At 66.5% G+C, this 57,526-nt stretch carries 49 protein-coding genes and 1 riboswitch (1 of these 50 only partly in view); of the genes, 17 read left to right on the forward strand and 32 right to left on the reverse strand.

What is annotated here, in order from left to right; genetic code table 11:
* A protein-coding gene (locus LWE61_RS05125) for an alpha/beta hydrolase (RefSeq protein WP_234148950.1) crosses the window boundary here: on the forward strand, positions 1-334 show its 3' portion. It extends 653 nt beyond the left edge of the window; the window shows 334 of its 987 coding nt (coding positions 654-987); its start codon lies beyond the left edge, outside the window; its stop codon occupies positions 332-334.
* 61 nt (positions 335-395) lie between these two features.
* Here the strand turns inward: LWE61_RS05125 and LWE61_RS05130 are convergent, their stop codons facing one another.
* Together LWE61_RS05130 and purD are read right to left on the reverse strand one after the other, a co-directional pair.
* Positions 396-1,121 carry a hypothetical protein gene (locus LWE61_RS05130; protein WP_234148951.1) on the reverse strand — a complete coding sequence of 242 codons (726 nt, stop codon included), beginning with the start codon at positions 1,119-1,121 and terminating at the stop codon, positions 396-398.
* A 31-nt stretch (positions 1,122-1,152) separates the two neighbouring features.
* Entirely contained in the window at positions 1,153-2,421 is a 1,269-nt protein-coding gene (gene purD, locus LWE61_RS05135) for a phosphoribosylamine--glycine ligase (RefSeq protein ID WP_234148952.1), read from the reverse strand.
* Between purD and xseA the strand changes: the two genes are divergently transcribed.
* The 3 genes from xseA (at position 2,420) to LWE61_RS05150 (ending at position 8,199) form a co-directional block, all read left to right on the forward strand.
* Positions 2,420-3,934, forward strand: a complete 1,515-nt coding sequence (xseA, locus tag LWE61_RS05140; protein ID WP_234148953.1) for an exodeoxyribonuclease VII large subunit — start codon at positions 2,420-2,422, stop codon at positions 3,932-3,934. The two genes, purD and xseA, sit on opposite strands and share 2 nt — an antisense overlap.
* 5 nt (positions 3,935-3,939) lie before the next feature.
* Positions 3,940-4,875: a M23 family metallopeptidase gene (locus LWE61_RS05145; protein ID WP_234148954.1), complete on the forward strand. Its 936-nt coding sequence runs from the start codon at positions 3,940-3,942 to the stop codon at positions 4,873-4,875.
* A gap of 399 nt (positions 4,876-5,274) precedes the next feature.
* Positions 5,275-8,199 (forward strand): TonB-dependent receptor domain-containing protein, encoded by a 2,925-nt coding sequence (locus LWE61_RS05150; protein ID WP_234148955.1) that lies wholly within the window; start codon positions 5,275-5,277, stop codon positions 8,197-8,199.
* Between the two features lie 6 nt (positions 8,200-8,205).
* On the opposite strand, the gene LWE61_RS05155 is transcribed toward LWE61_RS05150, so the two are convergent.
* Together LWE61_RS05155 and clpB are read right to left on the reverse strand one after the other, a co-directional pair.
* Positions 8,206-9,426, reverse strand: coding sequence for a putative 2OG-Fe(II) oxygenase (locus LWE61_RS05155; protein ID WP_234148956.1), 1,221 nt, complete (start codon positions 9,424-9,426; stop codon positions 8,206-8,208).
* Positions 9,427-9,576: 150 nt separating this feature from the next.
* Positions 9,577-12,156 carry an ATP-dependent chaperone ClpB gene (clpB, locus tag LWE61_RS05160; protein WP_234148957.1) on the reverse strand — a complete coding sequence of 860 codons (2,580 nt, stop codon included), beginning with the start codon at positions 12,154-12,156 and terminating at the stop codon, positions 9,577-9,579.
* Between the two features lie 298 nt (positions 12,157-12,454).
* On the opposite strand from clpB, the gene LWE61_RS05165 reads away from it, so the two are divergent.
* Positions 12,455-15,376, forward strand: a complete 2,922-nt coding sequence (locus LWE61_RS05165) for a M16 family metallopeptidase (RefSeq protein ID WP_234148958.1) — start codon at positions 12,455-12,457, stop codon at positions 15,374-15,376.
* A 29-nt stretch (positions 15,377-15,405) separates the two neighbouring features.
* On the forward strand, positions 15,406-15,753 hold the full coding sequence (locus tag LWE61_RS05170) for a hypothetical protein (RefSeq protein ID WP_234148959.1): 348 nt from the start codon (positions 15,406-15,408) through the stop codon (positions 15,751-15,753).
* Between the two features lie 235 nt (positions 15,754-15,988).
* Here LWE61_RS05170 and rpoN read toward each other — a convergent pair whose 3' ends face one another.
* The 5 genes from rpoN to LWE61_RS05195 all read right to left on the reverse strand — a co-directional run bounded on the left by rpoN (position 15,989) and on the right by LWE61_RS05195 (position 20,471).
* Positions 15,989-17,503 (reverse strand): RNA polymerase factor sigma-54, encoded by a 1,515-nt coding sequence (rpoN, locus tag LWE61_RS05175; protein WP_234148960.1) that lies wholly within the window; start codon positions 17,501-17,503, stop codon positions 15,989-15,991.
* A 190-nt stretch (positions 17,504-17,693) separates the two neighbouring features.
* Entirely contained in the window at positions 17,694-18,479 is a 786-nt protein-coding gene (gene lptB, locus LWE61_RS05180) for an LPS export ABC transporter ATP-binding protein (protein ID WP_234149077.1), read from the reverse strand.
* Between the two features lie 142 nt (positions 18,480-18,621).
* On the reverse strand, positions 18,622-19,194 hold the full coding sequence (locus LWE61_RS05185) for an LptA/OstA family protein (RefSeq protein ID WP_407696191.1): 573 nt from the start codon (positions 19,192-19,194) through the stop codon (positions 18,622-18,624).
* A complete protein-coding gene (gene lptC / locus LWE61_RS05190) occupies positions 19,191-19,838 on the reverse strand; it encodes an LPS export ABC transporter periplasmic protein LptC (protein WP_234148961.1) in 648 nt (215 codons plus the stop codon). The genes LWE61_RS05185 and lptC overlap by 4 nt, the downstream gene beginning before the upstream one ends.
* 15 nt (positions 19,839-19,853) lie before the next feature.
* A complete protein-coding gene (locus tag LWE61_RS05195) occupies positions 19,854-20,471 on the reverse strand; it encodes a ribonuclease D (RefSeq protein WP_234148962.1) in 618 nt (205 codons plus the stop codon).
* A gap of 254 nt (positions 20,472-20,725) precedes the next feature.
* Between LWE61_RS05195 and LWE61_RS20755 the strand changes: the two genes are divergently transcribed.
* Complete coding sequence (locus tag LWE61_RS20755; RefSeq protein WP_326490603.1) at positions 20,726-21,535, forward strand: cold-shock protein; 810 nt, start codon at positions 20,726-20,728, stop codon at positions 21,533-21,535.
* Positions 21,536-22,252: 717 nt separating this feature from the next.
* On the opposite strand, the gene LWE61_RS05210 is transcribed toward LWE61_RS20755, so the two are convergent.
* From LWE61_RS05210 to LWE61_RS05225, 4 genes are all read right to left on the reverse strand, one after another.
* Positions 22,253-23,368, reverse strand: a complete 1,116-nt coding sequence (locus tag LWE61_RS05210) for a calcium:proton antiporter (protein ID WP_234148963.1) — start codon at positions 23,366-23,368, stop codon at positions 22,253-22,255.
* 225 nt (positions 23,369-23,593) lie between these two features.
* Complete coding sequence (locus LWE61_RS05215; protein ID WP_234148964.1) at positions 23,594-24,085, reverse strand: Dps family protein; 492 nt, start codon at positions 24,083-24,085, stop codon at positions 23,594-23,596.
* A gap of 167 nt (positions 24,086-24,252) precedes the next feature.
* A complete protein-coding gene (locus LWE61_RS05220) occupies positions 24,253-24,822 on the reverse strand; it encodes a hypothetical protein (protein WP_234148965.1) in 570 nt (189 codons plus the stop codon).
* Positions 24,823-24,849: 27 nt separating this feature from the next.
* A complete protein-coding gene (locus tag LWE61_RS05225) occupies positions 24,850-25,167 on the reverse strand; it encodes a hypothetical protein (protein WP_234148966.1) in 318 nt (105 codons plus the stop codon).
* A gap of 201 nt (positions 25,168-25,368) precedes the next feature.
* Between LWE61_RS05225 and rpmG the strand changes: the two genes are divergently transcribed.
* Together rpmG and LWE61_RS05235 are read left to right on the forward strand one after the other, a co-directional pair.
* Positions 25,369-25,536, forward strand: a complete 168-nt coding sequence (rpmG, locus tag LWE61_RS05230) for a 50S ribosomal protein L33 (protein ID WP_066599119.1) — start codon at positions 25,369-25,371, stop codon at positions 25,534-25,536.
* Positions 25,537-25,715: 179 nt separating this feature from the next.
* Positions 25,716-26,159, forward strand: coding sequence for a cupin domain-containing protein (locus tag LWE61_RS05235; protein WP_234149080.1), 444 nt, complete (start codon positions 25,716-25,718; stop codon positions 26,157-26,159).
* 38 nt (positions 26,160-26,197) lie between these two features.
* On the opposite strand, the gene LWE61_RS05240 is transcribed toward LWE61_RS05235, so the two are convergent.
* Positions 26,198-27,283, reverse strand: a complete 1,086-nt coding sequence (locus LWE61_RS05240; RefSeq protein ID WP_234148967.1) for a DUF481 domain-containing protein — start codon at positions 27,281-27,283, stop codon at positions 26,198-26,200.
* Between the two features lie 253 nt (positions 27,284-27,536).
* Here LWE61_RS05240 and LWE61_RS05245 point away from each other — a divergent pair, with 253 nt between their 5' ends.
* The 3 genes from LWE61_RS05245 to LWE61_RS05255 all read left to right on the forward strand — a co-directional run bounded on the left by LWE61_RS05245 (position 27,537) and on the right by LWE61_RS05255 (position 29,167).
* Entirely contained in the window at positions 27,537-27,965 is a 429-nt protein-coding gene (locus LWE61_RS05245; protein ID WP_234148968.1) for an OsmC family protein, read from the forward strand.
* A 102-nt stretch (positions 27,966-28,067) separates the two neighbouring features.
* Entirely contained in the window at positions 28,068-28,535 is a 468-nt protein-coding gene (locus tag LWE61_RS05250) for a pyridoxamine 5'-phosphate oxidase family protein (protein ID WP_234148969.1), read from the forward strand.
* Positions 28,536-28,852: 317 nt separating this feature from the next.
* Positions 28,853-29,167: an alkylphosphonate utilization protein gene (locus tag LWE61_RS05255; RefSeq protein WP_234148970.1), complete on the forward strand. Its 315-nt coding sequence runs from the start codon at positions 28,853-28,855 to the stop codon at positions 29,165-29,167.
* A 157-nt stretch (positions 29,168-29,324) separates the two neighbouring features.
* Here the strand turns inward: LWE61_RS05255 and LWE61_RS05260 are convergent, their stop codons facing one another.
* Together LWE61_RS05260 and thiC are read right to left on the reverse strand one after the other, a co-directional pair.
* The gene (locus tag LWE61_RS05260) at positions 29,325-30,851 is read right to left on the reverse strand and encodes a DUF1570 domain-containing protein (protein ID WP_234148971.1); all 1,527 of its coding nucleotides are present in this window, start codon (positions 30,849-30,851) and stop codon (positions 29,325-29,327) included.
* 145 nt (positions 30,852-30,996) lie between these two features.
* The gene (gene thiC, locus LWE61_RS05265) at positions 30,997-32,871 is read right to left on the reverse strand and encodes a phosphomethylpyrimidine synthase ThiC (protein ID WP_234148972.1); all 1,875 of its coding nucleotides are present in this window, start codon (positions 32,869-32,871) and stop codon (positions 30,997-30,999) included.
* Positions 32,872-32,945: 74 nt separating this feature from the next.
* Positions 32,946-33,027: riboswitch (TPP riboswitch) on the reverse strand.
* Positions 33,028-33,243: 216 nt separating this feature from the next.
* Between thiC and LWE61_RS05270 the strand changes: the two genes are divergently transcribed.
* A complete protein-coding gene (locus LWE61_RS05270; protein ID WP_234148973.1) occupies positions 33,244-33,891 on the forward strand; it encodes an O-methyltransferase in 648 nt (215 codons plus the stop codon).
* A 103-nt stretch (positions 33,892-33,994) separates the two neighbouring features.
* On the opposite strand, the gene LWE61_RS05275 is transcribed toward LWE61_RS05270, so the two are convergent.
* Positions 33,995-34,846: a MipA/OmpV family protein gene (locus tag LWE61_RS05275; protein WP_234148974.1), complete on the reverse strand. Its 852-nt coding sequence runs from the start codon at positions 34,844-34,846 to the stop codon at positions 33,995-33,997.
* Positions 34,847-35,064: 218 nt separating this feature from the next.
* Between LWE61_RS05275 and LWE61_RS05280 the strand changes: the two genes are divergently transcribed.
* Complete coding sequence (locus LWE61_RS05280) at positions 35,065-35,592, forward strand: hypothetical protein (RefSeq protein WP_234148975.1); 528 nt, start codon at positions 35,065-35,067, stop codon at positions 35,590-35,592.
* Positions 35,593-35,803: 211 nt separating this feature from the next.
* Here the strand turns inward: LWE61_RS05280 and LWE61_RS05285 are convergent, their stop codons facing one another.
* From LWE61_RS05285 to glgX, 7 genes are all read right to left on the reverse strand, one after another.
* Positions 35,804-37,255 carry a UdgX family uracil-DNA binding protein gene (locus LWE61_RS05285; protein ID WP_234148976.1) on the reverse strand — a complete coding sequence of 484 codons (1,452 nt, stop codon included), beginning with the start codon at positions 37,253-37,255 and terminating at the stop codon, positions 35,804-35,806.
* 2 nt (positions 37,256-37,257) lie between these two features.
* On the reverse strand, positions 37,258-38,505 hold the full coding sequence (locus tag LWE61_RS05290) for a putative DNA modification/repair radical SAM protein (RefSeq protein ID WP_234148977.1): 1,248 nt from the start codon (positions 38,503-38,505) through the stop codon (positions 37,258-37,260).
* A 105-nt stretch (positions 38,506-38,610) separates the two neighbouring features.
* On the reverse strand, positions 38,611-39,042 hold the full coding sequence (locus LWE61_RS05295) for a DUF488 domain-containing protein (RefSeq protein WP_234148978.1): 432 nt from the start codon (positions 39,040-39,042) through the stop codon (positions 38,611-38,613).
* Between the two features lie 45 nt (positions 39,043-39,087).
* Positions 39,088-39,384 (reverse strand): hypothetical protein, encoded by a 297-nt coding sequence (locus LWE61_RS05300; RefSeq protein ID WP_234148979.1) that lies wholly within the window; start codon positions 39,382-39,384, stop codon positions 39,088-39,090.
* Positions 39,385-39,511: 127 nt separating this feature from the next.
* Positions 39,512-42,061, reverse strand: a complete 2,550-nt coding sequence (gene treY, locus LWE61_RS05305; RefSeq protein WP_234148980.1) for a malto-oligosyltrehalose synthase — start codon at positions 42,059-42,061, stop codon at positions 39,512-39,514.
* Entirely contained in the window at positions 42,058-43,773 is a 1,716-nt protein-coding gene (treZ, locus tag LWE61_RS05310) for a malto-oligosyltrehalose trehalohydrolase (protein WP_234148981.1), read from the reverse strand. The genes treY and treZ overlap by 4 nt, the downstream gene beginning before the upstream one ends.
* On the reverse strand, positions 43,770-45,875 hold the full coding sequence (gene glgX / locus LWE61_RS05315) for a glycogen debranching protein GlgX (protein WP_234148982.1): 2,106 nt from the start codon (positions 45,873-45,875) through the stop codon (positions 43,770-43,772). Before glgX ends, treZ begins: the two co-directional genes overlap by 4 nt.
* Before the next feature lie 518 nt (positions 45,876-46,393).
* On the opposite strand from glgX, the gene LWE61_RS05320 reads away from it, so the two are divergent.
* Positions 46,394-46,579, forward strand: coding sequence for a hypothetical protein (locus tag LWE61_RS05320; RefSeq protein WP_234148983.1), 186 nt, complete (start codon positions 46,394-46,396; stop codon positions 46,577-46,579).
* A gap of 94 nt (positions 46,580-46,673) precedes the next feature.
* On the opposite strand, the gene LWE61_RS05325 is transcribed toward LWE61_RS05320, so the two are convergent.
* The 8 genes from LWE61_RS05325 to LWE61_RS05360 form a co-directional block, all read right to left on the reverse strand.
* Positions 46,674-49,214 carry a sensor domain-containing protein gene (locus LWE61_RS05325; protein WP_234148984.1) on the reverse strand — a complete coding sequence of 847 codons (2,541 nt, stop codon included), beginning with the start codon at positions 49,212-49,214 and terminating at the stop codon, positions 46,674-46,676.
* Positions 49,215-49,296: 82 nt separating this feature from the next.
* Entirely contained in the window at positions 49,297-50,418 is a 1,122-nt protein-coding gene (locus LWE61_RS05330; protein ID WP_234148985.1) for a sulfotransferase, read from the reverse strand.
* Positions 50,405-50,776 carry a hypothetical protein gene (locus tag LWE61_RS05335; RefSeq protein ID WP_234148986.1) on the reverse strand — a complete coding sequence of 124 codons (372 nt, stop codon included), beginning with the start codon at positions 50,774-50,776 and terminating at the stop codon, positions 50,405-50,407. The genes LWE61_RS05330 and LWE61_RS05335 overlap by 14 nt, the downstream gene beginning before the upstream one ends.
* The gene (locus tag LWE61_RS05340; protein ID WP_234148987.1) at positions 50,773-51,033 is read right to left on the reverse strand and encodes a hypothetical protein; all 261 of its coding nucleotides are present in this window, start codon (positions 51,031-51,033) and stop codon (positions 50,773-50,775) included. Before LWE61_RS05340 ends, LWE61_RS05335 begins: the two co-directional genes overlap by 4 nt.
* Positions 51,021-52,358, reverse strand: a complete 1,338-nt coding sequence (locus LWE61_RS05345) for an arylsulfotransferase family protein (RefSeq protein ID WP_234148988.1) — start codon at positions 52,356-52,358, stop codon at positions 51,021-51,023. The genes LWE61_RS05340 and LWE61_RS05345 overlap by 13 nt, the downstream gene beginning before the upstream one ends.
* Positions 52,359-52,407: 49 nt before the next feature.
* Positions 52,408-52,557, reverse strand: a complete 150-nt coding sequence (locus tag LWE61_RS05350; RefSeq protein WP_234148989.1) for a hypothetical protein — start codon at positions 52,555-52,557, stop codon at positions 52,408-52,410.
* Positions 52,558-52,728: 171 nt separating this feature from the next.
* On the reverse strand, positions 52,729-53,658 hold the full coding sequence (locus tag LWE61_RS05355; RefSeq protein WP_234148990.1) for an intradiol ring-cleavage dioxygenase: 930 nt from the start codon (positions 53,656-53,658) through the stop codon (positions 52,729-52,731).
* Positions 53,659-53,816: 158 nt separating this feature from the next.
* Complete coding sequence (locus LWE61_RS05360; RefSeq protein ID WP_234148991.1) at positions 53,817-54,596, reverse strand: response regulator; 780 nt, start codon at positions 54,594-54,596, stop codon at positions 53,817-53,819.
* 357 nt (positions 54,597-54,953) lie between these two features.
* On the opposite strand from LWE61_RS05360, the gene LWE61_RS05365 reads away from it, so the two are divergent.
* The gene (locus LWE61_RS05365; protein WP_234148992.1) at positions 54,954-55,139 is read left to right on the forward strand and encodes a hypothetical protein; all 186 of its coding nucleotides are present in this window, start codon (positions 54,954-54,956) and stop codon (positions 55,137-55,139) included.
* Positions 55,136-57,481 (forward strand): ATP-binding protein, encoded by a 2,346-nt coding sequence (locus LWE61_RS05370; protein ID WP_234148993.1) that lies wholly within the window; start codon positions 55,136-55,138, stop codon positions 57,479-57,481. The genes LWE61_RS05365 and LWE61_RS05370 overlap by 4 nt, the downstream gene beginning before the upstream one ends.
* The last annotated feature ends 45 nt before the right edge of the window (positions 57,482-57,526 follow it).

Consider the following 57,526-nt stretch of genomic DNA (forward strand, 5'->3'; position numbering starts at 1 on the left):
CCGCTATCTCGATGTCACCCTCTATGGCGGGGCGAAGGAGGGGCCGGACGCCTATGCGGGCGATCATGACCCGACCGATCCCTTCCTGTCGCCGCTGTTCGGGGACATACCCGCCGACTGGCCGCCGACCCTCTTGTCCTCCGGCACGCGCGACCTGCTGCTGTCCGACACGGTGCGGATGCATCGCCTGCTGCGCCGCGCCGGTGTTCGGGCCGATCTGCATGTGACGGAGGCGGGGCCGCATGGCGGCTTCATGGGACAGGCGCCGGAAGATGCGGAACTGATCTGCGAGTGCCACCGCTTCCTCCATGCCGCATGGGGCATTGCGGACTGAACGGTGGCAAGCGGGAACAGGCGGGGGGTGGGACAGGCGGGGGGTGATCCCCGCCCAACCCTCACAGCTTCCCGTATTTCGCCTCATAACCGGCCACGTCGCCCGCCGCGAGCAGGCGCGCCTGATCCACCCAATTGTCGCGCACGGGCCGCCCGGCAAAGCTGCCCAGCTTCGTGTCGATGGCGGCAAGGTCCGCGTCGCTCCAGCCTGCGATCTGCGCGTAGCGGTTGATCCCTTCGCTCTTCAGCAGCGTCGCGATCTTGGGACCGACGCCCTTGAGGCGCAGGAGATTGTCGCCATCCCCCTCTGACGCGGCGGCGACCGCCGTGGGGATGGGCGGGGTGGAGATGGTGACGGCTTCCACAGGGTCGGGCACAGCGTCTGGCACAGCCTCTGCCGCGACGGGTTCGACCGCTTGCGGCGCCACAATCTCCGGCACGCCCGGTTCCACCGCCTCCGGCTCGGCAACCGGATTCACATCCAGCGCGCCCGACAGGGTGACGGGCGCCGGACGCTCCTCCGCCGGTGCCGGTGCTGTGGGGGATGGTGCGGGCGGTGTCGCAACCCCGTCCGCCACCGGCGGCACGATGCTGGCCAGCGGCTCCTGCGGGAAGCTGGTGCCCGGTTCCGTCACCGCGTCGGCCAGCGTCACCTGTTCGGGCAGCAATTCCTCGCCAGCCGGTTCATGGGGCAGCGCGTTCGGGCCTTTGCGCCGCAGGATGGCGAACGCCAGGATGATCGCGACGATCGCGACCAGCACCACGATGATCCAGCCCGTTTCGGTCATGCCCAGTTCCTTTCCCTATTCCGTGCGCGACTCAGTGCGCGCCGCGCGCCAGTTCGCGCCAGCCAATGTCCCTGCGGCAGAATCCGCCGGGGAAGGCGACCCTGTCCACCGTCAGATAGGCATCCGCCCGCGCCTGCGCCAGAGTGCGCCCCGTCGCGGTGACGTTCAGCACCCGGCCACCGCTGGACACCAGATCGCCGTCCTGGCTGGCGGTGCCCGCGTGAAAGATCATCACGCCCTCGCCGGTGGCGGGCAGGGTGATGACCGCGCCCTTGTCCGGCGTGGCAGGATAGCCGTTGGCGGCCATGACAACGGTGATGGCGGGCGCGTCGGACAGGCGGGCGCTGCCGCTCGCCAGACGGCCCTGCGCCACGGACAGCAGCAGTTCGACCAGATCATCCTCCAGCCGCATCATCAGCACCTGACATTCCGGGTCGCCAAACCGGGCGTTATATTCGATCAGCTTCGGCCCGTCCGGGGTCAGCATCAGGCCCGCATAGAGCACGCCGACATAGGGGGTGCCGCGCGCGGCCAGCGTGCGGACGGTGGGCAGGATCATCCGCTCCATCACCTCCGCCTCCAGGTCCGGCGTCAGGATGGTGGCGGGGCTGTACGCGCCCATGCCGCCGGTGTTGGGGCCGGTGTCGCCATCGCCGACGCGCTTATGATCCTGCGCGGAGCCGAAGGGCACGACATTGACGCCGTCGGTCAGGGCGAAGAAGCTCGCTTCCTCGCCGGTCAGGAATTCCTCGATCACCACGCGCGCGCCCGCTGCGCCGAACGCGCCGTCAAAGATCATTTCCAGCGCGCCATGGGCCTCCTCGGCCGTTTCCGCGATGATGACGCCCTTGCCGGCGGCCAGACCGTCCGCCTTGATGACCACGGGCAGGCCGAAATCGGCCAGCGCGGCCAACGCCTCGGCAAAGCTGTCGCAACGGGCATAGCCTGCGGTCGGGATGTTCGCCTCGTCGCACACGGCCTTGGTAAAGGCTTTCGACCCTTCCAGTTGCGCCGCCTCCTTGCCGGGGCCGAAGACGGGGATGCCGACGGCGCGCAGGCTATCCGCGATACCCTCCACCAGTGGCTGTTCCGGCCCGACCACGACCAGCCCGACGGCGTTCGTCTGGCAAAAGCCGATGACCGCCGCATGATCGGACAGATCGAGTTGGACCACATCGGCATGGTCCGCTATCCCCGGATTACCCGGTGCGGCATAGAGCCGGTCGCAGAGCGGTGATTGCGCGAGCTTCCATGCCAGCGCATGTTCGCGTCCGCCGCCGCCCAGCAGAAGGATGTTCATGGTCGATAGTCCCGTTCGTTTCGATGCGTCCGGCCGCCTGTTAGCGGAGGAGCGGCAAGGCGACAACGCGCCGCCGCTCAGCATTACCGAAATTTCCTCGTTGCTGAAACGCACGGTCGAGGATCGTTTCTCCCATGTCCGCCTGCGCGGCGAGATTTCGGGCTATAAGCGCGCGGCGTCGGGCCATATCTACCTTGCGCTCAAGGATGAGGGCGCGGTGATCGACGGCGTGATGTGGAAGGGCGGGGCATCGCGTCTCGCCTTCCGGCCGGAGGATGGGCTGGACGTGATCGTCACGGGCAAGCTGACCACCTACCCCGGTCGCTCCAAATATCAGATCGTCATCGAATCGATGGAGCTGGCGGGCGAGGGCGCCCTGATGCAGCTTTTCGAGAAGATGAAGCAGCGGCTGATGGCGGAGGGGCTGTTCGACCCGGCCCGGCGCAAGCCGATCCCGCGCCTGCCCCGTGTCATCGGCGTGGTGACGTCGCCGACCGGCGCGGTGATCCGCGACATCCTCCACCGCCTCAACGACCGTTTCCCCACCCATGTCCTCGTCTGGCCGGTGCTGGTGCAGGGCAATGGCGCGGCGGAGCAGGTGGCGGCGGCGGTGCGCGGGTTCGACGCGATCCGGCCCGGCGGCCCGCCACATTCTCCGGTGCCGCGGCCCGACCTCGTGATCGTCGCGCGCGGCGGCGGCTCGATCGAGGATCTGTGGACTTTCAACGAGGAAGCGGTGGTGCGCGCGGTCGCGGACTGCTCCATCCCGATCATCTCCGCCGTGGGGCATGAAACGGACACGACCCTGTGCGATTTCGCGGCGGACCTGCGCGCGCCGACGCCGACCGCCGCCGCCGAAATGGCGGTGCCGGTGCGCGTCGACCTGATGGCGATGACGCAGGAACTGGGCCTGCGCTCCGCCCGGTCCGTCCTGCGCACCGTCACGCGCGGCGCGGAACGGCTGGAGGCGATGAAGCGCCTGCTGCCCAGGCCGGATATGCTGGTGGGCACGCAGCGGCAACGGGTGGACGATCTGGGCGAGCGGTTGCGCCGCGGTCTGTCCCACCGGCTGAGCGACGCGGGCAAGGAACTGGCGGTGGCGTCGGGCGCGCTGCGCCGTCCCCTGCTCGACCGGGCGCGGGAACGGGCGCAGCAGCGGTTGGCGAGCGTGCGTTTCGTGCCCGCGCTGGTGGAGCGGCGGGTGGCGGACAGCCGCCGCGCGCTGGACGGGCTGGGCCGGGTGCTCACCACGCTGGACCCGCAGCTGCCGCTGCAGCGCGGTTTTGCGCTGGTGCGCTCCGGCGACCGGATCATCCGCTCCGCCGACGAGGCGGTGCGCGCGGGCGCGGTCACGCTGACCTTTGCCGACGGCGCGGTGGAAGCGACGGTGGGGGAGGGCGCCGCGCCGCCCGAACCGCGCGATCCGACGCCAAAGGTCCGACGCGCCCGCAAAGGGGAAGAGGCCGACGCGGTGACGCAGATCGACCTGTTCGGATCGGCGCAGCAGGGTTGAGGCGCATGGCGGCTTTCGTCCTGCGGAGCGCCCCGGCCCTGCTCCTGTCCGGGATGGCGCTGGCGAGTTGCGTGGCGGCGTCCACCACGCCTCGAACCGGCGCGCGCGCCTCTACGCCGCCGGGTCCGGCCCTGCCGATGTCTCCGTCGGCCTGCCCGCCACGCGATACGATGGTCCGGCTCGACGGCGTGGCGCGTCAGGGCGGCGTGTTGCGCGGGCAGTTGCTCCGGGGCGGCGTCGCGCTCAGCCTGGATGGGCGCGCGGTGCCGCTGACGGCAGACCGGGCTTTCGTCATAGCCTTCGACCGCGACGCGCCCGCTACGGCGACGCTGGGCGTGACTCTGGAGCGGGGATGCGGTGCCTTTGACGTCCCCCTTTCCGTCGCCCCCGCCAACTGGGACATACAATCCGTCAACGCCTCCATCACCGGCGGCGTCAGCAGCGCGGAGTTTCAGGCGCGCCGCGCGCCGGAACTGGAGAGCATCGCCGCCGCCCGCGCCCGCATGACGCCGGGGTCCAGCGAGGGCTGGCGGCAGGCGTTCGTCTGGCCGGTCGTCGCCCGCATCTCCGGCCGCTTCGGGTCGCAGCGCATCTATCGCGGCACGCCGGGCAGCTATCATAGCGGCGTCGATCTCGCCGCTCCGGCGGGCACCATCTATGTCGCGCCCGCCGACGGGGTGGTGATCCTCGCCGCCAGCACGCCCTATACGCTGGAGGGCAATCTGCTCCTCATCGACCATGGCATGGGCCTCAACAGCGCCTTCCTCCATTCGCAGCGGCTGCTGGTGAAGGCGGGCGAGGTGGTGCGGCGCGGCCAGCCCATCGGCATGGTCGGCGCGACCGGCCGGGCGACGGGACCGCACCTCCATTGGGGAATGAAGTGGCAGGACGCGCGCATCGACCCGATAACACTGGTCGATGCGGCGGACCCGCCGCGCTGAAACCGGCCTGACCGCAGCATCCCTACGACCCCGGTCTTTCTACGACGCCCGGTCTTTCTACGACCAATGTCGCGGCCCGTTGAGACTAATGTCTAACAGACAGGATCGGCGATAATCCCTAGCAAAGGACATGCCTCTTGGGTCGCAAGAGGGGTCGGGGTCGCCATCAGGCTCGATCCGACCGGATGGCCAGCCAAGACCGGGTGGGGATTGGCTGGCCATCACCGCGACCCGCGCTAAATCTCCCCTCACCGCGCGGTTTCTGGTGGCTGGCGTATCCCTGCGGCCTTCCATTCGCCGCAAAATCCGATCCTCTCGACTTTATTTGTCCATATCGGCGGGTTAGGGTCCGGCAAGGACAGCAGGACTGTCATTTCGGCCGGGGGGGCGGGGCCAGACATGCGTTTCATGACACAGTGCGCCGTGGGGGCCGCACTTGCTCTGCTCGCTCTGCGCCCGGCGACCGCATCCGCGCGACCTGCGGACGGGGCGGAGGCGGAGGCCGCCACGGAGGCAGGCGAGCAGGCGACGATTATCGTCACTGGATCGCGCATCGCCCGTACTTCGACCCGTACCCCGACATGGCCCGATACGAACGGCGTGGCGCTCGTCAACACGCTCGACCGCGATGCGCTGGACCGGGGCGGGCGGGACGATCTGGCCGACATGTTGCGCCGGGTGCCCGGCTTTGCGGGCGGCGTCGGTCCGGGCAACAGCAATATGCAGACGTCCGGCAATGGCCTGAACCTGCTCGACCTGCGCGGGCTGGGCACGGCGCGCACGCTCGTCCTCGTCAACGGTCGCCGCATGGTGGCGGGGCAGGGCGGATCGTCGGCGGTGGACCTCAACATGATTTCGCCCGACCTGATCGAGCGGGTGGACATACTGACCGGCGGGGCGTCCGCCATCTATGGGTCGGATGCGGTGGCGGGCGTGGTCAACCTGATCCTGCGCGACGCGCCCACCGGCCTCACCCTCGATGCGCGGTCCGGCATCACCGACCGGGGCGACGCCCCGCGCCGCCGCATCGCGCTGACGGCGGGCACCGGCTTTGCGGGCGGGCGGGGGCATGTCTGGGCGCATGGCGGCTATGCGCAGGACGGCGGCCTGCGCTCGACCGCGCGGGCGCAATCCGCGACCGACCCGCTCGGCCCCAGCCCCTTTACGCCGCAGGGGGCGTTCGGGCTGGACGGCACCATCTATGGCATCGGTTTCGACCCGGCAAAGGGGCTGGTCTTCACCGATTATGACGGCGCGACCCTGCAAAAGGGCATCCCGCTGACCCAAGGCTATAATCGCAACGCCGTCCGCCGCATCGCCATGCCGGTCGATCGGGTGCTGCTTAACGGCGGAATGGATTTCGCGCTCAGCCCGTCGGTCACGCTGCGGCTGGAGGGGCAATATGGCGAGACGCGCAGCCGCACCGGCACCGAACCCTATGCGGCGGCGGGTGGCGATCCGCTTCGCGACGGCGCCGGCGCGATAGAGGTTCCGGGCGGCATCGCGCTCGACAACCCCTATATTCCCGCGCCTATAGCGGCGGAGATCGCGGCGCGGAACGGCGACGCCAGCGCGGTCAACGACGTGGCCTTCATCGCCTTTCGCCGCCGTCTGGGCGATGTGTTCGACCGTTCCAACGCCAATGTCCGGCGGCTGTGGCGCGGCGTGGCGGAGCTGAAGGGCGGGGTGGCGGGCGGCTGGCAATGGGACGCCAGCTATGTCTATGGCCGCACCACCGACCATAGCGCTGCCGACACCATATTGCGCGACCGGCTGGTGGCGGCGGTGGACGCGGTGCGGGATGGCGCCGCCATCGTCTGCCGCGATCCTGCGGCGCGGGCGGCGGGGTGCCAGCCGCTCAACCTGTTCGGTGCGGACACCGCGTCGCCCGCCGCCATCGCCTATCTGCGCGGCGGCGGCTTGCAGACGGTGCTGGACAGCCGCATCGACCAGCATGTGGTGGCCGCCACCCTCTCCGGCACGCCCTTCCGCCTGCCCGCGGGGCCTGCGCGCCTCGTGCTGGGCGCGGAATATCGCGATGAATCCAGCGTGGACGACTGGGATGCGGACACCAATGCGGGCCGCACGCTGGCCGCGCGGGCGGACGATGTGCGGGGCGGCTATGGCGTCACCAGCGCCTTTGCCGAACTGGCGGTGCCGCTGCTGCCCCGCTTCGGTGTGGAGGGGGCGGTGCGGCTCGACCGCTGGTCCACGGTGGGCACGGTGTTCAACTGGCGCGGCGGCGCGGGGTGGGAGCCACTGGCGGGCCTGCATCTGCGCGCTTCCTATGGCGTGTCGTCGCGCGCGCCCAATATCGCGGAACTCTACACCACCCAGCGGGAGGCTTTTCCCGGCACGCTGACCCTCGATCCCTGCGCCGGGATCACGCCGGCGCGCGCCAACGCCTATGATGCGGATTGCCGCCGGATCGCGGGCATCGCGGCCCTGCTGTCGGGCGGCGGCACCCTGTCGTACAGCACGGCGGAGGTGCAGGCGATCAACGGCTTCAACGGCGGCAACCCGGCGCTGCGGGAGGAAGTGACGCGCACCCTGACCGCCGGGATCGCGCTCCGCCCGCGCGCTATCCCGCGCCTGTCGCTCAGCCTCGATTATTATCGCATCCACCTGTCCGACGCGATCGGGACGCAGCCGCGCAGCCAGACGGTGCAGGCGTGTCTGGCCGATCCCGCGTCCGCCGCCTGCGCCGGGCTGGTCCAGCGCCTGCCCAATGGCAAGCTGGCGCGGGTCGATGCGCTGCTCATCAACGGCGGCGCGATTCGGCATGGGGGGATCGACGCCGCGCTGGACTATAGCCTGCCGCTGGGGCGTCTGGGCCTGTTGGATCTGGGGGTGTTGGATTTCGGGGGTCGCTGGACCCATATGGTCCAACATGAAAGCCAGGCTTTCGCAGGGGCCGTTTCGGTTGGTCATGTCGGTATGTTGCAGGACGCTCTGCGCGCCCGTCTGGGGTCCGGTTTCCGCGACCGCTTCACCCTCGACGCGCGCTATCGGCGCGGCGGGTTCAGCCTCGGCTGGACGATGCGCTATCTGGGACCGATGGTCGATACGCTGGACCCGGTGACGGCGCCGCCCGCCGCGATCAACCGCGTCCCCGCCATCGCCTATCACGACCTGCAACTGCGTATGGCCCTGCCGGGTGCGGCGCGGCGGGAGGTCTATCTGGGCGTCTATAATCTCCTCGACCGCGCGCCGCCCTTCCTGCCCAGCGGGCAGGCGGCGTCGGGCCTGCTCGGCGTCGAGAGCGCGCAGGATTATGACAGTATCGGGCGCAGCCTCTATGCGGGCGTGACCCTGCGCTTCTGAACGGGCTTAGTCGTCCGGCGACAATAATGTGTCGAACGCCACCGTGATCCGCTCGCCCTGGGGAAAGGGCAGGGTGCCATGCCACATATAGGAGGGGAACAGGACGAGGCGGCCCAGCTTCGGCTCGATCATCCGAAGCGGCGGCAAACCGGTGTTGAGGTCGACCGGCGGCGCGCCGATGGTCAGCCATCCGGCGTGGGGATTGCTCTCGCACGGCGGCGGCAGCACGGCGTAAAAGGCCGCGCTCAGCGACCCGACCGGGTGGATATGGCTGACATGATAGCCACCGTCGAGCAGCCGCACCGACCAGCTGTCGCTCAGCGTCACCGTGCCGCGCCTGCGGCCCAGCAGCGGATGGCGCATATCCTCCGGCGGCAGGCCCGCGACATAGCGATAGAGGGCGGAGAAGAAGCCCAGCCGCAGGGAGGTCAGCTCCGGCTCCTGCCGCTCCAATATCTTGCCCGCCGTCTGCGTGCCGCCGCGCAGCGACATGTCAAAGGGATGGGTGCGCGCGACATGCAACGTGCGCAGGCGCGCCGCCAGCGCGGTCAGCGCTTCCGGCTCCACGTCCATGTCGATGCAGCGGACGAGGCCGGGCCGGTCGACCAGCCATTCATGGCGCGGATGGCCCATGATGCGCCAGGCGGTGCCCAGCAGGCCCCAGCCGGTCTGGTTGTTCGGATGGGCTTCGACATATTGTTCGGCCAGGTCGGCGGCCTGCCCGGCGCGGCCATATTTGATGAGGTGGCTGACATGGGGCAGCGCCAGCGTGCCGCCCTGCTCCCCCGCGCGCGCGAACAGCGCGTCCGCACGCTCGATGTCTCCACGCTCGCTGGCGGCCACCGCGGCCAGCATGGTGAAGAAGAGATGATCGCCCGCCCAGCTTCGCACGACGGGCAGCACATCCTCGACGACGCTGTGGAAACCGGCGTCGCTCAACATGCGCAGGCAGGTGACGGCGACGTCCGCCTTGCCCATGTTGCGGCGGACGGCATGGCTCAGCCAGTCGGCGAAGGCATCCGGCGTGCCGCATTGCCACAGCAGTTCTCCGGCGGTGCGATAGCCTTCCGTCCAGTCGGGGTCCGCGTCCACCATCGCGACGACGATGGCCAATGCGCCTTCTATATCGCCCGCCGCATACAGGGCGATGGCGCCATCGACCCCTTGCCCTCGCGGGAGAGCGGGCGAGGGCGTATAGTCCGAGCGATGCGGGCGTTGGGCGGTCATGCCCTTGATAACGGCCGGAACGGTCGGAAATTTAGGGAGAAACACGGTTTTTGAGAGGGGTGGCGCTGCCGTCCGCAGGCCTCTCGTCTGTCCTGCGCGGTATGGGGGCAGGGGCTGCTGCGCTGCCGCCCCTGCCTCCGTTCCATCCGATCAACGGATGCTCAGCGCCAATGCGCCATCGCCTTCGTCCACATGCACGGTCGATCCATCGGGCACGTCGCCACGCAGGATCAGGTCGGCGAGAGGATCCTGCAAATGGCGCTGCACCGCCCGTTTCAAAGGCCGCGCGCCATAGACCGGATCATAGCCGACCCGGCCCAGCCACACCCGTGCACCGTCCGTCAGGTCCAGCGTCACCTTGCGGTCCTTCAGCAGCTTTTGCACCCGTGCGACCTGAATATCCACGATCGGACCCATATGGTCGGCGGCGAGGCGGTGGAACAGGATGATCTCGTCCAGCCGGTTCAGGAATTCGGGGCGGAAATGGCCGCGCACGATCTCCATCACCTGCGGCTCCACATCCGCCACCGACTGCCCGTCCGCCATGTGCGACAGATATTGGCTGCCGAGGTTGGACGTCAGGATGATGATGGTGTTGGTGAAATCCACCGTGCGCCCCTGTCCATCGGTCAGGCGGCCATCGTCCAGCACCTGCAACAATATGTTGAACACATCGCCATGCGCCTTCTCCACCTCGTCGAACAGCACGACCTGATAGGGACGGCGGCGCACGGCTTCGGTCAGGACGCCACCCTCTTCATAGCCGACATAGCCCGGAGGGGCGCCGATCAGGCGGGCGACCGAGTGCTTCTCCATGAACTCCGACATGTCGATGCGGACCATGGCGTTGCCATCGTCGAACAGGAATTCGGCCAGCGCCTTGGTCAGCTCCGTCTTGCCCACGCCTGTGGGACCGAGGAAGAGGAAGCTGCCCAGCGGCCGGTTGGGGTCTTGCAACCCCGCCCGCGCACGGCGCACGGCGGTGGAGACGGCCTTCACCGCATCCGCCTGCCCAATGACGCGCTTGCCGATCTCCGTTTCCATGGCGAGCAACTTCTCCCGCTCGCCCGACAGCATCCGTTCGACGGGAATCCCGGTCCAGCGCGCGACGACGCCCGCAATATCCTCTGCGGTCACTTCCTCGCGCAGCATCGCGCCTTCGCCGGCATTTTCGGCTTCGGCCAGTTGCCGTTCGAGGTCGGGGATCGTGCCATATTGCAGCTCACCCGCCCGGCCCAGGTCGCCATGACGCTGCGCCTGATCCAGTTCGATTCGCGCGCCGTCGAGCTTTTCCTTGATCTTGCTCTCGCCCGCGATCTTGTCCTTCTCGGCCTGCCACCGCTGGGTCAGGCCCGAAGATTGCTCCTCCAGATTGGCCAGTTCCTCTTCCAGGTTGGCGAGACGGTCGGCGCTGGCCTTGTCGGTCTCGCGCTTCAACGCTTCCCGCTCGATTTTGAGCTGGATGATGCGCCGGTCGAGATTTTCGATCTCCTCCGGCTTGCTCTCCACCTCCATGCGCAGGCGGCTGGCGGCCTCGTCCATCAAGTCGATGGCCTTGTCCGGCAGGAAGCGGTCGGTGATATAGCGGTTGGAGAGGGTCGCCGCCGACACCAGCGCCCCGTCGGTGATCCGCACGCCATGGTGCAGCTCATATTTCTCCTTCAGGCCGCGCAGGATGGAGATGGTGTCCTCCACCGTCGGTTCGCCCACGAACACCGGCTGGAACCGCCGCTGGAGCGCGGGGTCTTTCTCCACATGCTTGCGATATTCGTCGAGCGTGGTCGCGCCGATGCAATGAAGTTCGCCGCGCGCGAGGGCGGGTTTCAGCAGGTTTGACGCATCCATCGCGCCTTCGCCCTTACCCGCGCCGATCAGCGTGTGCATCTCGTCGATGAACAGGATGATCTGGCCTTCCGCGCCCTTCACCTCGTCCAGAACGCCCTTCAGCCGCTCCTCGAACTCGCCGCGATATTTCGCGCCCGCGATCAGGCTGCCCATGTCGAGCGCCATGAGGGTGCGGTCCTTCAACGTGTCCGGCACGTCGCCATTGGCGATGCGCAGCGCCATGCCCTCCGCGATGGCGGTCTTGCCGACACCGGGTTCGCCGATCAGGACGGGGTTGTTCTTGGTCCGGCGGGCCAGGATCTGGATCGTGCGGCGGATTTCCTCGTCGCGGCCGATCACGGGGTCCAGCTTGCCCGCCCGCGCGGCCTCGGTCAGGTCGCGCGCGAATTTCTTCAGCGCATCATAACGATCCTCCGCCGACGCCGTGTCGGCGGTCTTGCCCTTGCGCAATGCGTTGATCGCGCCGTTCAGCGCCTCCGCCTTCACGCCCGCCGCGGCCAGCGCCTTGCCCGCCGTGCTGGTGGTCGCCAGGGTGAGGGCCAGCAACAGACGCTCGACGGTGACATAGCTGTCACCGGCCTTTTGCGCGACCTGTTCGGCCTGATCGAGAATACGAATGACATCATTGTCGAGGCCGGGTGTCTGTTGCGCGCCGCTGCCCGATACGGCGGGCACCTTGGCCAGCGCCGCGTCCGTCTCGCGCAGCGCCGTCGCGGCGTCGCCGCCCGCCGCGCCGATCAGGCCGGACGCCATGCCCTGCTCGTCTTCGAGAAGGGCTTTGAGCAGATGCTCCGGGCTGATCCGCTGGTGGCTGTTGCGAATGGCCACGGTCTGCGCCGATTGCAGGAAGCCCTTGGCCCGGTCGGTGAATTTTTCGAGGTTCATGACTGTCATGGTTCCTTTCGCCGCCGATATGGTGTTGCCTAAATACCACACAAGGCCGGGGCGCAAAAATTCTTGGGTCAGCAGCGAAACCGCTGGGGGGCGACTATCCGTAAATCCATCGCAACGTGCCCATCCGATGTTTTGCCAAGCCCCTTTCGCAGAAGCCGGAATTCACAAGGAGGGGGTGGGGAATTGAACAAAAGCCGGGGCCACGCTTTTCCCTGCCTGATCCATTGCGCGGCGGGGATGCCGCGCTATGCTGCCCCTTCCAATATGCCTGCCCCCGAGAGGATTGCCCATGCCCAGATCGCGCCCCTATGCCGTTATCGGCCTGTCGGCGCTTGCCTGGTCGCTGTGCCTGTCCGCTCCCGCGTCGGCCGCGTCCAAGCCCGTGTCAAAGCCTGCCGCACCTGTTGCTGAGCCTGCTTCATCGGGTCGGCCCAGTCTCGCCGCGCTGGTCGCGCAGGTCGATATTCCCTACCAGATGTTCACGCTCCAGAACGGCCTGCGCGTCATCGTCCACACGGATCGCAAGGCCCCGGTCGTGGGCGTCACCGTCTATTATCGCATCGGGTCCAAGAATGAGCCGAAGGGCAAGACCGGCTTTGCCCATCTGTTCGAGCATCTGATGTTCGGCGGGTCGGAGAATGTGCCCGATTTCGATGCACCGCTGGTGGAGGCAGGCTCCACCGCCACCAATGGTTCCACCTGGTATGACCGGACCAATTACGTGGTGACGGTGCCGACCGGCGCGCTGGACCGGGCGCTGTTCATGGAGGCCGACCGCATGGGGCATCTGCTGGGCGCGGTGACGCAGGCCAAGCTGGATGCACAGCGCGGCGTGGTGCAGAATGAGAAGCGACAGGGCGACAATCAGCCCTTCGGCCTTGTCGATTATGCCCAGGCCGCTGCCCTGTTCCCGGATGGTCATCCCTATGGGCACAGCACCATCGGCTCCATGGCCGATCTCGATGCCGCCAGCCTGGACGATGTAAAGGCGTGGTTCCGCGCCAATTATGCGCCCAACAATGCGGTGCTGGTGCTGGCCGGGGATGTCGACCTTGCGACCGCCCGGACCAAGGTGGAGAAATATTTCGGCGGCATCGCGTCCGGTCCCACCGTTCCGCCCGCCATCTCGCCCATCCCGACATTGCCCAAACGTATCGACGCGGTGATGACGGACCGTGTGTCCACCACGCGCCTGTACCGCACATGGGTCATCCCCGGTCGCGACAGTCCCGATGGTAACCAGTTGGCCATCGGCGCGGCGGTTCTGGGCGGCCTGTCCAGTTCGCGCCTCGACAACGCGCTCGTCCGCAAGGAGCAACTGGCTGTCGGCGTCACCGCCGGGGTCGAGCAGCATGAGCAGATCGGCAAGCTGGAGGTGACGGCGGACGTCAAGCCGGGGGTCGATCCGGCAAAGGTATCGGCCCGGCTGGACCAGTTGATCGCCGAACTCATCGCCAAGGGGCCGACCGCCGACGAGGTGCAGCGGGTTGCGACCCGCACGCTCAGCGGGGAGATCGGCAGTCTGGAAGTGGTCGGGGGCTTCGGTGGCAAGGCGACGACGCTGGCCGAGGGGCTTCTCTACGACAATGACCCCGCCAGCTATAAGAAGGATTTGCAGGATCTGGCGACGGCCACGCCCGCCAGCGTCACCGCCGCGATGCAGAAATGGCTGACCCGGCCCGTCTATGCGTTGACCGTCGAGCCGGGGGAACGCAGCGGATATGAGGAATCGAAGCTTGCCGGGGTGACGGCTCCGGGCGCTCCGGGCGCGGACATCGGCATCAAGCCGGGTACGGAAAAGGCCCCCGCGCCGGCCGCCGCGCCGGCGGCCAGACCGACACTGCCCATTCCTGGCGTGACCCCCACGGCGGAACTGATCTTCCCCGATGTGGTCACGCGCAAGCTGTCCAATGGCATCGCGGTGCATGTCGCGCGGCGTACCGTGATCCCGACCGTGCAGATGGTCGTCAGCTTCGACACCGGCATCGCCGCCGAACCGCGCGAGAAATCCGGCATTGGTCAGTTGCTGCTGTCGGTCATGGAATCCGGCACCAGAACCCGCGATTCCATCGCCATCGCGGAGGAAGAGGAGCGTCTGGGCGCGGATGTCTCCACGGGCCAGTCGATGGATCGCACGACCGTCTCGCTTTACGCGCTGACGGCCAATCTCGGCCCGTCGCTCGATCTGCTGGCGGACGTTATCCGCAACCCCGCTCTCGACCCGGCGGAGGTGGAGCGGGTGCGCGCCATCCAGTTGTCGGCGATCGACGCGGAACGGACGCAGCCGTCGGGGCTGGCGGTCCGCGCGATCTTCCCCATCCTCTACGGCGCGCAGAACCCCTATGGCATGTCTTCGCGCGGGCTGGGCGATCCGGCGACCCTGAAGGCGATCACGCGGGAGGATCTGGGCGCGTTTCACCGCCGCTGGTTGCGCCCCGAAAAGGCGGAGATATTCGTCGCGGGCAATGTCGATGTCGACGCACTGATCCCGATGCTGGAACAGCGTTTCGGTCTGTGGCCCTCCACCCGCGACGTGCCGCCGACCAAGGATTTGTCCGCGCCCATCCCGGCCTCGACCGGCACCATCTATATCATCAACCGCCCGCAGTCGCCGCAGTCGGTCATTCTGGGCGGCTTCATCACGGACAAGACCACGAAGGACGACCTTCTCGACTTCAACACCGCCAACACCATCTTCGCCAATGATTTCACCTCGCGCCTGAACACGGATATTCGCGAGGTGAAGGCCTGGTCCTATGGTGTGTCCGGCTATCTGTCGCAGCGCGAAGGCCGCAGTCCCTATTTCGTCTCCGCACCGGTGCAGGCCGACAAGACGGGGCCGAGCATTGCCGCCATCCGGCAGGACATGACTGAATTTCTGGGGCCAAAGGGCGTCACGGGCGAGGAGTTTACCCGCATCGTCCATGGTGCGATCGCGCGCCTGCCGGGCCGGTTCGAGACAACCGGCGCGGTGCTCGGCCAGATGCGCGACGACGCCATCTCCGGTCGTCCGTTCAACTTCGTGGAAAGCCTGCCCGCCCGCTATCGGGCGATGACGCCCGCGAAGCTGGACAAGGCGGCGCGGGCGGTGCTCGACCCGGCGAAGCTGAGCTGGATCGTCGTCGGCGACCGCGACCAGATCCTGCCGCAGGTCAAGGCGCTTGGCTTGCCGGTGCAGGAGATTGACAGTGGAGGCCAGCCCGCCAAATAGTCGGTGCTGGATGAAGAGGGGGTTGGATTATGGCGAAGGCTGGTAGTGCTGGGACAGGGAGTGCAGGCGCAGACAGCGTCCGGGTGGATGGCGCCTATGATTGCATCACCAAGACGCCGATGGGGGATCAGGCGAGTGTGTTCACCATCGTCACCAGTGGCGACGGGTTTCAGGGCACCAACGCCAGTCCGCTCGGTTCGCTGGAGGTGAAAGAGGGCAAGGTCGATGGTAATCGACTGAGCTGGCGCATGGAAACGAGCTTTCCGATGCCGATGAACTTCAAGTGCGAGGGGTTGCTCAACGGCGACCTGCTGACGGCCAGCATCGACGCGGGGACGTTTGGCATCATCACTATGTCGGGCAAGCGGCGCGGATAGGATGGGTTGGGCGGCGGCGTGAGCATCCTTGCCACGCCGCTCCTTGCTGGATCGGCCGTCGCTGGAGGGTGATGACTTTTCCGTGAATCGTCATTGCGAGCGCAGCGAGGCAATCCACTGCGGCGTTCATGGATCGGTTGGGCTTCGCCTGCCTGCGGCTCGCGGCGCTCGCAATGACGAGGCGGGTCAATCTAACATCATCATTCCGGGGTGTCGTTGGCGGCAGCGTCAGGCGTTACCGCCCCCCGGCAATCGCCTTCTGCCGTCGCCGCTGCACCGACGATCCCAACCCAATAGCTTCGCGATATTTGGCCACGGTCCGCCGCGCGATGTCGAAACCCTTGGCGCGCAGCATGTCGACCAGCGCGTCGTCCGACAGGATCGCGCTGGGCAGTTCCGCGCCGATCAGGTCGCGGATATGGCTTTTGACCGCCTCTGCCGACACGGCCTCGCCGCCGTCATTGGCGGATATACCGCTCCTGAAGAAATATTTGAGTTCGAAGACGCCCCGGCTGCACGACAGATATTTGTTGGAGGTGACGCGGCTGATCGTCGATTCATGCATCTCTATCGCCTCGCCCACCTGTTTGAGGGTGAGGGGTTTCAGGTGCGCGACGCCATGGCGGAAAAAGCCGTCCTGATGCCGGACAATCTCCTCCGCTACGCGCAATATGGTGCGCTGGCGCTGGTCGAGCGCCTTCAGCAGCCAGTTGGCGCTGGCGAGACGGTCCGCCAGCCACGCCTTCGATGTCTTGTCCTGCGGTCCGCCTGACAGCTCCCGGTAATAGCGGCGATTGACCAGCAGGCGGGGGAGGGTGGCGCTGTTGATCTCCACGATCCACCCTTTGCCCTGCGCATGGACGAAGACGTCCGGCACCACCGCCTGCACCGTGTCGGACGCGAAGCGCAGGCCGGGTTTCGGGTCATAGCCGCGCAGTTCGCGGATCATGTCGGCCATATCCTCCTCATCCACGCCGCACAGCTTGCGGAGCTGGGGGACGGCGCCCCGTGCGAGCAGTTCGAGATTGTCGAGCAACTTCGCCATCGCAGGGTCGTAACGGTCGATCTCCCGCGCTTGCAGGGCGAGACATTCGGACAGGCTGCGGGCGCCGACTCCCGTGGGGTCAAAGCTCTGGACGCCGGCCAGCACGGCCTCCACGGCGGGGATGTCGAGGCCAAGCTGGGCGGCGATGTCCCGCAGGCTGGCTTCCAGATAGCCCGCATCGTCGATCTGGCCGATGATCTGCCCGGCGATGAGCAGGTCACTGCCGGAAAAGGTCGCGCCCGCCTGCGCCATCAGATGCTCGTGCAAACCGATCGATGGCCCTGCAAAGGCGTCGAAGTCGATGGGGTCGCCGTTGCTCCCGTCGCTGCCGGGCATCCCGTCGCCCATGGAGGGGCCGGATCGTTCGGCCGTCACGGCGTCGCCGGGGCCATCGTCGATGAAGGTGTCCGCGGCATAATCGGCGTCGAGCGGCGCGTCGGTGGCTCCCGCCGCACCCGCTTCAATCAGCCGGTCTATGCCATCGGTTTCAGCACTGGTGGTATCCGTCGGTGTTTCCGGTGCGGTGGGGGTGTCGCCGCCATCTTCCGCGCCCATTTCGAGGAGCGGGTTTTTCTCCAGCTCCTCGCCGACGAAGGTTTCCAGTTCGAGGTTGGAGAGCGCCAGCAGCTTGATCGCCTGCTGGAGCTGCGGCGTCATCACCAGCGACTGGCTTTGCCTCAGGTCGAGGCGTGGACCGATCGCCATGGCCGTCAGCCTTTGTCCGTGGGCGCGGGTTCGACCCCCGCCGGCAATGCCGGGCAGGCCGAAAACACTGGACGGGCCGAAAACGCTGTACGGGCCGAAAACGCTGTACGGGGTAGTGTGTGGGCGACGGGGTGGGCGTGGCCCATGTCACGCGCCTCGGCCAGCGGGCCGGTGCCACCCCTGCCGGAAATCACAACGAAAAGCTCTCGCCCAGATAGAGGCGGCGGACATCGGCGTTGGCGACCAGTTCGGTCGGGCTGCCCGCGAACAGCACCTTGCCGTCATAGATGATGCAGGCGCGGTCCACGATCTCCAGCGTCTCCCGCACATTATGGTCGGTGATGAGCACACCGATGCCGCGCGTGCGCAAATCCTTCACCAGATCGCGAATGTCGGCGATGGAGAGGGGGTCGATGCCCGCGAAGGGTTCGTCCAGCAGGACGATGGACGGGTTGGCCGCCAGCGCGCGCGCGATCTCGCAGCGCCGCCGTTCACCGCCGGACAGGGCGAGAGCGGCGCTGGAGCGCAGGCGCGTCAGCCCGAATTCTCCCAACAACGTCTCCAGCCGGGCGGCGCGCGCGTCCTTGTCCGGTTCGGCCAGTTCGAGGACGGAGAGGATATTCTGCTCCACCGTCATGCCGCGAAAGATAGATGTTTCCTGCGGCAGATAGCCCAGGCCCAGAATCGCGCGCCGATACATGGGCAGGCCGGTAATGTCCGTGCCGTCCAGCACGATGCGCCCCGAATCGGGCTTCACCAGTCCCATGATGGAATAGAAGCAGGTCGTCTTGCCCGCGCCATTGGGGCCGAGCAGGCCGACGACTTCGCCCTTGCCCACCGCCAGGCTGACATCGGCCAGCACGACGCGGCGGTCGTAGCTTTTGGCGATGGAGATGACGCACAGGCCATTGTCGGTGCTGGCGGGTGTCGCTGCGGCACCGAATGTCGAGGCTGTGGCAAGGGTGGTGGCCGGCATGTCACTCATTCTCTGGTCCTGTGTCTCGGTCCCGCCACTGGCGACGACATGCGGCTTTCCACGGCATTAGGCAAGTCTGGCGTGAAACATGCATAGCGAAAAGGGCATGTCCCGCCGGTGTCGCGGATCGCGGCCTGCCTTCTCAGTCCTGTTGCTTGACCTTGAACGTCCCGGACACGCGCCCGCCGCCGCCCGTGGTGACGCCCGGTGCGCCCGAACTCTTGCCGTCCACCGATGACCGGCCGGTGCGCAGGTCGATCAGCAGGCGGCCGCCGGTCAGTCGGCTGGTGCCCTGGTTGAGCTGCACATTGCCGAGCATGGTGATGATCCGCTTGTCGAGGTCATAGATGGCGACATTGCCCCGCGCCGTCTCGTTCCCGCGCGTCACGACGACGTCGCCCACCGCGTCCATGCGGTTGATCTCCACCCCGCCGTCGCGGCGATAGGCGACGGTCAGGCGGTTGGAGGTCAGGCGAAGGTCGGCCTGCGTCACCTGCACATTGCCGGACACCACGACGCGGTCGGCGCGGTCCTGCACTTCGATCCGGTCTGCGGTGAAGTCCACGGGGGCGTTGCTGTTATGGCCTTTCAGGGCCTGCGCCTGCACGGCCCCGATACCGATAGACATTGTGCCGAGAGACACTGTGCCGATGCCCACTGCAGCGGCGCCCGCCGTGGTGAGGATAAGGGATGCCGACTTGATGATGGAGGTCATTTTTTGGCTCTCAGTCCATTCTGGTCGATGTGCAAACGCGCGCGGCCCTGCAACGTCACTGTGCGGGCCGACAGGTCGGCCTGCATCCGGTCGGCGCCGAACGTGCCGATGGGCATGCGGCCGTCCACGCGATTTTCGCTGGCGAGTCGGCGGGTCTTGAGATCGATTGCGACATCGCGCGTGGTGAAGCGATAGCCATCCTCCGCCTGGAACTGGAGGGGACCGTTCACGCCGACCCGCTCCTTCTCTATGTCATACAGCCCCTTTTGCGCGGAAACCACGCTGGCCTGGCCGTCGATCTGGAGGCGGGCCTCCAGATCCTTCAACTGGACGATCGGCTCGCGCGAGCTTTTCTGGAGTGCGGACCCGGCGCGCAGGGAAAAGGGCTGGCCCTTGGCGTCCTCACCCCGGTACAGGGCTTCCGTCACCTTCATCCGCTCGCTGGCGACATCGACCTTGTTCTTGTCGAGCAGGAAGCTGACTTCTGTGTCATGAGTGAAGGGCGCCGTGGCCAGCACGGCCGCGAGCAGGCCGACGGCGACCGGCAGTCCCTTTTTCAGGACGCCGATCATCCGGTCGTGCGACCCTCCCGGTGCGGCCCAGTGCTGGCGCACGGAACGCTGGCTGTCAGCCGCTGCGGACATCGCCCTTCACCTCCCTCACATATGTGCGAAGATGTCGGTTTCCGGCCAGCCGGCGATGTCGAGCAGCGCACGGTGGGGCAGGAAGTCGAAACAGGCCTGCGCCAGTTCGGTGCGGCCTTCGCGCGCCAGCCGCTTGTCCAGCTCCGCCTTCAGCCCGTGCAGGTAACGCACGTCCGACGCGGCATAGTCGCGCTGCGCATCCGACAGATAGGGCGCGCCCCAGTCGGAGGTCTGTTGCTGCTTCGAAATCTCCTGTCCCAGCAATTCGCGCACCAGTTCCTTCAGGCCGTGGCGGTCGGTGTAGGTGCGGACGAGGCGGGAGGCGATCTTGGTGCAATAGACGGGCTGGGCGAGAACGCCGAGATAATGCTGCATGGCGGCAATATCGAATCGGCCGAAGTGGAACAGCTTGAGTCGGTTGGGATCGGCGACGACGGCCTTCAGATTCGGCGCGTCGAAGCTGCTGCCCGGACCGAAGCGGATAAGATGCTCATCCCCCGACCCGTCGCTGATCTGGACGAGGCACAGCCGGTCACGTGGGGTGATGAGTCCCATGGTCTCGGTGTCGATGGCAACCGGGCCGGGGCCAAGAGCGCCGGCGGGCAAGTCTTCTTCATGAAAATGGACTGTCATGACCATCCCTTAGGGCCGGTCAGGCAACAACTCAATCGAGCTTTCAGGCCATGGTAGCGCTATTGCGAGGCAAAGTTGGCGCGATGGAAGCAACTTTCGTTGAAAAACGCAGCTTTGGCCCGGAAAATGTTCGCGCTGCGTTTGGAATCGGGTTATAGCCCGTAATTGCCCTCAGATAGTAGCGGGCGGTTCCGTGTGCCTTTCGCCCAGCGTACGGTCCAATGACGAGGGCGAACGAAGGCGATCAACAGGGCATGAGTTTCGACAGAGGACGCCGCGGACGCGGCAAGGACAAGCGCGACGGTTTCGGCGACGAAGGCTTCGGCGGCGGCGGTTTTGACGGCGGCTTTGGCGGTGGCGATCGATTCGGCGGAGGCGGTGATCGCTTCGGTGGCGGTGGTGGCGGTCGTGGCGGCTTCGGCGGCGGCGGTGGCGGCTTCGGCGGTGGTGGCAATCGCGGCGGCGGCTTCGGCGGCGGTGGTGGCGGCTTCGGCGGCGGCGGCGGCGGTGGTTTCGGCGGCGGCGGCGGTCGTGGCGGAATGCCCGCGCAGGTCGTTGGCGAAGGCTCCGGCACCGTGAAATTCTTCAACGGCCAGAAGGGCTTTGGCTTCATCGTGCGCGATGACGGCGGTGAAGATGTGTTCGTGCACATCAGCGCGGTCGAGCAGGCCGGTCTTGCTGGTCTGGGCGAAGGCCAGAAGCTGAAGTTCACGCTGGTTGACCGGGGTGGCAAGGTTTCGGCCAGCGATCTCTCCATCGACGGCGAAGTCGTTCCTGTCACTGGCGGTGGCGCAGCCCCCGCACGGGATGGCGGCGGCGACCGTGGTCCCCAGCGTCAGCTAACCGGTGAGCGCGCGAGCGGCACCGTGAAGTTCTTCAACGCGATGAAGGGCTTCGGCTTCATCCAGCGCGACGATGGCCAGCCTGATGCATTCGTGCATATCAGCGCGGTCGAGCGTGCGGGTATGAGCACCCTTAACGAGGGCGACCGTCTGGACTTCGAGCTGGAAGTGGATCGTCGTGGCAAACATGCTGCGGTGAACCTGAACCCCAAGCACGACTGATTTCCCGGCAGGGCCAATGGCCGTTCGTCGAGCGAAATGTTGACAGGATAGAAGAGGGCCGGGCGCTTTGGCGTTCCGGCCCTCTTCCTGTTTGCGTTATGCCGTGGGAGCCTGAGAGCGTGGAGCGTGGAGCGTGCGGCCGGTAAATTCGCTTGCCTCGTCTTTGCGAGCGCAGCGAAGCCATGCATCCGGCAGTGCGATGGCTTGGCCGGACTTCGCCCACCTTCGGTTCGCAGGCTGGCAAGGACGTTTCAAGGAAAAGCCATCACCCTCTCGCGATTCGGGTGAGTGTCGCGGCCAGCCCGTTGCACTGGCTTCACGGTCGATTCGCTTCAGGAGGTCGGGCGTGGAGCGTGAGCGATTTACCGAGCAGTCGCGGTCGGCGCGCGCTACGCCTCTAGCGCAGAGCATTGTTCCTGAAGCCCTCCCGCAGGCTCTGGCCTGGCAAAAAAGGCGCCAACTGTTTGATTTTACAAAAATATTGTAAAATCAAACAGTTGAATAAAACTCACCCACCGCCGCCTGCCATGGCTGACACATCCAGCCGCTACCCTCCACCGGCTCGACCCGTGATCGAACAATACAGCCTTTCGGTTGGTCATCTTGTGCGACAAGCCAGGCCCGTCTGGATCATTCTGCCGCGCACCATTCCCTCAAAAAAGACGCTGCGAGAGGGCTAGGCCAAGGGCGAATCTCTCCCGTTGGCCCACCTGATCCTCAAGGGCTGAAGACGAGGATCAGGAACACGCCGAACAGGGATAGGTGCACCGCGCCCTCCAGCATCGTGGTGCGGGAGCCGGAGAAGGTAATGCCGTTCAGCACCAGCGTGACCGACAGCAGCACCATATTGGCGGCGGAAAGACCGAGGATGACGGGCTGCCCACTCAACAGGCCGATCAGCAGGACGGCGGGGACGGTCAGGCCCAGAGTCGATGTCGCCGCGCCCAGACATAGGTTGATCGCGCGGGTGAGCTGGTTTGCCGCTACAGCCCGCAACGCCGAAATGCCCTCCGGCGTGAAGACGATCATCGCGATGATGATGCCGCCCAATGCCGTCGGCGCAGATAGCGTATCGATGCCGGCATCGAGCAGCTTGGCCAAGCTCTTGGAGAGGATGACGATGGGAAATATGTTGGCGAGCAGCAGGACGACATGGCGAGAGAGCGGGGCCGCGGGTTGCGGTCCCGGCGGTTTGGCATGGGGCAGCGGGCTGGCGTCCTCCACCTCCGCGCCCGTGCCTGCGGGCTGGAAGAATCCGCGATGCCGCCCGGTCTGAAGCCAGAGGAACAGGCTGTAGAGCAGGATGGTCAACAGAGAGAAGAGGAGCGACTGGGTGGCGGACAGGGTGCCGCCGCTGCTGGATGTCGTGAAATTGGGCAGAACCAGCGCAATCACCGCAAGGGGAATCGTCACCGCCAGATAGGCGCTCGCCCCTTGCAGGTTGAAGCTCTGCTGGTGATGGCGCAGCCCGCCGACCAGCAGGCCAAGCCCCACCACGCCGTTGAGCACGATCATCAATACGGCGAACATCGTGTCGCGGCCCAGCGTCGGCACAGCCTTCGGCCCCAGCATGACGGCGGAGATGAGCGCGACCTCGATGATGACGATCGACAGGGTCAGTACCAGTGTCCCGAACGGTTCACCCAGGATTTCGGCCAGTTCTTCCGCTTCATGGACCACGCCGAACGCCGACCAGAAGATGATGCCCAGCAGCCACAGGAACAGCATGACAGCCAGAAACGGCGAAAGGGCGGCTGGGACGATGGCAGGTGCAACCATTGTCGCGCCGACGGTCAGCCATGCCAGCGGCAGGCGAAGAGCGGAATAGGACATGCCAGCGGCGTAGCATCTGTGGTCGCCAGTGTCGCAGGTTGCTCTGTGACTTTTTATGGCGCGCTGGCAAGGATGGGCGACGAAATGGGCAAGGGCGAGGTGGTCAACGCCCTCCCTGCCATTCACTATCCGTGCCTGATGGGGACCACATACAGGAAAGGGGCGGACATCATCCCTCGTTGCCCGCCCCTTCACACTATATGCCTTGCCCGATTGCCCGGCGGATCAGATTCCGCGCGCGGCCTCAAACAGAAACCATGCGCGCTGTTCGGCCTGATCGGTCCAGTCGTCGATGATGCCATCGGTGGCATTGTCGCCTGCCTCACCTGCGACGGCCTTGGCCGCGCGCAGCGCCTCGATCAGGCGCAGATTATCCTCGCGCAGTTCGACCAGCATATCCTTGGGCGATACGAAATCCGTGTCATTGTCGGTCAGGCTCTGGTGCCGGGCAATGTCGCCGATGGAGCGCAGGGTCGTGTTGCCCGTCTTGCGCACGCGCTCCGCCACCAGATCGGTGGTGGCGAGGATTTCGGCTGCCTGCTCATCGAACAACAGGTGATAGTCGCGGAAATGTGGGCCGGAGACATGCCAGTGGAAATTCTTGGTCTTCAGATACAGCACATAATAATCCGCCAGCAGGCCGTTGAGCGCGGTCGCCACATTGCTGGCCGCGTTGGACGACAGGTCTGTCGGGGTCTTCAGGTCGGATTTGGGCATGGTGAATCCTTTCGGCATGATGGTCGGATCGCGGGTAACGGCTGTCGAGCGGTCGTTGCACAAGCGTTATCGCGACTAACCCGGATGGTCCATAATGGTTGCGGCAGGGCGCGGTGGATTTCATCGCTGCCACTGATCGACCGGGGCGATCAGTCACTCTGACAGGATCAGAAAATCCGCAGGGCGCTCGCGGCGCAGCCAATGGCGATGCACAGAAGGATCATGCCGGATAGCAACAGGAGGGCGCGCAGCAGGCCATGACGGGTATAGCGGCTGCCCAATATGAGGGGTGGCAGCAGCGCGACTCCGGCGCCCAGTGCGGCGCCGACGGCGGCCAGAACCGGGGCGTCGGTGAAGGCGACGACTCCGGCGGTCACGAAAGCGGCATTCTCTCCCGCACGGTGCAGGGCAAGCCTGAGCAGCAGGTGGAGGCGACCGCGAAAGACCGGGCTGTTGACGTTGCGCGGCTTGCGGAAGGCAGTGAGGATATGCCCCGCCGCGCCGAACAGCAGGGCGATGGCGAGGAAGAGCAGCCGAGCGTTGGGCATCAGCAGCGCGGCCATTATCCCGCCAACAGCCGCCGCCAACGCGGCGTTGAGGGCGATGACGATGGTGAGGCCGGTGAAGAAGCGTCCATCCGCGCGTCCCGAATCGGAGATCCGGGCGATGTCATGCTGTGTCCTCGCACCCTGATCGAGCATGAGGTTCAGCAACAGGGCGAGAAGCAGCGCATCCATGGACGGTCAGGCGCTGCTATGTGTGAGTCAGGCGCCGAGGCGCAGTGACAGCGCCGCCGTATAGGCCGCGCGGACATGGCCGTCCTGATCCTCGCAATCGACGGCGTCGCGCATCAGGTCGAGGTAGGACAGTACGACTGTGCCATGGCCGCTGTAGGCGGTCGCGGTTTCGATCATGCTGGCCAGCCCCTCGACCGCTTCGAGGCGATGCTGGCGGGCGATGCGACGAATCGCATCGACCTGCTCGCACAGGGCGGCGAGGCTGGTCTTGCCCGCCGTCGCCGCAATCGCGTCGATACGACGGATCAGGTCGCTGCGGATCATCATCATGGCACCGTGCGGCATATATCCTCCCTGCCTTGTTATCCCGCATGATGCGCGCGAAGGGTTAAGGGGCAGTTACGCTGTTCGTTCATCCTTTCACGGAGGTGGCCATGGCGGAAGATGCTTGACTCTGCATGGGCTATGGGGCATCGGACCGCCTCTGACACGGGCGGCGTTTGGCGCCGCTTTTTGTTTTTGCAAGATTTCTAGAAGGATGGGGCCATGGCGAAGCCAGCCACAGTGAAAATTCGACTGGTCAGCACGGCTGACACCGGCTTCTTCTATGTCACCAAGAAGAATCCGCGCACGAAGACCGAGAAGTTTAGTTTCCGCAAGTATGACCCCGTCGTGCGCAAGCATGTCGAGTTCAAGGAAGCCAAGATCAAATAAGCCGGTCCGCCGGGCGTTATGCCCGGTTGGTTCGATGCGAAGGGGCGGGCGCCATGGGGCGGCCGCCTTTTTCGCGTTGGTGTGCTTGGCTGGCATGGGCGTCATGGCGCAGGACGACCGAATCGAGGTTCGCTGGAAGCCGGGCCGCCAGCGATCCGAAAGGGAGTATCATGAGCGGGATGACGGCAATGGCGGAGGGTGAGGTCGCGGCGATCATCGCGCGACTGGAGCTTTCCCCCCATCCCGAAGGCGGCTGGTATCGCGAGACATGGCGGGCGCCTGCACCAGTAGGGGAGCGGGCGAGCGCGACGGCGATCTGGTTCCTGCTCGATGTGGGGCAGCGGTCGCACTGGCACCGGGTCGATGCGGCGGAACTATGGCTGTGGCATGCGGGGCATCCGCTGTGCCTCTCTATCGCGTGTGACGATGACGGCCCGGTCAGCATCGTGCGTCTGGGCGGGGATGTGCTGGGCGGCGAGGTGCCCCAACATGTCATCCCGCCCCATGCCTGGCAGGCCGCCGAAGCCGACCGGGGCTGGGCGCTCGTCAGTTGCGTCGTGTCGCCGGGATTCGACTTTTCCGGTTTCGTGCTGGCCGAACCGGAATGGGCGCCGGGCGGTTGATGCTGCCCGCAGCATCTCGCCGGAATGGCTGCCTGACCCTAAAATTCATACACCAATGTCGCCCGCGTTGCGGTGTCGGTGGGTTTCGCACCGTCTGCCCGGTTGCTTTCGCTCTGCACATTGAAGGATAGGCGACCGGACAAGGCCTTGGTGATCTTTGACGTGAAGGCCGAAGTGGCGGTGAGGGTCATGCGGCCCTCCGCAGAGATGACCGAGGCAAGCTCTGTGAAATTCATGCTGGACGATAGCACCCATTTATAATTGAGCGATGCGCGCGCGCCGATGTCGCTGGAGGCGCTGTTGTCGGTAAAGGCGGTCTGGCGCAGAGCCGGGCCGGCATCGAGGTCGAGGGTCATGCTTTCCCCATCGATGGCGCGAAGGCCTATGCCAAAGGATTCGGTGAACCGGCGCGAATAGCCCGCGAACCGATCCCGCTCCCAGCCGACTACGCCATAGACATAAAAGCCCTGCCGCAGCAGCCAGTCGAGCGAATAGCTGGCCCCAAACTTTTCCCGCGTGGTCAGGTCGTTGGTGCGGAGATAATCAGCCAGCGCCTCGAACTTGTGACGGCTCTGAAGCCCCTCCTTCTTGACCGACAGGCCGATGACCGCGCTCATTTCCTCCGTATTGCCACTGGTGAGGCCGAAGCCAGCCTGCCCCTGCCCCTTCCATCCCTGAAGATAGCGCAGTGACGCCAGCCGCTGTTCCCGTTCCTGCCGCGCCTTCTCCTGCTCTGCGGTCAGCAAGCCCATGGCCAACGTTTCGATGGCGTCTGCCTGTTGGGGGTTCGTCGCCTTGGCAGCGCGCACCACCGGGGCGGTCACGGCGGAATCGCCCGCCCGAGCGGCCTCCCGCACGATCGCTTCGACCGACGGGGGGATGAACGGTGGGCGAGCGGCGAGCAGGCTGCTGGCGAGAATGTCGATTGCCGCCGTATCGCCGGGGTTGGTGAGTTTGGCGATTTTTACCACCGCGTCGACGGTCGACTGGTCGCCGCTCCGCGCTGCCTCGCGGATCATCGCCTCTACGGGCGGTGGGATTTCGGCGCGGGCGGTCGTGCCCGACACCAGCGCGAGCGTGCCGGGTGCCATGAGGATCAGGCGCCTGAGAGCGGGCAGGGGCACTGGTCTTTCCCTCGTTCGGTCGTGATTTCAACAGGGTGAGCTATGTCCTTATCCGTGGCAGTCCTGCGCTGTCCAGCCGGACGGGGCACGGGGCGCGACCGGATGTGGGCTGGGCAGGATATGGGGTGGATGGATGGCAGTGTCGGTTGTCGCTGGCATTGTTGACATGGCGCCGTCATGCTTGGCTGTGAAACGAAAGCGACGCTGCCCCGTTGGACAGGCAGTTCCCCCATTTTGCGAAAGGACCATCCTCATGACCACCAACAGTGCATCCGCCCGCTATGTAGGCCTGGGTAAGGACGGCAAGGGCAGCATTACGACCAAGTCCGGCATCCTCAAGGAGCAGCCCTATGGCTTTGGCACGCGCTTCGAGGGCAAGCCCGGCACGAACCCGGAGGAACTGATCGCAGCCGCCCACGCCAGTTGCTTCACCATGGCGACCAGTTTCGCGCTGGCGGGGGCTGGCCATGCGGATGGCACGCTAGATGTCAGCGCGGTCGTGACGCTGGACAAGGATGGCGAGGGGTTCGCGGTCACCAAGTCCGCCCTGAAATTGGTCGCGAAAGTGCCGGGCATCACCGAGGAGGATTTCAACCGCATCGCGGACGAGGCTAAGGCGGGTTGTCCGATCTCCAAGCTGCTGAACTGCGAAATCACGCTGGAAAGGATTTTGGAGGACTGAGCGGCCAGTGGCGACTGGCCGCCGTAACAGGCGGCTGGTCGCGCGGAGCATTAGGCCGGTCTGATGCGTTATGCAGTCCTCAACCGTCGAAGGAGAGGCGCCATGACGGCAAAGTCGATCAAAGATCTGGCCAGCAAGATGAAGGATATTGATTTCGCCATGCTCTCCACCCGCTCGGAGGGGGGACAGATCGGCGCGCGGCCGATGAGCAACAACCGCGACGTGGAATATGACGGCGACAGTCATTACTTCACCACCGAGGATACGGTGATGGTGCGCGACATCGAGCGCGACCCGCAAGTCGGCCTGAGTTTTCAGGGGAGGACGGGACTGCTTGGCCTGCGTCCCTTATTCGTGGCAGTCGAAGGGCGGGCCGAACTGATCCGGCACAAGAGCCAGTTCGAGCGGCACTGGACCAAGGATCTGGATCGCTGGTTCAGGCAGGGCGTGGATACACCCGGTCTCGTCCTCATCAAGGTGCATGCCGAGCGCGCCCATTATTGGGATGGTGAGGATGAGGGGGAGGTGCTGCTGGACGTCGATCGGGGCGCTTTTGTTGGCGGCCCGTGACTTGCGCGATGGTATGAACTGAGCTTGCAGCACTGAATCGGTAGGTGGTGATCTTTTGGGCTGTGACCGGGTTTAATCCGGCGTTGTGGCGGACGCTCTGGTCTGTGCTGCCTATGACTGAAACCAGCAAAGTTCGGGGATGCGGTTCGTGTCGGCATTCATGAGGGCTGCTACTCCCATAATGGGTAGGTGCATTTGACCACAAAGTCCCTGCTACCAGCGATCCTGTCGATAATGTCCAATGTCAGCCAATCGCAGCGATTGGCATGATTGTCTGTCCGCGCCTATGTAAGCCCTTTCCCGAAGGAAGTGATGATATGGCGCAGGATGACGACAGCTTCGTCTATGACGAGGCGACGGGTGAATGGATCAGCGCCGCGGAGGCGGCCGATAAGGCGGCTAGTCCGGAAAATGCTGGCGTCGAGGTGCGGGATTCGGTTGGTAATCTTCTCAACGACGGCGATCAGGTGACGCTTATCAAGGATTTGGTCGTCAAGGGAGCGGGTCAGACGCTGAAGCGCGGCACCCTCATCAAGTCGATCCGCCTGACAGGCGATGCGCAGGAGATCGACTGCAAGTTCGACGGCATCAAGGGCCTCGTCCTGCGTGCGGAGTTCGTACGCAAGCGGTAAGGCGAGCGGGTTGGAGATACTGCGGGATCTGACGGTGAAAGAGGCGAGTGGGATTGGTTACACCGCGGCGTTCCCGGCTTTCACCTGATCCTGCGAGAGGGGGCAACCGCGCGTTTTATCGACCGAATCCGTTAGACCGTCTGGCCTTTTCCCGGTGTCACGGCGTGTCTTCCTTGATCGCTGTGCCGGGCCTGAAATCCGTGCCATCCCATTCGGCGTCCGTGTCCATTCGGGCCAGAATCTGCTGCGCCCTTTCGGCCATCTGTCCGCCATGGGGATTATAGGCGACGGGCAGTAGATGGAAACGCGCCTGCCCCGGGCGCTTGTTGCGCAGTAACTGCATGGCGAGGGTCATCCGCAAGCCCAGATCGAAGGGTGCGATGAATGCGGCCCGTTCCAGCCCCTCCACCGCAACCGGGGGCGGTGTGACGCCCTGCCGCGCAAAGCTCTGGTAATAATAATAGAGGGCCAGTGGATGGTCGTTCTCCAGCCGGTTCAGGGCAATGAAAGGCGCGCGTGCCTCCCTGTAGGCGGTGGCTTTATCCTGCGCGGTGCTGGCAAGGTGGAAGAGCGCATAGCCTTTCTGGACATAGGCGTTGACCTGCGCGGGGTCGATAGCGAGCGCCGCGTCGGCGGCGGCGACCGCTTCCTTGTCGTTCCCGGCGTCATGTTCTGCTTCGGCCAGCGCGGTCAGGACCGCAGGGTTTGTCGAGAACCGGGCGGCGATGTCGCGGGCATCGACCAGCAATTGCCCGGCCTGCTCCCGGTTGACGCCCCGGTGGGAGCGGATGCGGATCGGCATGATCGCGGCCTCTCCCGTGCTCAGCTTGCTGACCTCGACACCCCCGGTCCGGAGCCGCGCGGCTGGGAGTTTCAACATCGACATCCGGGTTTTGGCCTTATAGGCGAGCAGACCCTTTTCCAGTTGGCCAAGATCGCCGAACGCTTCCTGCGCCGCGTCGCGCAGGCTTTTGCCCTGGGTGAGAAGCCGGACATATCGCTCCATCTGCCCTGAGCGTGCGCTGTCGAAGACCAGATAATGATAAAGGAGCCAGCTCTTGCCATAGAAGGCGTCATAGCCCTTACCCTTGCGCTTGTCATATTCGGCGGGGTCGAGCAGGTCCGTGACCTTGACATCGGGCGCGCTGAAAAGCTCATAGGCGCGGTGACGGGCAGGGCGGCCAATCCCGATGCCGCCGTCGCCCTCGAAACTGGCGGCGGCGAAGAACTCCGCCGATCCCTCCGACATCCAGCGGGGCACCGGAAAACTGCTGGTCGAGATCAGGAAATGATGGGCATATTCGTGCAGCAGCACGATCATGCCTTGGCTGGCCGTTCCCTGCCGGGCGGTGACACGGGGAATGATGGCCAGAGAGCCACCGGCGCGTGGGACATAGAAGCCGCCGATATATTTCGCGCCATCGCCATAGAGCTTGCGCACTTCTCTTTCATTGTTGACCACATACACGGTGACGCGATTCGACGGGCTGAGCGGTGGCCGCTTCATATTGGTCAGCAGTGCCATGGCGGCGTCGTACCGCTCCAGCTGCTGCGAGAAAGCGCGAATGTTGCGCTCGTTGTCGTTGGCATAGACGAGGAAATGATCGCTCGATGATTGCAGCCATTCGGCGTGAGCGGTGCCGGAACAGACTAGCAGCATGGACCAGATAATAAAACGCCGCATCATCCTGCATCCCCCGGAATTTCCACATCAAATCGTAGGCAAGATGCGTTGCGATACCAAGCTGCAATAGAGGGGATAAGAAAAATCCCGACCCGGAATGGACCGGATCGGGATCACTATTCTGCCGGACTGGTTTTAACCGCGATCAATCATGCTCGCGCCCGCCGGATCCCATGTAGAGTTCGCTGCCCGTCTCGCGGAAGACTTCGCTCATCTGGGCCATGCCCTTCTCGACATCCTCCGCCGCGATGAACTGGTCACTGGGCTGGTTCTGTTTGGCGGCGAAGTCGCGCACTTCCTGCGTGATCTTCATCGAGCAGAATTTGGGGCCGCACATGGAACAGAAATGCGCCGTTTTCGCGCCCTCGGCGGGGAGCGTCTGGTCGTGGTACTGCTCGGCCGTTTCGGGGTCGAGCGACAGGTTGAACTGGTCGCGCCAGCGGAATTCGAAACGGGCGCGGGATAGCGCGTCGTCGCGGACCTTGGCGGCCGGGTGGCCCTTCGCCAGATCGGCGGCGTGGGCCGCCAGCTTGTAGGTTACGACGCCGACCTTCACATCGTCGCGGTCGGGCAGGCCCAGATGCTCCTTGGGCGTGACGTAGCAGAGCATGGCCGTGCCGTACCAGCCGATCATGGCCGCGCCGATGCCGGACGTGATATGATCATAGCCGGGCGCGATGTCGGTGGTTAGCGGGCCGAGGGTATAGAAGGGAGCCTCGCCGCAGGCCTCAAGCTGCTTTTCCATATTCTGCTTGATCTTGTGCATGGGCACATGGCCCGGCCCCTCGATCATAACCTGCACATCCTGCTCCCAGGCGCGTTTGGTCAGTTCACCCAGCGTGTAGAGTTCGCTGAACTGTGCCTCGTCATTGGCGTCCGCGATGGAACCGGGGCGCAGGCCGTCGCCCAGCGAATAGGCGATGTCATAGGCCTTACAGATTTCGGTGATCTCGTCGAAATGCTCGTAAAGGAACGATTCCTTGTGATGCGACAGGCACCATTTGGCCATGATGGAGCCGCCGCGCGACACGATACCGGTCACGCGCTTGGCGGTCATGGGGATGTAGGCAAGGCGGACGCCCGCATGGATGGTGAAATAGTCGACGCCCTGTTCGGCCTGTTCGATCAGCGTGTCGCGGAAGATTTCCCACGTCAGGTCTTCGGCAATGCCGCCGACCTTCTCCAGCGCCTGATAGATGGGAACGGTGCCGATCGGGACGGGCGAGTTGCGCAGGATCCATTCGCGCGTGTCGTGGATATTGCGTCCGGTCGACAGATCCATGACCGTGTCCGCGCCCCAGCGGATCGACCACACCATCTTCTCCACTTCCTCCGCGACAGAGGAGGCGACGGCGCTGTTGCCGATGTTGGCGTTGATCTTGACCAGGAAGTTGCGGCCGATCGCCATCGGCTCCGATTCCGGGTGGTTGATATTGTTGGGGATGATGGCGCGACCGCGCGCGATCTCTGACCGGACGAATTCCGGCGTCACATAGTCGGGGATTTCCGCGCCGAAGTCCTCACCGTCGCGGATATATTCCTTGAGCCGGGCGCGGCCGAGATTCTCGCGCTCCGCGACATAGATCATCTCTTCGGTGATGATGCCGCGCTTGGCGTAATACATCTGTGTGACGTTGGCGCCGGACTTGGCACGCAGCGGCTGGCGGACGACATGGGGGAACGGTTCCACACCCTTGGCACGGTCGGGACCGGAGAGGCCATTGTCCTCCGGCTTCACGGCGCGCGCGTCATAGGCATCCACGTCGCCGCGCCCGACGATCCAGTCGCGGCGGAGCTGCGGCAGGCCGCGCATGATGTCGATCTTCACCGCAGGGTCGGTGTACGGACCGGAAGTGTCATAGACGCGGACGGGTGCCTCGCCGCTGCCCGGCTCCAGATGGATTTCGCGCATGGCGACGCGCACGTCCGCATTGCCCTGCGCTGGAACATGAATCTTCTTCGATCCCCGGATGGGGCCGGTGGTGACGGTCAGTTCGGTGCGGGCGGGGATGTCGGCCATTGTCGTTCGTTCCTCCTCAGGTCGGAAGGATCGTGGCCGTGCCTGCCCAAAATGATGGGCTGACCGCGCTTCCACTCCCTCCGCCGGTGTTAGCCGGATCAGGTTCTGCGGGTCGTGGGGCGCGACGCCCACCTCTCAGCCACGCTGGCTCCCCGGGGTTTGGCGCGACCATAGGGACAGCGGGCGCTGGCGTCCAGTCCCCCGCGCGGGCGGGGTCGGTCATTACAGGATGACCAACCGAAAAGCGGTTTTGGAGAGGCTTGATTTAGATATATCGAGATGTATATCGGAGGCGTGCGACGGTACGGACCGAGCCGGGGGGCGCCACAGCGCCCGCCCCCGACATTATCATGACACATCATGGAGCCAGCGATGGACGACACTATTCAGGCCGTACTCGATCATTATCACGCTCGCATCGCGCAGGAACAGGCGCAGCGCGCCGCCCATCCCACCGGCCCCGCCAGCGCCAGTCCCACCGCCACCACGACCCTGACCGCGCCCGACCGGGACGAGCGGCTGCTGGCGGTGGGACCGGAGACGGGCCGCCTCATCAACATCATCGCCCGTGCCTTCGACAAGCCCAACATCCTCGAAATCGGCACAAGCTATGGCTATTCCGGCATCTGGCTGGCCCATGCCGCGCGCGAATCCGGCGGGCGGCTGACCACGCTGGAGCTACAGGACTATAAGGCCGCCTATGCCCGCGAGCAGTCGGAGAAGGCCGGCCTTGCCGACTATGTCGATTTTCAGGTCGGCGACGCACTGGCCCTGATCGACGCGCTGCCGCACGGCATCGACTTCGTGCTGCTGGACCTGTGGAAAGACCTGTACACGCCCTGCCTCGACGCCTTCTACCCCAAGCTGAATCCGGGGGCGATCATCGTGGCGGACAATATCAACAGGCCGGGCGGGCCGGGGATCGAGGCCTATCTCAAGGCGCTGCGTACCAAGAAGGGGATCAGCAGCCTGTTGCTGCCGGTGGGCACCGGGATCGAGGTCAGCCGATACGACCCCTGACGTCCCACGCCGATCCCGCGCGGGGAGAGGGGCGGCTATGGGTCCGCCCCTCTCCCGTCATCAACCTGTCAAGGACGGTCCGGCCATCAAGCGGAACAGGCCGTCAGAAGGTGAAGCCGAGGCCGATGGCGCCGGTGAACTGGTCCGGCGAACCGCGATCCGCCACGACCGGCGAGCGTTCGAAATTGCCCAGCATCCGCGAGTAATTGACGCCCGCGAAGATGGCGAAGCCGCCATTGGTCAGGTCGCCGTCCAGATCATAGGCGCCGATCAGGCCCGCGCCGACATTCTTGAACCCGGCGCGCGCCTGATAGGGGCGCAGGCCCGACGCCTGGCTTCCCGCCGGGGTTACGCTGTAATAATAGCGCGCATATTTGTCGTCGACATGCTCCGCCGAGATGGAGAGGGCGACGAAGCTGCCCTGGCTGAGCGGTGTCTGGAAAGTGGCGGTCGGCGCGATCACGAACCCTTCATGCGCGCCCGCCACGTCGCCGCGCACGTCGACGCTGAAGGTCAGGCTGTCATAGGGATTGGTGATGCGGTTGATGCTGAAACCGACATTGCCGCCGACCTCGACCGCCACGTCCTTCTTGCCCAGCGCGAAGACGGCGGGATCCTTGATCTGGCGATTGCGGTCGAAGCGGGTGCGCACGACCGGGCCGAATTGCAGGCTGAGCTTCGCATCCTTGGGATCGTTGATGAAGTCGAGCGCGAGGCCCGCCGGGCGCGCCGCGATGCCGACCCCCGCGACCCGGCCCATCACGGCGGCGGCGGGAAAGGCGACATAATCGTCCGATCCCTCATAGCTGGGACCGAAGGCCCCGCCCGCGCCGATGGTGAGATAATCGCCGTCGAAGATCGAGGTCTGCGGCGGCGTATCCTGCGCCAGCGCGGGAGCGGATGAGAGGGCGAGGAGGGCGATGGCGGCCAATGCGCGCGGGGTGCGTTTCGTCATGGCGGGGAAACCCGGCGTCATGGATTTGGTTGCGGGGGCGATACACGGTTGGGCGAGGGATGTGGCGATTGGGCAACAGTGGGTCGGGGGCATGTCCGGGGCAGGGCGGCGGGCGCGGTCAGGCATGGGAGGTGTGGCCCGAGGATCATTAGACTTGACCGCAGCAGGCCATGGCTGACACCCTGCGGACAAGAGCGGCGACGGCAGGGAGAGGCGGCATGGACGCTGTAAAGACTGTAATGGCCGGGTTGCTGATGGTCGGACCGTCGGCGGTCCCCGCGCAGCAGATGCTGCATATCCCCGTCAAGGGCGCCATCCAGTCCGTGCCCGTTTCGACAGGGCGGCCCAGCGCACCATCCGACACGGCCGTCCAGATTTCCAGAGAAAGGCGAAAGCATGGGAAGGTCTATGCCCTTGGCCCCACGAACGACTGTTCGGACCGGCGGGCCATCGTGCAGTTCGTCGTGAAATACCCGATTGCGACCTGTCATGCCTGGGCCTTTCGGATGACGACATCCGCCGGTGACATGACCTTCGTGGATTTTTTCATACAGGTTGAGGATGCGCCGTTCCTGAGCAATCCGTTGCCCTTCGGCCTTATTGATCCGATCGAGATCGACCTTTCCATGATCGAGGAAGGGCCGTCCTTCGTGACGGGGACGATGCATTTCACGCCTGCGCGATTGGGTAAGGACAGCATCAACATCATTACATCCTTCGAGCCGGAAGGCTTGAGAGGAGGGTGATGCCCGTTGCCTTTCCGAGAGGGATGCGTTCGTTGGCAGGCTTCTGTCCGGGGGCTGGCTTTCTTGTTCAGACGATGCGTGACGGCATGACGAGGGTGGGAGTGCACGGTGAGGGCGGCGCGCGCTGGCCGCCATGGCGGTCGTGGCGCGTGTTAGCCGCTTCGTTGCACCCCGACGCCTCATTCCGCTCGCCTCTGCCCGCGCGCGGCGGTCATGCCGCGGCCAGCGCCTTTCGCAAATCGCGCACCATGCGGTCCCGTTCGATGTCGCGGGCCTGTGCGTCGGGGAGGCGGAGCAGGTAGCTGGGGTGAACGGTGGCGAGGAGGCGGCGGTCCTGCCACGGCAACAGGTCGCCGCGCACCGGGGCCAGCGCCTGCTTTCGGCCAGACAGGGCGTGCAGCGCGGTCGCGCCCAGAGCAACGACGATGGTCGGGTTGACCAGCCGTATCTCCTCCGCCAGCCACCAGCGATAATGGGCGATGTCGCCCGCATTGGGGGTGGCGTGCAGCCGCCGCTTGCCCTGCGACGTAAACTTGAACCGTTTGACCGCATTGGTGAGGAAGGCGCTGGCGCGGTCGATCCCGGCCTCCGCCAGGCAGGCGTCCAGCACCTGGCCGGCGGGACCGACGAAGGGGCGACCGGCCTTGTCCTCCTGCTCGCCCGGCTGTTCGCCGACCAACAGGATGGTGGCGGATGGCAATCCTTCGCCCGGCACGACATGGCTGGAGAAACCCGGCGATGGGGGCGTGTCCTCGGCGGCGAGCGCGGCGTAGAGGGCGGTCAGGCTCTCGAACCGGCGACCCCCCGGCTCGGCCGGGGCGAACAGGTCGGCCTCGCTGCGAACCGTCTCCACCATGGCGTCGACCCGTGTCTCTGCGCGGCGGATCAGTTCCGGGATGAGCGCGCTTTCCGGCAGGTTGCGCCAGTAGCGCACCGGCATCTCCTTCTTCATCATCGCCACCTTGACGCGGGCGGGGTTGAAGATGCTGGCGTAATAGGCGCGCCATTCCGCCTCCACCGCGTCGCCGCCCGGCACGTCGGCGGGGGTGCCGCCCGGCCCCTCGCGCAGGGTCGCGCCGTCCCAGCCGATACTGACCTGCGGCGTGACGATCAGCCAGTCCATGCCCGCGAACCGATTGCGGAAAAAGCCCGCGACGGCGCGACCGATATGATGGTCCGGCTCGAACCATGCGGCGAACCGTTCGCGCCCGTCCGCCTCGCCCACTTTGCGGAAGCGGACGAAGGCGTGCATCTTGTGCAGGTCGCGTCGCACCGATTTGGCGAGGGCGGCGAGCGCGATCATGTCCGGGTCGGCGGGGTCGAGGTGCAGCCGGGGCCGCTCGCGCAGCCGCCACAGGGTGCGATAGGCAAGGGCGAACCGCCCCGGCGCGCGGTGCAGCAGGGCGTGGCGGAGGAGGTGGAGGAGGGCGCGGGGGACCGGCTGCGCCATGGTCGTCACGGGCGCGGGCAGGGGTTGCGCGACGGCGAACAGGTCCGCCATGCCCGTCCCCGCCACGGTCCAGTCGATACGGTCGGGCGGGATCGCCGCCGCCAGCAGGGCGCGCGCCGCATCCCGCCAGCCGGTGAAATCATCGGGGGCGGCCAGCGTGACGGGCAGGATTGCCGGCGGGGTCAGGGGCAGGTGCACGGGGGCGGAGCGCATGGTCAGGTCGTGAAGAGGGACAATTGCGCGGGCGGCTTTGCCGGGACGATCCGCGCCTTCAGGTCCGCGCGGTCGAGCAGACCGACGGGCCGCCAGTCCGCCGCCTCGATAAAGGGGCGGATCGCGCGCAGCGAGCGGCACAGGCGGGCCACATCGTCCAGCCGCAGGCGGCGGTGCCGCCGCGCCGCGATCAGCCGGTCCACCACCCGCGCGCCCAGCCCCGGCACGCGCAACAGGCTTTCCCGCGGGGCGCGGTTGACGTCCACGGGGAACATCTCGCGCCGCTCGATGGCCCAGGCCAGCTTTGGGTCCATGTCCAGCGCCAGATGGCCGCCCTGCATGGTCGCGCTGATCTCCTCCACCGAAAAGCCATAGAAGCGCAGCAGCCAGTCGGCCTGATACAGACGATGCTCACGCAGCAGGGGCGGCGGCTGGGCCGGCAGGGAGCGGCTGGCGTCGGGGATGGGGGAGAAGGCGGAATAATAGACCCGCCGCAACCCATAGCGTCCATAGAGGGCGCTGCTCGTCCGCAGCATATGGTCGTCGTTGGAGGCGTCCGCGCCGACGATGATCTGCGTGCTCTGCCCGGCGGGGGCGAACACGGGCGCTTTTTTCGAGGTTCGCCGCTCCGCCTTCGCGTCGCCGATGCGGGCGCCCAGATGCGCCATGGTCCGGCGGATGCGCGCGCCATCCTTTTCCGGGGCGAGTGCGGCGATGCCATCGTCGGTGGGCAGTTCGAGGTTGATCGACAGGCGGTCGGCATAGCGGCCCGCCCGCGCGATCAGGTCCGCGTCGCCCTCCGGTATCGTCTTGAGGTGGATATAGCCGCGGAAGCCATGCTCCTCCCGCAGGCGCCGGGCGACCTCCACGATCTGCTCCATCGTGTAGTCGGGGCTGCGCACGATGCCGGAGGAGAGGAACAGCCCCTCGATATAGTTGCGCTTGTAGAAGTCGAGGGTCAGGTCGACCACCTCCTGCACCGTGAACGCCGCCCGCCGCACGTTGGAGGAGGAGCGGTTGATGCAATAAGTGCATTCGAACATGCACTGGTTTGTCATCAATATCTTGAGCAGCGAGATGCAGCGGCCGTCCGGCGCATAGCTGTGGCAGATGCCCATGCCGGTGGTGGAGCCGATGCCGCCGCTGTCCCGTGAATCCCGTTTCGTCGCGCCGCTGGACGCGCAGGACGCGTCATATTTCGCGGCGTCGGCCAGAATGGCGAGTTTTTCGAGACGGGTGAGTTTGGCCATATGTTCACTGTATGTTCCGAAGAGCGGAGCGTGGCAATGGCGATGCGATGAACGGTGTTGGAGGGGAGGGACTATCCGTCGCCGCGTATTGACGGCTGACGCCGGTCAGACGAACAGGTCGATGACCTCCGCTTCGGGAAAGGCGCTTTTCACCAGCAGGGAGCGGTGACAGCAGGCGGGGCTGCGTTCGAAACAGAGGAGGGCGGTGGGCGCCTCCGCCGCGCGGTCAGCCAGTTGGGCGGCCCGTACGAGGGCTTCGGGAAGATCGAGTTGCGCGGCATAGATGCGCGACAGGGTGGCGAGGTCGCCCTTGCGCGCGGCCTCTCGTCCGGCGGGGGGCGTGCCGAGCGCCTTGTAGCCGACATAGTCGATCCCGGCCTCCTTCAGGCCGGCGGCGAGGATATTCTTGGAGAAGCCGGGACGCCGCGACAGCGGAACCGCTCGCACGTCGGCGAGCAAAGTGACGCCGGCGTGTTGCAACCGTTCGATGAAGGCGGCCTGCGTGACGCCCTCATAGCCGATGGTGAAGATGCGCATGACGCAAAGGCAGGGCGGATGGACGCCCTACCCGAATCCTGTGAGTCAGGCCGCCAGATGCAGCGGGTCGGCCCGCGTCATCAGCGCCTTGGTCGCGCGGATGCACTGCTCAAGGCTCGGCCCCGCCAGATCATAGCTTGCGCCGTCGGACAGGATCACCCGCAACTCCCACAGCGTATCGCGCGCGATGCAGGAGTCGCGGTCGCGCGGGTCGAGGAAGAGGGGCGCATCGCCGATCCGTGCGCGGTGCAGCAGATGCTGCTCCACGCTCATATGAAACTCATGATGCGCGTTATGCTGGATCTTGAAGACGGAAACATTGTCGGTCAGCCAATTGAGCATCGTACTTCTTCCCGTTCAGACTATCCCGTCCACCCGCTGCCACGGATGCAGGGGACAGGCGTTCGAGGGTTAAACATGGCTGACGCCTTTGGGTTTCATTCATTTCGTTCTGATTAATGTCGATCAATCAATTAGTTGCCGTGGAGAGGGCGACATGCACGGTTTTGCGGGCAAACAGGGCGCTAGCGGGCTGCGCGCCATCGCCCGTGCCAATCATCGTATCGCCCCACCAGTCGCCGTCCGGCAGGCGAGCGCCCGTGCCGACCAGCGGCGCGCCCAGATGCAGCGCGGCGGCACAAAATAGCGTCTCATCGCCCTGCGTGCGGGTGAAGGCGATGACATGGGTGGCGCGCGATCCGGTGACGGGGAGGGGGCGATAGTCGCCCTGCGCGAACAGGCGCGGATGGTCGCGGCGCAGGGCGAGCAACTGGCGGACCAGCGCCAGCTTGGTGGCGTCTCCGGTTCCGGCACCGCTTTCGCCGGGCGTTTCGCTCTGCGTGGCGAGCAGGGTGCGGCGGGTGGCATAGTCGACCGGATCGCGGTTGCCGGGATCCACCGTGCTATAATCCATCAACTCGCACCCCTGATAACAATCGGGCACGCCGGGCACGCTGTAATGCAGCAGCGTCTGGGTGAGGCTGTTGGCGAGGGCGGCGGGCGCGATGCGGGCCATGAAGGCGACGAAATCCGCGCGAAAGACGCTGCCCTCCGCCAGCAGCGCGGTCGCCATCGCGCGGTAGCGTTCCTCATAGGCTTCGTCGGGCGCTTCCCAGGAGGAACGCAGCTTGGCCTCGCGCAGCATCTTCTCCTGCCAGCCATGGATGCGGGCGGTGAGGGCGTCGTCCGGTTCGCGCCATGCGCCGACGAGCGCCTGGAACAACTGGTAGAGGTCGGCGGGGTCGATGCCCTCCGCCTGCGCCTGGACCAGCGCCAGCCAGTCGCGCACCTGCGCCGCCCAGAGCGCGGGGATGGCGCTGAGCACCGCCAGCCGCGCGCGGGCATCCTCGCCCCGTTTATGGTCATGGGTGGCGGTGGCCAGCATCGCATGGGGATGGGTGGCGGCGCGCGCCTGCATCGCGGCATGGAAATCCGCGACGGGGAGGGCGATGCGGGCCGGATCGAAACCGACGTCATTGGCGGAAAGCAGCACGGCCTGACGGTAGAAGGCGGTGTCCTCCACCCCCTTGGCCGCTATGGGGGCGGACAGTTGCTGGAAGCGGCGCACGGCGTCCGCCGCCAGATCGGGGGCGACAGGCGGGTCGGAATCGGCGTGGTCGAACGGTGCGCCCGCCAGCCGGTCGAGGATGAAGTCGATCACCGGCCCCTCACCGGGCGGGACCAGCGGGGCGACGGCGCGGCGGGCGGCGTCGCGGATCGCGCGATCGCTGGCCGGAGCATCCGTCCCCGTGCCATAGGTGCGATAGACGGGGAATATCCACAGCAGCCGCTCGATCGCCCGGCGCAGCATACCGCCGGTCATCCACGTCTGCCCCGCCGCGCGGGAGAGGCGGACGAAACTGTCTACGCAGGCGCAAAGCTGTCCCTCGAACTGCCAGCTCAGCAGGTCGCGGCGGGCGGCCAGCGCCTCTTCCTCGAAATCGGGGGTACGGCCACTGATCCCGGCCCAGAGCGCGCGCAGGGGCGCCTCGCCCGCCGGATCGTGCAGCAGTCCCGCAACCTCCCGCATGAAATCATAGCCGCTGGTGCCGTCCACGCCCCAGTCGATGGCGAGCGGTTCGTCGGCGGCGAGGATCTTCTCCACCACGATATAGGCGGGGCGGTCCGGCGCGATGGCGGCGAAGCCCGCGCGCAGGGCGCGGCCATAGGCGGCAGGATCGGCCAGCCCATCGACATGATCGACCCGCACCCCGTCGATCAGCCCGTCGCGGAACAGGTCGAAGACCAGCCGGTGGGTGGCGGCGAAGACGGCGGGGTCTTCCACCCGCACGCCCGCGAGCTCGTTGATCGAGAAGAAGCGCCGCCAGTTGATGTTGTCATGCGCGCCGCGCCAATAGACCAGCCGGTAATGCTGGCGGGCGAGCAGGGAGGAGAGCGCCGCGCGGCCACTCTCGCTGGCGGGGTCATGGGTGGCGAGCGGGGCCACTTCCTCGAACACAGGATCGTCGGGGCGGATCGGGTAGACGGAACCGCCATGCACCTCGACGCCCAGCCTGCTGTCCGTCTCCACCAGTCGGACGACGCCGGTCACCAGCGCCTCCGGCAGGGGGACGCCGAGTATGGGGAGGGTGATCGGCTGGTCCTCGCCCCGGTCCATGTCGCGCCAGTCGATATCGCCCCAGTCGATATCGAAGGTGGCGGCGTGGATGCTGTCGCGGCCGTTCGCCAGCACGTCCATCCACCAGCGATTTTCGTCGCCCGCTACGCCCATATGGTTGGGCACGATGTCGATGATGAGCGCCATGCCATGCGCCTTCAGCGTCGCGACCAGCGAGCGCAGGCCGCTCTCCCCACCCAGTTCCGGGTTGATGCGGGTGGGGTCGATGACGTCATAGCCATGGGTGGAGCCGCTGGCCGCCATGGTGATGGGGGAGGCATAGACATGGCTGATGCCCAGATCCGCCAGATAGGGGACGATCGCCTCCGCCTCCGCAAAGGGGAAACCGGCGTGGAGTTGCAGCCGATAGGTGGCGCGGGGGATGGTGGAGGGGGTGGTCATGCGGGGCGCAGCCATGCGGCGAAGCTGGCGGGTGCGCCGGGGTCGCCCTCCGTAAACATGGCCTTGCCGGGCGGGGCGGCGAAGGGGACCGGCGTGTCGCCCAGATTGAGGAGGATGGTCAGGATCGTGCCGTCGCCCATCCGCCAGACCGCGCTGACCGCCCGGTCGCCCAGCGCCTCCCCCCCGATGGCCGTCGCGCCGCGCAGCCGGGGCATGATATGGCGCGTTCGCAGCGCGATGAGGGTGCGGTACAGCCCCTCCCATTGCGCCGCGTCCGGGCCGGGCTGCGGGAGGGACGCGGTGAAGGTCGCCATCGCATTGGGGTCCGGTATCCGGGCGCGGGCATCCTGGTCGCGAAAGGCGTCGAACTTCGCGAATTCGCGGCGGCGGCCCTCCCGCACGACATCGGCGAGTTCGTCGTGGAAATCGGTGAAGAAGAGGAAGGGGGAATGCGATCCCTGCTCATCGCCCATGAACAGCAGAGGGATGTGTGGGCCGAGCAGCAGCAGCGCCGTCGCCGCCCGCAGCCGCGCGCTGTCGGTCAGCAGCGGCAGCCGCTCGCCCAGCGCGCGGTTGCCGATCTGGTCATGGTTCTGGAGGAAGGCGACAAAGGCGGTGGGGGGCAGGTGGCCGCTCGTGGTGCCGCGCGGCTTGCCGTCCTGATTGGGGGAGGGTTCGCCCTGATAGATGAAGCCCTGGCTCAGGCAACGCGCCAGCCGCTCCGCCGGGCGATCCGCGAAGTCGGCGTAATAGGCGCTCGTTTCGCCGGTCAGCAGGACGTGCAGGACATTGTGGAAATCATCATTCCATTGCGCGTCGTACAGGCCGGGGGCGAGGCGGGCCGCATCATTATGCTCATTTTCGAGGATCAGGTGGATGGGTCGCGCGGTCCCCACTCTCTCCCGGATTTGCGTCGCCATCCGGTCGAGGAAGCCGGGGTCGCCAATCGCGTGCACCGCGTCGAAGCGCAGCCCGTCGAAGCCATAATCCTCCAGCCACATCAGGGCGTTCTCGACGAAGAAGGCCGCGACCGGCGGCTGATCCACCGCCACCGCGCCGCCCCATGGCGTCACCGCATCGGCGTGGAAGAAGGCGGGGGCATAGGCGCCCAGATAATTACCGTCGGGACCGAAGTGATTATAGACCACGTCGAGCAGGATCATCAGGCCCAGTTCGTGCGCGCGGTTGACCAGCGCGCGGAGGTCGGCGGGTGTGCCATAGCTTTCATGGGGGGCGAAGGGCAGCACCCCGTCATAGCCCCATCCGCGCGTGCCCGCGAAGGCGTTGACCGGCATCAGTTCGACGGCGGTCACGCCAAGGTCGGCGATGCGCGGCAGATGTTGCAGGAGGCCCCGGAATCCGCCGCAGGCCCCGACATGCACCTCCTGCACGATCGCCTCCTCCCATGGCCGCCCTTGCCATGGCGTGGCGGAGGGGGCGGGGTGGGCCGTGACGAGGCTCCAGCCATGCACGCCGCCGCGCTGCGCCCGTGATGCGGGGTCGGGCACGGCCAGCCCGTCGTCCAGCAGGAAGCGATAGGCGGTGCCGGGGCCGGCGTTCGTCACCTCCGCCTCGAACCAGCCGTCGGGGCGGGCGGTCATGCGGACAGGCGTGCGCCCCTCTACCTCCAGCCGGGGTGCGGCCTGCCCGGGCGCCCAGAGGCGAAAGCGGGTCGCGTCCGGTCCCGCCGATGTCGGCCCCCAGAAGGTCATTCCCCCTCCAGCGCCCAGAGCGAGCGGATCAGCACGGCGCTGTGCGGCTCCAGCGTATAATCGCCCTCCACCGACACATCGACCAGTTCGGGGCGGGCGCTGTCGACCAGCAGGCTGCGCTCGCTGAACGGGCCGGGCAGGGCGAAATGGATGGCGTCGTCGCTGGCGTTGAGCAGCAGGTTGATCGCCTCCACCCGCCCGTCGTCCAGCTTGATCGCGCGGCGCATCGACAGGGCGCGACCATCGGGATTGCCCCAGTCGCCGTCCGACAATTGCTGTCCCCGCTCGTCCCACCATTCGATGTCGCCGACGCCATGGCCGGGCGAGTCCTGACCATAGAGGAAGGTCGGCGCGCGCAGCACCGGATAGTCGCGGCGCAGGGCGATGATGCGGGCGGTGAAATCGGTCAGCGCGGCACCGGCCTCCGTCCCCAGCAGGCTCCAGTCGAGCCAGCTGATCGCATTGTCCTGGCAATAGGCGTTGTTGTTGCCGCCCTGCGTCCGGCCAAACTCGTCGCCCGCGACCAGCATCGGCGTGCCCAGCGAGGCGAACAGGGTCAGCAGCAGCGACCGCTGCACCCGCGCCCGCGTCGCCACGATGCCCGGATCGTCGGTCGGCCCCTCCGCGCCCCAGTTGCGCGAGAGGTTATTGTCGTGGCCGTCCCCATTATCCTCGCCATTCGCCTCATTATGCCGCTCCTCATAGGCGACCATGTCGGCCAGCGTGTAGCCGTCATGGCTGGTCAGGAAATTGACGCTGGCCCATGGCCGCCGCGCCCGCCGGTCGAACAGGTCGCCGGAGCCGGAGAGGCGGGCGGCGAGATCGCCCCGCTGCCCCGGATCGCCGCGCCAATATTTGCGCACTGTATCGCGATATTTGTCGTTCCACTCCGCAAAGCCGGGCGGGAAATTGCCGAGCTGATAGCCGCCCATGCCCACATCCCATGGCTCCGTGATGAGTTTCAGCCGACCGAGGATCGGATCCTGCCGCAGCACGTCGAAGAAACCCGCGCTGGGATCGAAGCCGGTCGGCGTGCGGCCCAGCGTCAGGCCGAGGTCGAAGCGGAAACCGTCGATGCCGAAGCTGGTCGCCCAGTAGCGCAGCGAGTCCGCCACCATCTGGATCACGCGGGCATGGCCCAGGTTGAAGGTGTTGCCGGTCCCAGTCTCGTTCAGGCAGTAGCGCCGGTCGTCGGGCAGAAGGCTGTAATAGGTCGCATTGTCGAGGCCGCGCCAGCACAGCGTCGGGCCGAGTTCGCTGCCCTCGCAGCTATGATTATACACCACGTCGAGGATCACCTCGATCCCCGCGGCGTGCAGGCGGCGGACGGCGACGCGCAGTTCGTCCTGCGTGTCGCTGGCGAAATAGCTGGGTTCGGGGGTGAAGAAGTTGAGGCTGTTATAGCCCCAATAATTGCGCAGGCCCTTTTCCTGCAAATAGCGGTCCTGCGTGAAGCTGTGGATCGGCATCAGTTCCAGCGCGGTCACGCCCAGCCGGTGCAGATGGTCGATCACGCGGGGATGGGCGAGGCCCGCGAAAGTGCCGCGTTCCTGCGCGGGCACATCCTCCAGCAATTTGGTCAGGCCCTTGGCGTGCGCCTCGTACAGCACCGTCTTCGACCAGGGTGTGTTGGGCCGCACGTCGCGCGACCAGTCGAAACTGTCATGGGTGACGACCGATTTGGGCATGGCGGGCGCGCTGTCCCGCTTGTCGAAGCCCAGGTCGGCACGGCGGCCCCGCACCGGATAGCCGTGCAGCGCGTCGGTCCATTTCAGCGCGCCGGAGAGCTTGCGCGCATAGGGGTCGATCAGCAGCTTGTTCGGGTTGAAGCGGTGGCCGTTCTCCGGCTCATACGGCCCATGGGCGCGATAGCCGTAGAGCAGGCCCGGCCGGGCGTGGGGCAGGAAGCCGTGCCAGACCTCGTCCGTGCATTCGGGCAGGTCGAAGCGGGCGATCTCCTTGCGGCCGCCGGGGTCGAACAGGCACAGCTCGATCCGCGTGGCATTGGCGGAAAAGACCGCGAAATTGACGCCCAGCCCGTCGAAGGAGACGCCAAGGGGGTAGGGGGTTCCGCCGTCAAGGCGCTCTGGAAGCAGGCTCAAGACCAGTCCTTTATGCAGGAGGGAGGGGCTTATGCAGGCGGGAGGGCAGGCCGGGCGCGGGTGGGATGACGCCCGACGCACCAAGATGGGCGGATCAGTCCGGCGTTGGGGATTTTGTTGCAGATGCGAAGGCGAGGCTCAGCCGCGGGCGGGCGGGGCGGCCCTCGGCGCTGTGTGACGCATGGCGATCCGGCGCGGGTGCGCCTGTATCCCGCGCGTCATCGGGGCGGTGGTCGATAGGGTGGCGGTCGGTCACGGCAATCTCCTTGCGCCGCAGCATGGGCATCCCTGTGCAGAATGTTTGCGGAGGCAAATGGATGCAGGGAGATGCGCGCTGGTGTCGAAAAGGGCGCAAGGCCCCGACCGTCGGCAGGCGGCGGGAGATTGCGGGGCGATGAAGGGGTTTTTCGTACTGGCGCTCACCACGCACGGTTTGGCGCATCCAGACGGCAGGGGATGCTGCGCTAGGAAACATTCATGGCACAATATATTGTGCAATCGAACCAGTGGAGGATGCGATGGGTCAGGCGTGGAGCTGCGAACATCTTGAGCGCCGGATCGAGCGTTATTATCGGCTCGCGGCTGCGACGAAATTGCCGGAAATCCGTCAATTCTATATCGACCGCGCGCGGCATTACCGCAAGCTGCTGATCTCCGCCCTCGCCATCAAGCCGCTGGAGCCGCGCCTGCTGGCGGCCGTTTGAGCGGTCAGCCACGCCGCTCCGAGTCGTTTTCGGTCGGCCCAGTTATGGGCACCTAGTTAATAGCCGGGCACCGTCAGACGATGATCCCGCCGGGTCAGAAAATGATCGTCGAATGGGGTTGCGGATAGGCGAGCAAGAAACCCTGCCCGACCGTGCAGCCATGGTGCAGGAGGATGTCCTTCTGCCCCAGCGTCTCCACGCCTTCCGCGACCACTTCGATGCCCAGGCTGCTGCCCAGCTTGACGATGGCGTCGACGATCGCTTCGTCGCCCCGGTCCTGTTCCAGATTGCGCACGAAGCTGCGGTCGATTTTCACCACATCGACCGGATATTGCTTGAGATGGCTGAGTGAGGCGTAACCGGTGCCGAAATCGTCCAGCGCGATGCGGACGCCCGCACTGGCGAATTGCTCCAGCGCCTTCTCCACATGGGATGCGCCGCGCCCCAGAAAGACGGTTTCAGTGACTTCAATCTCGAAATTGCAGGTCGGCACACCCGCGCGGGACAGGGCGTCCAGCACATAGTCGGCGAAATTGCCACGCATGAAATCGGCGGCGGAGGCGTTCATCGCGACCCTCCCTGGACTTTTGCCCGCGTCCAGCCAGGCGCGGATGTCGCGTGTCACGGCGGCCAGCATGGTCTGCGTCAGGGTAACGCCGATCTCCGCATGGTCGAAGGCGGCGGCGATGGTGCCGGGCAACTGGATGCCGCGTTCCGGGTGGGTCCAGCGCAGCAGCGCCTCACAGCCCAGCACCCGGCCGGTCCGCATGTCGATGCGCGGCTGATAATAGGGGATGATGCGGCCATGGTCGATGGCGTCGCGCGCGAGCTGGATCATCGCGCTGCGCTTTTCCGCCTCCATCCGCAGCGCGGGGTGGAAGAGCGTCAACCGACCCCGGCCCGTGCCCTTCGACGCATAGAGGGCGAGGTCCGCCGCCTTGAGCAATGTCTGCGCGTCCGCGCCATGCTCCCCGAATACCGCGCCGCCGATGCTGGCGCTGCATTCTAGCAATTGCCCCTCGAAGGCATAGGGGCGGCGCAGCGCGGCGAGGATGCGGGCGCTGCATTGCTGCAACAGGCTGCTGTCGGCCAGCGACGGGGCGATGAGGCCAAATTCGTCGCCGCCCAGCCGCCCGACCATGGCGTCGTCCGGCGCGGCGGCGCGCAGGCGGCGGGAGAAATTGCGGATCAGCGCGTCACCGGCGTCATGGCCTCGCGTGTCATTGGCGCGCTTGAGTTCGTCGATGTCGAGCAGCAGCAGGCCGAAGCTGCCCCCGGTCCGTGTGGCATCGGTGGCCATGTCGTCCAGCGTCGCCTGCCACAGCGCGCGGTTGGGCAATTTGGTCAGCGGATCATGCGTCGCGGTCCAGCGGATGCGCTCCTCCGAATCCCGCTCCTTCGTCACGTCGCGGAAGGTGACGAGGATGCGCGCGATGGAATCCGGGTGGGAGCCGGGGAGCGAGGATTTCGCCAGCGCGGCCTTGGTGGCCCAGCCGACGCTCCTGATCCAGCGCATCTCCCCCGTGTCCGCCCGGTGGATGCGCAGCGTCGCGTCGAAATGGGGCGACATGGCATGGCCCGTCACCGCCGCCATCATCTCCTGAAGGATGGCGCGGTCGTCGGCATGGACCAGTTGCAGGATGAGGTCTGAGGTGGCCTCCAGATCGGGCGCGATGCCCAGCATCGTCCTGAACTCGTCGGACCAGATGCGGATACCGGTGACAAGGTCATAGTCCCAGATGCCCAGCCCGGCGGACTGGACGGCCAGCCGCAGGCGCTCCTCGCTGTCGGTTCGGGCCTGCTGCGTCAGTTCGGCCTCGTGAATATCCTCCAGCGTGCCGTACCAGCGAACGATGGCGCCGTGCCGGTCCCGCCGCGCCTCGCCGCGCGCGCGCATCCAGCGATAATGGCCGTCGCCGCCGCGTACCCGATAGCGGACATCGACGGGGTCGCCGCTTTCCAGCTTTGCCGCCCATATCGCGAGCGCCTGAGTCACGTCGTCCGGGTGGAGCGACCGAATCCAGCCGCCGTCCAGCGCATCGTCGCGGGTGGTGCCGGTCAGGCTTTCCCAGCGCGGCCCGACTTCCTCTATCCGGCCATCGGGCCGGGCGGTCCACGGAACCTGCGGGCTGAGTTCGACGAAGGAACGGTAATGCTCCTCATTCTCCATCGCGACGGCGCGCAGCGCGCGCATCTCCTCATCGGCATGGTCGTGAATATCCTCGACCGTGCCGTACCAGAAGGGCGCGCCGTCCGCGTCCTGCCCGCGCGCCATGCGCAGCAGGGCCTGCCGCGTCCGACCGCCGAGGGTCAGGGACAGGCGCAGCGGCTTTGGCCGGTCGGCATGGGCGGCGATGTGGATGACCTGTCGCCGGTCGCGGGCGGACAGCAAGGCGGCCCAGCCCCGCGCGGCCACCGCCGATTCACATTGCCGGCCAAAGGCGGTCGGGCCGCCCTCCACCTGTCGCAAGCGGCCGCGCCGGTCCGTGACCCAGCGGACGATGGCCGGGGTCAATGTGTCGAAAAGCGGAGAAAAGGCGATGTTGTTATGGCCAGCGAACCCCTTCGGCCGCGCGGCATCTTGCCCCGCTTCCGAATTTCTCTCTCCAAACCGCCGACCGACGAAATAGTCCACTGATCGTCCTGACCGATCTATTATTGTGACGTGGGCAACCCTATCCAGAAAATACTAAAGAACTACTGCACAGAATCGAAGATCAGGATGCGAGGCGAAAGATACGGACCTGTTCGTCCCGTCGGGCGTGAAGATGGGCCAGTAATCGCAGATGGTCGTAGAGGGCGGATGCTTCGCGCAACCCGGCGGGATCGAAGTTGCTGTCGCGGTTTTCGGCCGGGTTTTTGGGCAGCTTGCCAGGCGGCGCGCTGAACCGGGACGGCTGGCCGGGGGGCAGATCGAGGCGGTCGAGCAGCCGCCGCCAGACCGCCGGATCCGTGCACAGCTCCTCATGGCAGACCAGCAGCATCCGCCCGTTCGCCTGCCCGACCAGATGCCGATGCACCCTGATCCACATGTCGAGCCAATAGTCGGGCACGTCCGGCGTCAGGTGGGGCGGGGGCGGGCCGCCGATCAGGAAGGGGCGCTGGCCCAGGCCGAATTCATGATGGGCCAGCCCGTCCATATAGGTGCGGATGAACGGCGAGTGCCGCTGCAACGCCCGGAAATGGCGATGCTGTCGCCACAGGGACAGGGCATGGTCGGCGGGATGGCGAAAGGGGATGACGAACAGCGCGGCGGGAAACCCCTGCTGCAAGGCGGGCAGGCGCAGGATATTGTTATTATTCTTGGACAGGTAGCGGGCCTGTCCCGCATCCGGCGACGCCATGATCGCGGCGACATAGCGACGAAACAGCGTCATGACATGATCGTCCGGCTGGTGGGGCAGCAGGCCGTGGCGGCGGATATAGTCGCTGCCGGACTGGATGCGCCAGAAGAGTTCCTCCAGCGCCTCCGGGCTGTCGGCATCGACCGGGATGCCGTCGCCATGCGCGCGTTGCCGGGCGGGAGCATCGGCGGAGCGGCCCTTGCGCCAGCGCGCGGAGACGCGTCGCCACAGGTTGGGGGCCAGCGGGAAGGGCATATCGCGATAGGTGAGCGAGCGGAACCGGCGGCTGTCATGGAGATGGCGCAGCAGGATGGTGGTGCCCGCCCGCGCCAGCCCGGTGACGAAGACATGGGGCTGCCCGGCGACCGCGTCCGCCCTGTGCGCCGCACCGCTGGCCCGCTGGTCGAGGTCGAAGCTCAGTTCCGCCAGCGCGGGCAGGCCCAGCGCCAGCCGATGCAGCAGCCGGTCCATCCGGCCATAGTCATGCCGGACCATGATGCCGCCGCGCCATGAGGTAGAGGAGGGAGATCAGGAATCCGGCGGCCAGCCCGCGGGCGCTGCCCATGAAGCGGGCCGCATCCGGCATCAGCCTGTCCATCCCCTGCATGGTCGCGGCGGCGAGCAGGGTGAAGGCGGCGAAATAGGCGGCGAGCATCAGCGATTGCCGCCCCAGCCGCAGGGCATAGGCGGGCATCACCTTCTCCTTCCAATGATCGGAGATGGCGCGGGACAGGATGACATGCTGCGCCTGTGCGCAACTGCCCAATGTCCGCCGGGCCTGACGGGCGATGGGCATGTGCAGGAAGAGTTCGGCGGCCAGGCAACTGGCCAGCAGGGTGGGCAGCCAGATCATGAGAGGCGCTTGCCCCGCGACACGATGCGCGCGCGCGGATGGCGCGTGGCGGGGCGGCGGAACAGCTTCCGGTGCAGCCGCTTGACCGGATACCAGATGAAGGAGACGAGGCTGAGGATGATCGCGCCGATCAGCCCGAAGACGACGCCCACCGCACCGAGGCTGGAACCGGGACCGACATAGGCGAAGGCGGGTTCCGCCGCCAGCAGGGTGAGGAACAGGGCTGGGAACAGGGCGGGGAGGGTCAGTCTGCGCATGGGCGGGCCTTTTCGAACAGGGGGCTGGGGGTGGGGAGCAGGAGGGTTTCGGAGATCAGCAGGTTGCGGCCGCTGGTCCGGGGGTCGTGGTTCAGGATGCTGGCGGTGACGCGGCCTTGGCGGTCGACCTCCAGAACGCGGCCCTGCCCGGAACTGGTGATGAGTGTGCCCCCGTCCGGCAGCGGCTGATGCTTGCCCCGGATGCGCGTGTGGAAGTTCAGGCGCGCGCCATCGACGATGGTGCGGTGGCCGCCGGTCGCGGGATCGAAGGCGATGATCCGGCTGAATCCCTGCCCCATCCGGTTGTCGAGCAAGCTGATCTCCCCCATGGGCGACCAGTCGGGATCATGCTGGCGGAAGCTATGGTCGTTGGTGAGCCATTTGATGCGCAACGTCCCCGGATCGACCACCGCGACCAGATTGATCGAGCGGAAGCTGAGCAGCAGGTCGCCCGCGCGAAATTGCGGAAAGCGGGTCGCCAGTGCGGCGGGCAGCGGGTCCACGTCGTTGAGATGATAGGGGTCGGGATGGCTGCCGCGCGCGGATGTGCGGCTGTTCTCCCCCAGTTCGTTGTCGTTGATGCGCAGCATGTCGAGCGCGCTGACATCCGGGTTGGCCCGGCGCAGCGCCGCCATGTCGATGGTGCGGACGATCCGTCCGGTGGCGATGTCGATCTTCTGGATCGTGTCGCCCGGAGCGACGCCCCAGGCGAAGCGGCCGTCGTCGGTGGGGGAAATGCTGTGGTTGAGATAGGCGGGGGAGGTCCAGCGCACGTCGCCGCACCACCCGACCCGCACCGTCCGGTAATTGCTGTCGAACCCGGCGAGGATCGACCCGTCGCGCAGCAGCGCGAAACCATGGGGATAGGGGGCCGGTTCGAACGGCGTGACAGCATCGCCCGACGTGCCGCCGCCGACCATCCAGACATGCTCTATGGCGAAGGCAGGCGAGAGGGCGAGGGCGGCATAGGCGGGCGCGCCGTCGATCTGGAAGATGCCATAGAGTATCCGCCAGCCCCGCCGGGGCGGGTGGGCGGCATCGGTGCGGACGACCAGCCCCTCTATGCGGTGGCGGCTGTGGTTGGCGACGGGGCGATAGCCGGGGATGGCGCCGAACTCGTCCGGCGTCCGCGACAGGGCAAAGCGGTCGCCGGTCACATTGGCGAGGGTCGCCGCGACGAAGCGCGGGGCGTCGGCCAGCGCCAGCACGGCCTGCGGGACCGCGCCACCGGGATTGCGGACCGCCCAGACCACGCCCGCCGCGCACAGGGAGGCGGTGCAGGCGAGGACGATGCCGTTGCGGACCAGATGTAGGGGACGGTTCATGCGGCCTCCCGGCCGGGAGGCAGGAGCAGGGGGAAGGGCGGGCGTCCGCTCATCCGAACAGCCCCGACCGATACCATTTGCGCGAGGCCAGCGTGCGGACCAGATCGCACTCGCAGCGGCGGCAGATCGCGCGATAGACGCCGCCCTCCTCCTGCACCGCTGTCTTGCGGGGGACATGGGTGCAGGTGTGGGCGTGCACAGGGGCCTGTACAGGGGAGCGGGCGGGCGCTGAGGCAGGGGCAGGCGCGTACATTCGGACAACCTCGATGAAGGGAGAGTTGAAGAGGAGTGAAGGGGGAGGGGGATGATGCAGAGGGGGAGGATGGCGGGAGAGGCGGGGTGGATGCCCCGCCTCTCCCCGAACGGCCGGTCAGATACTGACCCCGATGGTCGCGGCGCCGACATAGCCCGCCGCGACGGACCCGGTGATGGTGGGCGTCATCGCCGCGATCTGCGCCGTGCTGTTGTCGCCGAACACATTGTCGTTCGCGGTGGTGACGCTGGCCAGCCGGCTGCCGCTGCTGCTGTAGGCGCTGGTGGCATAGACGGTGGTGCACACGTCGCGCGGCATCGCCAGTTGCGAGGTCAGCAGTGCATAGCGGCCCGATGTCGCGGCGGTCAGGCTGCTGAACAGCTCGAAATGCATATGGGGGTAACGGCCGGAATAGCAGGCGGGGAAGATGGTGGTGAACGTCACCTGCCCGTTGGCGTCCGTCACCTGCACCCCGCGCAGATAGCTTTCGGCGGGTACGCTATAGAGCGAATAATTGCCGTCTATGTCGCAATGCCACAGATAGACGGCATAGCCCGATAGCGGTGCACAACTGCTGTTGACGTTCACCACGGTCAGCGTGATCGTCAACAGGACGCCGGATGCGACGGTGCCGGACCCCAGGAAACTGGACCGTATGTCGCTGCGCACGATGCCGCTCTGGGTCAGGACGTTGCTGGTCGATCCGCTGCTGCTGTTGGTGCCGTCGCCGGGGTAGGGGCCTGCCGTTTCCGCCGGGTCTGCGATGCAGGTGCCGGATGTGGTGCCCGTTGTTGTGGTGGTGCCCGTCGTGGTCGTGCCGGAACTGGTCGAGGTGCTGCCGGTCGTAATGGTCGTGGACGATGTGCTGCCCGACGCCGTGTCGCCCGACCCGCCGCATCCCGTGACCATCGCGGTGACGCCCGCCCCCGCGAACAGCCGCAAGACCCGCCGCCGTTCCATGATCCGGCCGGAAATCACCGCCAGGTCATGGGCAAGGCCGCGATCATGATCGTCCATGGCGGCGGTATCGGGATGGTGTGATGACATTCGCTTGGCTCCTCGCTTGTGGATCGCGGAGCCTGTCGATGCGGCGCCGTGTCCCTGCGACAAGGAATGGGCGTGCCGTTTTGCGCTGGAATTTCAGCCGTCTTGCAGGATGGAAATCTTTGCGCCGGGCGGTGAAATATTCTTCGCTCTATCAGCCCCTAGCGCGTCACGGGGGGCACGAAGATATAGCCTTCGTTCCGGATGGTGCGGATCAGGTCGGCGCTGTCGCCGCCGCCCATCTTGCGGCGCAGGCGGCTGAGCTGCACGTCGATGGCGCGGTCGAAATAGTCCACGTCCTGCCCGCGCGCATATTCCAGCAACTGGTCGCGGGTCAGCACCCGGCCGGGATGCTCGACAAAGGCGCGCAGCAGGCGGAACTCGCCATCGGACAGATGCACCATCGATCCGTCGGGGTCGTGCAGGACGCGCGCCATCACATTGATGCGCCAGCCCGCGAACCGCAGGATGGCGCCGCTATCGTCGTCCTGCGGGGCGGCAAAGGCGGGAACTGCACCGGGAGCGGCAGGGGTGGGCACCACGGCCGCCGGGGCATTGCGGCGCAATACGGCGCGGATGCGGGCCAGCAGTTCGCGCGGGTTGCACGGCTTGGCCAGATAATCCTCCGCCCCCATTTCGATACCCACGATCCGGTCGATGTCCGTCCCCACCGCCGACAGTATGATGACCGGCGGCCCGCCGTCCTTCTGCAACCGGCGCAGCGCGGTCAGGCCGTCCTCCCGCGGCATCATCACGTCCAGCACGATCAGGTCGTAGCGGCCGTTTTCCAGCTTCAGCCGCATCGCGTCGGGATCGCCCGCGGTTTCGGTCACAAAGCCATGCTTCTCCAGATAGGAGGAGATGAGGCTGCGGATGCCCTCATCATCGTCGACGATCAGAATGCGGGTGGCGAGGTCCATGGGATAGTGAATGGCGTTCATGCCCGCCGATTACCAGCGTAACTTTGCGGCGGTTTTTCTGCGTCGCGCGCTTTGTTGCAGCGTATTTCAGTCCCGACATGTTCGTGAAATCCGCCTGCAAAGCGCATCGGCGATCCTGCGTCCCTGTCTTAGGGAGGGGCGTGGGATGACATGGAAAGGACAGGCCCTTCGGGTCGCATCGACAGCCTCCCTCCTTTCGGGCATCCCGCCGTCGCCGGTCCCTGGCAGGGATGGTGCGCGCTCAGGCTCCTTCCCCCCGGACGGGATCGGTGGCACCGCCGCCGTCCCGTCCGGGGTCATGCGGTTGGCGCGGGCCAGCACAGGCGCGGCTTTTGCCGATGGCGGGGAGGGCGCGCGATGGCGGGCCTGACCCTGCTGGTTGCGGTGCTGATGCTGCTGGCGAGCCATGGCCTGTCGCGGCTGGTCCGCAGGGTGGAGCCATGGCGCGGCACGGGTCATCGCAGGGCGAAAGATGGTGCGCCTGGCGTCTGCGGCGATAGCGCGCAATCCGGGGCCGATGACGGCGGGCGGGCCAGGCCATGACCGGCAACAGCATCATGGCTCCCGCCCCGCCGATATGGCACGATGGCGCGATGACCGACCGCCCCGCACCGCCCGCCTTTCCGCGTATCTGGCGCGGCCCGCCGCTGTTGTTCCAGATATTGGCGTTGCTGATCGGCGGCCTGCTGGTCGCGCAGGTCGTGACCCTGTTCTTGACTTTGGTTCTGCCGCCGCCGCCCACGCCCCGCCACCGGCTGGAGGATATTGCGATGGCGCTGCGGTCCGGCGCGGCCTCCGCCGACGACCTGCAACGGTCGGTGCAGGTGGCGGCCCCGGCGGTGTCCGGTTCCGGCTGGCTGGTCCCCGAAACCGCGACCGGCGATCTGGCGAAACTGGTCGACGCGCCGCGCGACCATGTGCGGCTGTTCTTCTATTCCCCTGCGCCCTTTGCACAAGGACCGCTGGCCCCGGAGGCGCTGTCCGCCGCTTCGCTGCGCGGGCGGGTGGCGAGCCTGTTCGTCGGCCGGGCGGAGGCGCAGCAGGGACCGCCGCCGGGCGGTATGCCGGGCGGCGGCGCCATGCCGGGTGGTTGGGGCGCGCCGATGGGTGGGCCGATGCAGCAGGGCATGCCGCGTGGCGATGGATGGGGCGGACAAGGTTGGGGCGGACAAGGCTGGGGCGGGCAGGGTCAGCGTAGCCAGATGCCGGGGCAGGGACGCCCCGCGCAGGGCCAGTTGCCGCAAGGGCCGTCCTCTAAGGGGCAATCCTCTCAGGAGCAGGGCCGCTCGCCCCAAGGGGGCGCTACGCAGGGCGTGCCGCAGGGCGGGGCCGGTTCCGCCTTTCCGGCGCAGGGGCAGGACCGTGCTGTCGCGCCGCGTGACGTGCCAGTCGCCAATGGCCAGAGCGGTCCGCCCGCACCGGGCCGGATAGCCGCCTCGCCGCGCGCCGGTTCTCCATCCCAGCCCGCGCCGCCCTATGCCGGGCCGTCGATCCTGCCCGGACTGGACGGGTTTCGCATGACGCCACCCTCCACCGAAAGCGCTGTGCGGACGACCCGTTCTGTCCCGCCGGAACGGGTGGAGGGGGAGCGCGCGTCCGCTCGCTCGTCCGCCGTGGTGGATGCAGGTGGCGCGGATCGGGACAGGCCAGCCGCCGCCGATGCGCTGCCATCGTCCATTGCGCCCCTGTCCACGCAGGCTCTGTCCACGCAGGCTCTGTCCGCGCAGGATTTGCGCGAACAGGCCGGGTCATCCGCGGCGCCGGACATACGCTCTATCCCCACCGGCGTGGCGATGGGTGGGCAGGTGGTGGAGCCGGTCGCGCGCGCCACCGGCCTGTTCGGCCTTGCCCCCGCGCCCTATGTGCAGGGGAATTTCGTCGCCGGACTGCGGTTGCCCGACGGGCGTTGGTCCGTGGTGCAACTGGCGGCGGAGCCTTTCCCCAACACATGGCAGCGGCGTATCCTCCTGTGGTTCCTTTGCGCTCTGGCGCTGGTGACGCCGCTCGGCTGGATTTTCGCGCGGCGGCTGGTGAAACCGCTGATCGGCTTTGCGCAGGCGGCCGAGCAACTGGGTCGCGATCCCACCGCGCCGGTGCTGGCGCTGGGCGAGGGGCCTGCCGAGGTGGGCCGCGCCGCCCGCGCCTTCAACCAGATGCAGACCCGGTTGCGCAGTTTTGTGGACGACCGCACGGCCATGGTCGGCGCGATCAGCCATGACCTGCGCACGCCGCTCACCCGGCTGCGCTTCCGCATTGAGGATGTGGACGACGACGCCACCCGCGATGGCATGATCGCGGAGGTGGAGGAGATGGAGGCGATGATCTCCTCCGTCCTCGAATTCATCCATCAGGGGTCGACGCCTGCCCCGCGCGAATATGTGGCGCTGCCCGCGCTAGTGGCGGAACTGGCGGATAGCTGGCGCGGAACCGGGGCGGCGGTGAGCGTGGCCGAAGGCGAGAACGGGAATGGCCGGGCTGGCGATGGCAGGTCTGGGGATGGCAGGGCCGTGGGCGGCGATATGGTGGTGGATGTCGACCGGCTGGCGGTGCGCCGCCTGATCGACAATCTGGTCGAAAATGCGATCAAATATGGTGCGCTTGCAAAAATCCGGGTCTGGAACGACGGGCAGGAAGCCTTTGTCGATGTCGTGGATGCCGGGGCGGGCGTTGCGCCCGACGAACAGGACCGGGTGTTCGAACCCTTCTACCGCACGGCGGAGGCGCGGGCGTCGGCCAAGGCGGGCAATGGACTGGGGCTGGCGGTCTGCCGCTCCATCGCGCGGACCCATGGTGGGGATGTGGGGCTGTTGTCCGGCGCGGATGGCTTTACCGCGCGGTTGCGGTTGCCGCTGGCGTTCGAGCGGGCGGGGAGGCTAGCGGCGTGATGGGAGGTGGAGAAGGTAAGACACCGCAGTCTGCTGCCGACCACT

The organism is Sphingobium sufflavum (assembly GCF_021403115.1).
In the GTDB taxonomy this organism is placed as follows: domain Bacteria; phylum Pseudomonadota; class Alphaproteobacteria; order Sphingomonadales; family Sphingomonadaceae; genus Sphingobium; species Sphingobium sufflavum.

Coding starts and splice junctions, on each gene's coding strand:
- LWE61_RS05330 (WP_234148985.1), bottom strand. CDS start 50,418: ATGGTCCGGCATGACTATGGCCGGATGGACCGGCTGCTGCATCGGCTG.
- treY (WP_234148980.1), bottom strand. CDS start 42,061: ATGACCACCCCCTCCACCATCCCCCGCGCCACCTATCGGCTGCAACTC.
- LWE61_RS05270 (WP_234148973.1), top strand. CDS start 33,244: ATGGACGACACTATTCAGGCCGTACTCGATCATTATCACGCTCGCATC.
- LWE61_RS05260 (WP_234148971.1), bottom strand. CDS start 30,851: ATGCGGCGTTTTATTATCTGGTCCATGCTGCTAGTCTGTTCCGGCACC.
- LWE61_RS05155 (WP_234148956.1), bottom strand. CDS start 9,426: ATGACCGCCCAACGCCCGCATCGCTCGGACTATACGCCCTCGCCCGCT.
- LWE61_RS05215 (WP_234148964.1), bottom strand. CDS start 24,085: ATGCCCAAATCCGACCTGAAGACCCCGACAGACCTGTCGTCCAACGCG.
- LWE61_RS05275 (WP_234148974.1), bottom strand. CDS start 34,846: ATGACGAAACGCACCCCGCGCGCATTGGCCGCCATCGCCCTCCTCGCC.
- LWE61_RS05340 (WP_234148987.1), bottom strand. CDS start 51,033: ATGCGCAGACTGACCCTCCCCGCCCTGTTCCCAGCCCTGTTCCTCACC.
- LWE61_RS05360 (WP_234148991.1), bottom strand. CDS start 54,596: ATGAACGCCATTCACTATCCCATGGACCTCGCCACCCGCATTCTGATC.
- LWE61_RS05365 (WP_234148992.1), top strand. CDS start 54,954: ATGGCGGGCCTGACCCTGCTGGTTGCGGTGCTGATGCTGCTGGCGAGC.
- LWE61_RS05285 (WP_234148976.1), bottom strand. CDS start 37,255: ATGCGCTCCGCCCCCGTGCACCTGCCCCTGACCCCGCCGGCAATCCTG.
- LWE61_RS05165 (WP_234148958.1), top strand. CDS start 12,455: ATGCCCAGATCGCGCCCCTATGCCGTTATCGGCCTGTCGGCGCTTGCC.
- LWE61_RS05255 (WP_234148970.1), top strand. CDS start 28,853: ATGGCGCAGGATGACGACAGCTTCGTCTATGACGAGGCGACGGGTGAA.
- LWE61_RS05195 (WP_234148962.1), bottom strand. CDS start 20,471: ATGACAGTCCATTTTCATGAAGAAGACTTGCCCGCCGGCGCTCTTGGC.
- LWE61_RS05290 (WP_234148977.1), bottom strand. CDS start 38,505: ATGGCCAAACTCACCCGTCTCGAAAAACTCGCCATTCTGGCCGACGCC.
- xseA (WP_234148953.1), top strand. CDS start 2,420: ATGGTCGATAGTCCCGTTCGTTTCGATGCGTCCGGCCGCCTGTTAGCG.
- LWE61_RS05220 (WP_234148965.1), bottom strand. CDS start 24,822: ATGGATGCGCTGCTTCTCGCCCTGTTGCTGAACCTCATGCTCGATCAG.
- thiC (WP_234148972.1), bottom strand. CDS start 32,871: ATGGCCGACATCCCCGCCCGCACCGAACTGACCGTCACCACCGGCCCC.
- lptB (WP_234149077.1), bottom strand. CDS start 18,479: ATGCCGGCCACCACCCTTGCCACAGCCTCGACATTCGGTGCCGCAGCG.
- LWE61_RS05150 (WP_234148955.1), top strand. CDS start 5,275: ATGCGTTTCATGACACAGTGCGCCGTGGGGGCCGCACTTGCTCTGCTC.
- LWE61_RS05145 (WP_234148954.1), top strand. CDS start 3,940: ATGGCGGCTTTCGTCCTGCGGAGCGCCCCGGCCCTGCTCCTGTCCGGG.
- LWE61_RS05370 (WP_234148993.1), top strand. CDS start 55,136: ATGACCGGCAACAGCATCATGGCTCCCGCCCCGCCGATATGGCACGAT.
- lptC (WP_234148961.1), bottom strand. CDS start 19,838: ATGTCCGCAGCGGCTGACAGCCAGCGTTCCGTGCGCCAGCACTGGGCC.
- LWE61_RS05235 (WP_234149080.1), top strand. CDS start 25,716: ATGACGGCAATGGCGGAGGGTGAGGTCGCGGCGATCATCGCGCGACTG.
- purD (WP_234148952.1), bottom strand. CDS start 2,421: ATGAACATCCTTCTGCTGGGCGGCGGCGGACGCGAACATGCGCTGGCA.
- LWE61_RS05250 (WP_234148969.1), top strand. CDS start 28,068: ATGACGGCAAAGTCGATCAAAGATCTGGCCAGCAAGATGAAGGATATT.
- rpmG (WP_066599119.1), top strand. CDS start 25,369: ATGGCGAAGCCAGCCACAGTGAAAATTCGACTGGTCAGCACGGCTGAC.
- LWE61_RS05280 (WP_234148975.1), top strand. CDS start 35,065: ATGGACGCTGTAAAGACTGTAATGGCCGGGTTGCTGATGGTCGGACCG.
- rpoN (WP_234148960.1), bottom strand. CDS start 17,503: ATGGCGATCGGTCCACGCCTCGACCTGAGGCAAAGCCAGTCGCTGGTG.
- LWE61_RS20755 (WP_326490603.1), top strand. CDS start 20,726: ATGAGTTTCGACAGAGGACGCCGCGGACGCGGCAAGGACAAGCGCGAC.
- LWE61_RS05320 (WP_234148983.1), top strand. CDS start 46,394: ATGGGTCAGGCGTGGAGCTGCGAACATCTTGAGCGCCGGATCGAGCGT.
- LWE61_RS05245 (WP_234148968.1), top strand. CDS start 27,537: ATGACCACCAACAGTGCATCCGCCCGCTATGTAGGCCTGGGTAAGGAC.
- LWE61_RS05300 (WP_234148979.1), bottom strand. CDS start 39,384: ATGCTCAATTGGCTGACCGACAATGTTTCCGTCTTCAAGATCCAGCAT.
- clpB (WP_234148957.1), bottom strand. CDS start 12,156: ATGAACCTCGAAAAATTCACCGACCGGGCCAAGGGCTTCCTGCAATCG.
- LWE61_RS05130 (WP_234148951.1), bottom strand. CDS start 1,121: ATGACCGAAACGGGCTGGATCATCGTGGTGCTGGTCGCGATCGTCGCG.
- LWE61_RS05170 (WP_234148959.1), top strand. CDS start 15,406: ATGGCGAAGGCTGGTAGTGCTGGGACAGGGAGTGCAGGCGCAGACAGC.
- LWE61_RS05185 (WP_407696191.1), bottom strand. CDS start 19,194: ATGACCTCCATCATCAAGTCGGCATCCCTTATCCTCACCACGGCGGGC.
- treZ (WP_234148981.1), bottom strand. CDS start 43,773: ATGACCTTCTGGGGGCCGACATCGGCGGGACCGGACGCGACCCGCTTT.
- LWE61_RS05345 (WP_234148988.1), bottom strand. CDS start 52,358: ATGAACCGTCCCCTACATCTGGTCCGCAACGGCATCGTCCTCGCCTGC.
- LWE61_RS05335 (WP_234148986.1), bottom strand. CDS start 50,776: ATGATCTGGCTGCCCACCCTGCTGGCCAGTTGCCTGGCCGCCGAACTC.
- LWE61_RS05355 (WP_234148990.1), bottom strand. CDS start 53,658: ATGTCATCACACCATCCCGATACCGCCGCCATGGACGATCATGATCGC.
- LWE61_RS05295 (WP_234148978.1), bottom strand. CDS start 39,042: ATGCGCATCTTCACCATCGGCTATGAGGGCGTCACGCAGGCCGCCTTC.
- LWE61_RS05210 (WP_234148963.1), bottom strand. CDS start 23,368: ATGTCCTATTCCGCTCTTCGCCTGCCGCTGGCATGGCTGACCGTCGGC.
- LWE61_RS05225 (WP_234148966.1), bottom strand. CDS start 25,167: ATGCCGCACGGTGCCATGATGATGATCCGCAGCGACCTGATCCGTCGT.